This window comes from Aphanothece hegewaldii CCALA 016 (assembly GCF_003007785.1).
Classification (GTDB): domain Bacteria; phylum Cyanobacteriota; class Cyanobacteriia; order Cyanobacteriales; family Microcystaceae; genus Chroococcus; species Chroococcus hegewaldii.
Map to the genome: position 1 here is coordinate 1 of NZ_PXOH01000031.1, position 49,982 is coordinate 49,982.

At 40.3% G+C, this 49,982-nt stretch carries 38 protein-coding genes; 24 read left to right on the forward strand and 14 right to left on the reverse strand.

Features of this window, described 5'->3' with window-relative positions; genetic code table 11:
- Positions 1-293 precede the first annotated feature (293 nt).
- A complete protein-coding gene (locus C7H19_RS20135; protein WP_106458716.1) occupies positions 294-1,130 on the reverse strand; it encodes a DUF6788 family protein in 837 nt (278 codons plus the stop codon).
- Positions 1,131-1,325: 195 nt separating this feature from the next.
- Here C7H19_RS20135 and C7H19_RS25915 point away from each other — a divergent pair, with 195 nt between their 5' ends.
- Both C7H19_RS25915 and C7H19_RS20140 read left to right on the forward strand, forming a co-directional pair.
- The gene (locus C7H19_RS25915) at positions 1,326-1,499 is read left to right on the forward strand and encodes a hypothetical protein (RefSeq protein ID WP_181280686.1); all 174 of its coding nucleotides are present in this window, start codon (positions 1,326-1,328) and stop codon (positions 1,497-1,499) included.
- 38 nt (positions 1,500-1,537) lie between these two features.
- A complete protein-coding gene (locus C7H19_RS20140; protein WP_106458717.1) occupies positions 1,538-3,220 on the forward strand; it encodes a ShlB/FhaC/HecB family hemolysin secretion/activation protein in 1,683 nt (560 codons plus the stop codon).
- A 10-nt stretch (positions 3,221-3,230) separates the two neighbouring features.
- Here C7H19_RS20140 and C7H19_RS20145 read toward each other — a convergent pair whose 3' ends face one another.
- A complete protein-coding gene (locus tag C7H19_RS20145) occupies positions 3,231-5,750 on the reverse strand; it encodes a two-partner secretion domain-containing protein (RefSeq protein ID WP_106458718.1) in 2,520 nt (839 codons plus the stop codon).
- Between the two features lie 57 nt (positions 5,751-5,807).
- Between C7H19_RS20145 and C7H19_RS20150 the strand changes: the two genes are divergently transcribed.
- Complete coding sequence (locus tag C7H19_RS20150; RefSeq protein ID WP_106458719.1) at positions 5,808-7,166, forward strand: cytochrome P450; 1,359 nt, start codon at positions 5,808-5,810, stop codon at positions 7,164-7,166.
- Between the two features lie 29 nt (positions 7,167-7,195).
- Here the strand turns inward: C7H19_RS20150 and C7H19_RS20155 are convergent, their stop codons facing one another.
- Both C7H19_RS20155 and C7H19_RS26925 read right to left on the reverse strand, forming a co-directional pair.
- The gene (locus tag C7H19_RS20155) at positions 7,196-12,127 is read right to left on the reverse strand and encodes a DEAD/DEAH box helicase (protein WP_342752312.1); all 4,932 of its coding nucleotides are present in this window, start codon (positions 12,125-12,127) and stop codon (positions 7,196-7,198) included.
- Positions 12,128-12,136: 9 nt separating this feature from the next.
- A complete protein-coding gene (locus C7H19_RS26925) occupies positions 12,137-12,517 on the reverse strand; it encodes a hypothetical protein (RefSeq protein WP_245927673.1) in 381 nt (126 codons plus the stop codon).
- A gap of 121 nt (positions 12,518-12,638) precedes the next feature.
- Between C7H19_RS26925 and C7H19_RS20160 the strand changes: the two genes are divergently transcribed.
- Complete coding sequence (locus C7H19_RS20160) at positions 12,639-12,923, forward strand: UPF0175 family protein (RefSeq protein ID WP_106458720.1); 285 nt, start codon at positions 12,639-12,641, stop codon at positions 12,921-12,923.
- Positions 12,920-13,408 (forward strand): PIN domain-containing protein, encoded by a 489-nt coding sequence (locus tag C7H19_RS20165; protein ID WP_106458721.1) that lies wholly within the window; start codon positions 12,920-12,922, stop codon positions 13,406-13,408. The genes C7H19_RS20160 and C7H19_RS20165 overlap by 4 nt, the downstream gene beginning before the upstream one ends.
- A gap of 2 nt (positions 13,409-13,410) precedes the next feature.
- Here the strand turns inward: C7H19_RS20165 and C7H19_RS20170 are convergent, their stop codons facing one another.
- The 4 genes from C7H19_RS20170 to C7H19_RS20185 form a co-directional block, all read right to left on the reverse strand.
- Positions 13,411-15,003, reverse strand: a complete 1,593-nt coding sequence (locus tag C7H19_RS20170; protein ID WP_106458722.1) for an ApeA N-terminal domain 1-containing protein — start codon at positions 15,001-15,003, stop codon at positions 13,411-13,413.
- Between the two features lie 38 nt (positions 15,004-15,041).
- Entirely contained in the window at positions 15,042-18,857 is a 3,816-nt protein-coding gene (locus tag C7H19_RS20175; protein WP_181280687.1) for an Eco57I restriction-modification methylase domain-containing protein, read from the reverse strand.
- 27 nt (positions 18,858-18,884) lie between these two features.
- Positions 18,885-21,713 (reverse strand): helicase-related protein, encoded by a 2,829-nt coding sequence (locus C7H19_RS20180; RefSeq protein ID WP_106458723.1) that lies wholly within the window; start codon positions 21,711-21,713, stop codon positions 18,885-18,887.
- Between the two features lie 241 nt (positions 21,714-21,954).
- Positions 21,955-24,381 carry a CHAT domain-containing protein gene (locus tag C7H19_RS20185; protein WP_106458724.1) on the reverse strand — a complete coding sequence of 809 codons (2,427 nt, stop codon included), beginning with the start codon at positions 24,379-24,381 and terminating at the stop codon, positions 21,955-21,957.
- A gap of 71 nt (positions 24,382-24,452) precedes the next feature.
- Here C7H19_RS20185 and C7H19_RS20190 point away from each other — a divergent pair, with 71 nt between their 5' ends.
- The 15 genes from C7H19_RS20190 (at position 24,453) to C7H19_RS20255 (ending at position 41,256) form a co-directional block, all read left to right on the forward strand.
- Positions 24,453-25,175 carry a DUF928 domain-containing protein gene (locus C7H19_RS20190; RefSeq protein WP_106458725.1) on the forward strand — a complete coding sequence of 241 codons (723 nt, stop codon included), beginning with the start codon at positions 24,453-24,455 and terminating at the stop codon, positions 25,173-25,175.
- A 3-nt stretch (positions 25,176-25,178) separates the two neighbouring features.
- Positions 25,179-27,311 (forward strand): CHASE2 domain-containing protein, encoded by a 2,133-nt coding sequence (locus C7H19_RS20195; protein WP_106458726.1) that lies wholly within the window; start codon positions 25,179-25,181, stop codon positions 27,309-27,311.
- Between the two features lie 293 nt (positions 27,312-27,604).
- The gene (locus tag C7H19_RS20200; RefSeq protein ID WP_106458727.1) at positions 27,605-28,114 is read left to right on the forward strand and encodes a hypothetical protein; all 510 of its coding nucleotides are present in this window, start codon (positions 27,605-27,607) and stop codon (positions 28,112-28,114) included.
- A gap of 21 nt (positions 28,115-28,135) precedes the next feature.
- Positions 28,136-28,468 (forward strand): hypothetical protein, encoded by a 333-nt coding sequence (locus tag C7H19_RS25385; RefSeq protein WP_146136561.1) that lies wholly within the window; start codon positions 28,136-28,138, stop codon positions 28,466-28,468.
- A gap of 15 nt (positions 28,469-28,483) precedes the next feature.
- Positions 28,484-31,282, forward strand: coding sequence for a hypothetical protein (locus C7H19_RS20205; RefSeq protein ID WP_106458728.1), 2,799 nt, complete (start codon positions 28,484-28,486; stop codon positions 31,280-31,282).
- A 9-nt stretch (positions 31,283-31,291) separates the two neighbouring features.
- Positions 31,292-32,170: a hypothetical protein gene (locus C7H19_RS20210; protein WP_146136562.1), complete on the forward strand. Its 879-nt coding sequence runs from the start codon at positions 31,292-31,294 to the stop codon at positions 32,168-32,170.
- Between the two features lie 12 nt (positions 32,171-32,182).
- On the forward strand, positions 32,183-33,268 hold the full coding sequence (locus C7H19_RS20215) for a hypothetical protein (protein ID WP_106458730.1): 1,086 nt from the start codon (positions 32,183-32,185) through the stop codon (positions 33,266-33,268).
- A 31-nt stretch (positions 33,269-33,299) separates the two neighbouring features.
- Positions 33,300-34,259 carry a hypothetical protein gene (locus C7H19_RS20220; RefSeq protein WP_106458731.1) on the forward strand — a complete coding sequence of 320 codons (960 nt, stop codon included), beginning with the start codon at positions 33,300-33,302 and terminating at the stop codon, positions 34,257-34,259.
- Between the two features lie 4 nt (positions 34,260-34,263).
- Positions 34,264-35,748 carry a hypothetical protein gene (locus C7H19_RS20225; RefSeq protein WP_106458732.1) on the forward strand — a complete coding sequence of 495 codons (1,485 nt, stop codon included), beginning with the start codon at positions 34,264-34,266 and terminating at the stop codon, positions 35,746-35,748.
- Between the two features lie 12 nt (positions 35,749-35,760).
- The gene (locus tag C7H19_RS20230) at positions 35,761-36,528 is read left to right on the forward strand and encodes a hypothetical protein (RefSeq protein ID WP_106458733.1); all 768 of its coding nucleotides are present in this window, start codon (positions 35,761-35,763) and stop codon (positions 36,526-36,528) included.
- A 48-nt stretch (positions 36,529-36,576) separates the two neighbouring features.
- Positions 36,577-37,659: a hypothetical protein gene (locus C7H19_RS20235; RefSeq protein WP_106458734.1), complete on the forward strand. Its 1,083-nt coding sequence runs from the start codon at positions 36,577-36,579 to the stop codon at positions 37,657-37,659.
- A 15-nt stretch (positions 37,660-37,674) separates the two neighbouring features.
- Entirely contained in the window at positions 37,675-37,968 is a 294-nt protein-coding gene (locus tag C7H19_RS20240) for a hypothetical protein (RefSeq protein ID WP_106458735.1), read from the forward strand.
- Between the two features lie 15 nt (positions 37,969-37,983).
- Positions 37,984-38,877, forward strand: a complete 894-nt coding sequence (locus C7H19_RS20245) for a hypothetical protein (RefSeq protein ID WP_106458736.1) — start codon at positions 37,984-37,986, stop codon at positions 38,875-38,877.
- Positions 38,877-39,509 carry a hypothetical protein gene (locus C7H19_RS20250; RefSeq protein WP_106458737.1) on the forward strand — a complete coding sequence of 211 codons (633 nt, stop codon included), beginning with the start codon at positions 38,877-38,879 and terminating at the stop codon, positions 39,507-39,509. The genes C7H19_RS20245 and C7H19_RS20250 overlap by 1 nt, the downstream gene beginning before the upstream one ends.
- Positions 39,502-41,256, forward strand: coding sequence for a type IV secretory system conjugative DNA transfer family protein (locus tag C7H19_RS20255; RefSeq protein WP_106458738.1), 1,755 nt, complete (start codon positions 39,502-39,504; stop codon positions 41,254-41,256). The genes C7H19_RS20250 and C7H19_RS20255 overlap by 8 nt, the downstream gene beginning before the upstream one ends.
- 9 nt (positions 41,257-41,265) lie before the next feature.
- On the opposite strand, the gene C7H19_RS20260 is transcribed toward C7H19_RS20255, so the two are convergent.
- From C7H19_RS20260 to C7H19_RS20270, 3 genes are all read right to left on the reverse strand, one after another.
- Positions 41,266-41,847 (reverse strand): hypothetical protein, encoded by a 582-nt coding sequence (locus C7H19_RS20260; protein ID WP_106458739.1) that lies wholly within the window; start codon positions 41,845-41,847, stop codon positions 41,266-41,268.
- A 153-nt stretch (positions 41,848-42,000) separates the two neighbouring features.
- Complete coding sequence (locus C7H19_RS20265; RefSeq protein WP_106458746.1) at positions 42,001-43,170, reverse strand: relaxase/mobilization nuclease domain-containing protein; 1,170 nt, start codon at positions 43,168-43,170, stop codon at positions 42,001-42,003.
- A gap of 7 nt (positions 43,171-43,177) precedes the next feature.
- Complete coding sequence (locus C7H19_RS20270) at positions 43,178-43,501, reverse strand: plasmid mobilization protein (protein WP_106458740.1); 324 nt, start codon at positions 43,499-43,501, stop codon at positions 43,178-43,180.
- 422 nt (positions 43,502-43,923) lie between these two features.
- Between C7H19_RS20270 and C7H19_RS20275 the strand changes: the two genes are divergently transcribed.
- Together C7H19_RS20275 and C7H19_RS20280 are read left to right on the forward strand one after the other, a co-directional pair.
- Entirely contained in the window at positions 43,924-44,289 is a 366-nt protein-coding gene (locus tag C7H19_RS20275) for a VOC family protein (protein WP_106458741.1), read from the forward strand.
- 293 nt (positions 44,290-44,582) lie between these two features.
- Positions 44,583-45,848: a glycosyltransferase gene (locus C7H19_RS20280; RefSeq protein ID WP_106458742.1), complete on the forward strand. Its 1,266-nt coding sequence runs from the start codon at positions 44,583-44,585 to the stop codon at positions 45,846-45,848.
- Between the two features lie 31 nt (positions 45,849-45,879).
- On the opposite strand, the gene topA is transcribed toward C7H19_RS20280, so the two are convergent.
- A complete protein-coding gene (topA, locus tag C7H19_RS20285; RefSeq protein WP_106458743.1) occupies positions 45,880-48,054 on the reverse strand; it encodes a type I DNA topoisomerase in 2,175 nt (724 codons plus the stop codon).
- A 109-nt stretch (positions 48,055-48,163) separates the two neighbouring features.
- The gene (locus C7H19_RS20290) at positions 48,164-48,652 is read right to left on the reverse strand and encodes a methylmalonic aciduria and homocystinuria type D protein (RefSeq protein WP_106458744.1); all 489 of its coding nucleotides are present in this window, start codon (positions 48,650-48,652) and stop codon (positions 48,164-48,166) included.
- A 280-nt stretch (positions 48,653-48,932) separates the two neighbouring features.
- Here C7H19_RS20290 and C7H19_RS25390 point away from each other — a divergent pair, with 280 nt between their 5' ends.
- Both C7H19_RS25390 and C7H19_RS20295 read left to right on the forward strand, forming a co-directional pair.
- Positions 48,933-49,205: a hypothetical protein gene (locus C7H19_RS25390; protein ID WP_146136563.1), complete on the forward strand. Its 273-nt coding sequence runs from the start codon at positions 48,933-48,935 to the stop codon at positions 49,203-49,205.
- A gap of 98 nt (positions 49,206-49,303) precedes the next feature.
- Positions 49,304-49,624 carry a hypothetical protein gene (locus C7H19_RS20295; protein WP_181280688.1) on the forward strand — a complete coding sequence of 107 codons (321 nt, stop codon included), beginning with the start codon at positions 49,304-49,306 and terminating at the stop codon, positions 49,622-49,624.
- Positions 49,625-49,651: 27 nt separating this feature from the next.
- Here the strand turns inward: C7H19_RS20295 and C7H19_RS20300 are convergent.
- On the reverse strand, positions 49,652-49,982 hold a 331-nt coding region (locus C7H19_RS20300), incomplete at its 5' end, for a transposase (protein WP_181280643.1).

Genomic DNA, 49,982 nt, shown 5'->3' on the forward strand with positions numbered 1-49,982 from the left:
ACCCAATTTTTAGCCAAATTGCTAACATCTTAGCCCAAAAACAAGACTGGGTTATTTTGTCATAGTCTAAACTCCAGGCTTAAGCATTAGCCCGTTAACTGATGCCATGATACACACCCTCCATGTTTAGTGTCGTTAAGGATAGGGGATTAGGTTAATCATCTAATCAACCTTTATCAGTTAATTAGGTAAAGTTAAACCTAATTATTTTTCTCTAATTTAAGATAATACAGGATACTTACTAAACAAGGAAGATTAAATTTAGTATCATTATGATACAAATTTATATAATTTTAAGATTCTTGCTCCGATGGAGGTAGTGTGGGAATTTCTGAACGACTACTTTTACGGGGATCGCTTTTACCTAGATACTTGGTTTTAAGCCGCCCATCCTCCCACCATCTGAGGTAGTAGTACGGGCCAAAGGTTTTACCTTCTCTAGGAATATATTTCTCTTCAATAAAATGACCTTCTAATAATTCAAGTGGAGAGTTTGGCTCGAGCTCGCCTCGTCTGAGCTTATCGATCAGTTGCTCTTTCTCTTCTTTTCTCCGTTGATTAATCTCCATCTGATTTTGCAATTTATTAGGAATCTGCTCTTGAAGACGTTCTAGTTCTTCTTGCTCAAGAGACTCAATTAAATAATAAATTAATTTTTCTTTTTGTTTGGATGGAAGCTCATTGACTAATTTGGAAAGGGTATTAAATCTAACCTTTTTAGAAGTTATATCAATTTGATCGGGCTTACTTAATGCTTCCTCAATTAAAGATTTTAATTCTAATATTTCAATCGGTTTAGTTAAAAAGAGTAAAACATTTTCTCGAAGGGCTTGTTTATAATTCTCCATATCTCCATATGCTGAAATAACGATCGTCTTCAACTGAATTCCTTTTTTCCGCAGCGTTCTAATCAGTTGAAACCCTTCGAGTTCAGCAGCAGGCATTTTTAAATCGGTTAGAAGAAGATCGATCTCGTGTTCTTTATCTTGCTCGATCGCCTCTAGAGCTTCTTCACCACTCCGAACAAAAATAATTTCATATTCTCCCGATTTGGTTTCTTTTCTAAATCGTTGTTTGATTGCTTGTTCAAAAGCCTGTTCATCATCTACAAATAGTAACTTGATTGGCATGAACACAGTTCCTAACAAATGGCTTTCATCTGAGTAAATTTTACTATTGATTTTACTTATCTTTTAAATTTTTATGAATAATTAATCAATAACCTAAAATATCAAGTTGTACTTGAACGTATAGCATCTAATGAAACCCCTTGTTAAAATATGAGTACGTTACTCAACGTAAACTCGACAAAGTGACCATCGTGCGTGTTTACGTCGATCTTGCTCAATGCTGCTTATGAACAACTGTTGATTAAAGGAATGAAAATAGCTCGACGTACCTTGACAGCAGCTAAAGCAGGAACTTTGTCTCGAGGTGAGTACAATACTTTCCTACATCAGTGGGTTGGCTTCGGGAAAGCACTGGCAACAAAAAACTGACAATCGATGATTTGTTAAAAGTCGAAGATTACTAAACTTTGTACCCTGATTCTGATAGCATTCAACGGTTAGGTAAACTGCCGAAGCTTGTAAATTGGTTAGTGATTATATCTGTAGTATGCTTGTCTTTATGCTCGGATGTAATTACTCAAGCGCAAGCCGAATCGTTCCGTCAAGCGTTGAAGCTATCTCAACTGCAAGTTAATAGTGTTCCTTTTTCTCAACCTGAAACCCTTTCGGAAAGCTCTTCTATCTCACTTAAGCAAGTCAAAGTTTTGGGCAGTACAGTTTTTTCTGAAGAAGATTTAGACAAAATTACTGTTCCTTTTATTGGAAAAGAAGTTACTCTAGAAACGCTTGAAGAAATTGCTCGTCAAATAACACAACTCTATGTTGCTAATGGTTATCTTACCTCTGGAGCTTATTTGCCACCTCAAGATTTGTCTAATGGGGTTGTAACCATTCAAGTGATTGAGGGGAAATTAGAAGACATTGAAATTCAGGGTTTAAATCGTCTTCAGAATTATTATGTGCGAGAACGCTTAATGAAGGCAGTAACCGTTCCACTGAACATCAAACGCCTGGAACAAGCATTACAGTTATTGCAACTCGATCCTCTATTTGAAAGAATTGAGGCAGAGTTAAATCAAGGAACAGAACCAGAACTCAGCATTTTGACAATCAAACTTAAAGAAGCACCTGCTATTTCTATAGGACTACAGTTTGATAACTATGAATCTCCAAGCATCGGAGAATACAGAGGAACATTAAAGCTGCACCATCAAAATCTACTTGGTTTTGGGGATCAATTATCGGCCGAATATCGAATTACAGAAGGACAAGATCAATATGACTTTAGCTACGGAGTTCCTCTCAATGCCAATAATGGGACTTTGAGTATCAGTTACCAGACAGGAGATACCAAGATCATTGAAGATGTTTTTAAAGATGTAGGAATCAGGGCTGAATCCAACACATTATCACTCAGTTTTCGTCAGCCTGTAATTCTAAAACCGAATGAAGAACTTGCTCTGTCAATTTCTTGGGATTTAAAGGAAAGTAGAACCTTTTTACTAAATGATATTCCTTATTCCTTTACGCTTGGCCCAGAAAACGGTAAATCTAGGGTGACAGCTTTAAGGCTAGGTCAAGAATGGATTAATCGTTCACCTAAGCGAGTTTTAGCAGCAAGATCGTATTTGAGTTTTGGGCTAGGTCTATTCGATGCGACGATTAATGAGATTGGAATTGACGGTAGATTTTTCTCATGGCAAGGGGAATTTCAGTGGGTAGAAAAATTAGATGAAGATATTATTTTTCTAGCTCGATTTGGAATGCAGCTTACTCCCGATGCTTTGCTGCCAGTTGAACAATTTGACATTGGCGGAATCGATACAGTACGAGGTTATGCGAATAATTTGCGGATTGGTGATAATGGCATAGTAGGGACAATAGAAACCCGTTTTACTGTTTTTAATAATGATACTTTCGGTGTAATCGAATTAGTCCCTTTTTTCGATATCGGGACGGTTTGGAATAACAAACTTGCAACAGTCAATCCTAATACTCTTGCTAGTACGGGTTTAGGATTGCGTTGGCAGATTAATAATTTGAATCTTCGTTTGGATTATGGCATTCCCTTAATCAAAATTGAGCAACAAGGTAATTCTTTGCAAGAGAATGAATTTTCTTTTTCAATCTTATGGCAACAGAGATTTTAGTCAGCTTTTATTATTGACAAATGAGATTAATATTTTGAGGGGTAGCAGCGATCAATAAAGTTCGCCCATCAACAGTACGAACGATCGCACCTCCACGAATAATGGGATCGCCTGATTTCCAGGGATGCACTGAAATAAACTGCTCATTTTCGGTAGGTATAGAAGAGGGAGTGCTGGAGCCAGGAGATAGTTCTGTTGTTGATGGAACACTTAATGCTTCTCTTTCGTTAATTCCAGATTCAGGCGTAATTGGAACTCCGCCTGTTCTGGTATAAGTAAAACTGCCCTGTTGTTCATTTCTGCGGGCTAAACAACTTCTGGCAATGGTTTCATCGGGTGAGATAAGTCTAAGTTCTAGGGGTTCCAGCGAATTCTGGATATTTGTCTCTGGCGTATTAATTGCTACAATTCCGTTGATTCCAAATTGAGAACTCGCCGTGATCTGACTATCAGTCGATAAAAAGGCTCCTTTAGCTGAGATTTGTACCTGACCCCCTCGACCTATAAAGGCATTAGCCGAGATGTTACTACCTTCTAGAGAAATTAGAGGATTAGTCGCGAGCGTAATATTTCCACCATTGCCCGTACCGCTTGCTGTAGCTGTGATGTTGCTGTTCCGTCGCAACTGGATTCGCTCGGCCGCTAAATCAATATTACCGCCATTTCCTGAAAAGGTAGAAGCCGTAATCCCTGACGAACGATCTAAATCAATTGAGCGAGCTTGAATTTGTAGATTTCCCGCATCACCTGTCCCATCATTTCTGACGCTAATTGATGCGCCATCTGTTACACTCAGTTGTCGAGTTTTAATATTGACATTTCCTGAAGCACCAGTTGGAATTTCAGGCAATCCAAGTCCTTGTCTAATTTTGGGATCGACACGATTCGCAGAGGAAATAATTAAGCTTGGATTTACAGAACCGGGAATCGTTCCACTAACCTGTATAAAATCAGTAGCATTAATCGTTAAACTTCCAGCCTTTCCCGATGCAAGGGTTGAACTATCTACTCGACCACCATCGGTTAAAGTTAAACGTTGGGTATTAATGAGCAAATTGCCCCCTGGGCCTGAACCTTGAGTAATCGAAGAAATGAGGCTTGGAACCAAACTGTTGGGATTAAATCCAGTTAAATTAATCTCTTCAGTAGCAGCGATCGTTAATTCTCCTCCACTACCGCTTCCAAACACAGTAGTACTTAGAAGTCCTCCTTCTCTTAGAGATAAGTTTTGAGTAACTAAGTTCAGATTTCCTGCTGTTCCTGAACCTGCAGTAGCCGTAGAAACAATACTACTCAAGGGAAAAGAGGGATCGAAAGGCGAGATCCCAAGAATTTGAACCGAATCTTTTGCTTGGATAGCAAGATTACCACCAGCACCCGACCCAAAAGTTGAAAGATAGATTCTCCCTGAATCTTGAACAATTAATCGATTAGCCCAAATGTTAATATCAGCCCCTTTTCCCTGAGCTAGAGCTTGACTGAGTAAGCCACGAGTCGAACGAGCTAAACCTGGGAAGACTGGAGTAAATTCCGTTGTTCCAGTAATAGTCAAGGTATCTGAGGCGTTGACTTGAATAGTTCCTAGCGGATTTGCACCTTGATTTTCGATTAATACTAAAGAAGCATCTGTAATGTTAATGTTTCTGCCAAACAGAGAAATATTGCCGTTAGTAGTTCCACTAGCATTAACAAGCGAGCGTCTGGTTAAAGAAATGTCCTGTAAACGGCTAACATCCTCATAATTAAGAGTAAAGTTATTAGGATTCGTAAAAGCAATTTTAACTTGACCAGAAGAAACACTACCGATTTCGACCCGTCCTGAAGGAGCAGTCACAACGCCGCCTTGAAAGTTGACTTCTCCCCCAACTAAAGCCAGAGTGTGTTCAGGTTTAACAGCTAATCCTGTGGGAATTGTACCTCCAATGGGAATATTCGGCAGACGGGTATCACCTGGGGCAATGAGATTATGTCCTCTACCTTGAACCTCTATTTTCCCAGAAGATTCTAAAAATCCCAAAGCGAGCGGTACATTGATAGCGAGTAATGGAACAGCTTGAGGATTCTTGGCACTAAAAATCGTGCCATCTGATAGATGAATCGAACTAGCTGTCGTCGCTAGAAACGAGCCATTAACATCTAAAATAGCATTCGGCCCAAAGATAATTCCATTGGGGTTGATGAAGAAAAAATTAGCATTGCCTAAAACGCCCAGTTTGCCGAAAATGGCTGAGAGATTATTGCCAGTGACTCGGCTAAAAATATGCTCTACGCCGTTAGGATTGGAAAAATAAACCGTCTGCCCTTCGTTAATGTTAAACTCTTGAAAACTGTGAAATAAGTTAGCCCCTCGTCTAGCACCACCATCGATTCGCTCGCTAGGCAAGCCATTAATAACCTGATGAGGCGTAACCGTTGAATTTTCAGCCCCTAAAGTTGAATCAGGAAGAATTTGAGCTTGAGTCGAAGGTGTAAGCAAGATAGCCAACCCTAAACCTAACCAAACTTCAGTAAGATGAGGAAATCGTGACATGAGCGCGTATTTAGTTTGAACTAAAAGGTTCTCTCACACTTGATCTTAGATGATTTTATGAATCAAACCGTCAAATCGGCAGAAGAACTGCCAGGCAGTTTTGGGATACCGTTTCTGGGTGAAACTCTCGAACTGTTTACCCAACAAGAGCAGTTTTACTGGAAACGTTTTCAGCTTTATCGAACTCATTTTAAAACCCAGATCATGGGTAGGAAAATCGCTTGTCTCATTGGCCCCGATGCAAATCAGTTTGTTCTCAAAGATCGTGCGGAAAATTTTTCTTCAAAAGTCGGATGGTCAATTTTAGAACCTCTATTTGGTGAGGGAATTCTTCTACAGGATGGACAAAAACATCAAATGATACGCAAGTTGATGTATCCGGCATTTCATCCTCAAGCTATTGCTAGTTATTTTGACATCATTCAGAGTACCGTAGAGGAATTTTTAGACAGTTGGACAGAAAGAAATCCGATTTTTCTCATTGATGAATTGCGTCAGTTAGCTTTATTGATTGCCTGTCGGCTGTTATTAGGAACAAAAGCCGAGCAAGAAGTCAAAATCCTTAGTCAATATTTTTCAGAATTGATAGCAGGAATCAGAACTGTTTTACGGTGGGATATTCCCTTAACTAAGTTTGGTCGTGCCATGAACGCTCGCCGTCAATTAGAAGTATTTCTCTATTCAATTATTGAACAACGACGAAAACAAGAAAATTTTAGTGAGGCTCAGAATGTTCTAGGATTACTTCTAAGTTCAACTGATGAAGATGGAAATCAGTTAAATGATTTAGAAATAATTACTCAATCATTACAACTCTTATTTGGTGGACATGAAACTACTGCTAAACTTTTGTGCTGGTCTTTATTTCAAATTAGTTCTCATTCAGAGTGGAAAGAACAATTACAAGAGGAGCAGACAGGAGTTTTAGGTAGTCAACCTCTTACTTTTTCTGATCTCAAGCAATTCACTTTGATGGGATATATTCTTAAAGAAGTGGAGCGTTTATACCCATCAATTTATACGATTCCTCGTGGAGTGATTCAAGATGTTGAGTATGCTGGATATTTGATTCCTCAAGATTGGTATGTTATTGTGTCACCTCTGTTAACTCATCGTCTAAGTGAGTTTTATTCTGAGCCTCACGATTTTAATCCTAATCGTTTTTTACTTACTCATGAGGAAAACAAGCCGCATCCTTTCGCATTAATAGGTTTTGGTGGTGGTGTTCACAGATGTTTAGGATCTGAGTTAGCTCAAATGGAGATGAAAGTTTTTCTCTCAACTTTACTACGTCGCTACCGTTGGGGCATGATTTCAAATAATCTTGTTGCTACGCCAATCTGTCAAACCAGCAAAGAAGAGCGTAAAATGCGGCTCTGGTTGGAAAAATGTGATTCAATTAGATCAAAAACCTAGAATACTTACAGATCAACGATCATAAGTAGCTACAGCAGGGATTTAAGCTCTTTATTTTGAGTTGTTAAATCCTTACGATAACTGAAAGTAAAAACCTGATATCCCGTTAACCATTGTAAATTTTCTCTTGTAATGTGATCTCTCTCTTGCTGTTCAGGTGAATCATGAACTGAGCCATCACAAAAAACGGCAATTTTAGAAGTTTTGTAGACAAAATCGGGCTTACAATTGGCTTCTTCAATTAACATTTGAGCAGCATCGGGTAGTTTAATTCCCTGCTCGTAAATTGCTTGAAGAACGACACGCTCAAAATTAGACTGCGGGTCGGTTTGAGCATATAGTTTTCTATAATGAGCATCACGCGCAACCTTACTTTCAGAGCGTATAAGAGTACTGCTAGTCAGTTGTTCGAGGAATGGACGAATTAGACGACGATCGAGTATGGCGTGATCGATTTGATTTTGATAGGAAAGGAGGCATTCATAACAAGCCTGAACACAGCTATCTTTAGGCGTTTTAAAATGGCAGATTTCTAAAGCCGCCTCAGCGATTCGTTGAAAACTATCGGCACGATTAAGGATTTGGGAGAGAACCCCCGCGCCCCCTTCAGCCGATTCCCATAATAATATATGTTTTTTTGGCTCTCCTAAACGTTCTGAAGCTAATTCGTCTAATTCCAATTTATAAACCGATTGAATAGCCCTTTCTAGGGCATACTGTAGCGTTGTTAAAAAATCTTCTCTCATGTCACCAAGCAAAAAACAAGGTTCAAGGAATAGGAGATTAGCAGTATGAGAAACCATTAAATTAATATTTGAGCGTAACGTAGACGGAGGAGGATTGGTTGGAGTGTCGCCCCAATACCCTGTCTGAGTATCCAACCTAAATCCTGTTTCGGGAGAACGGCGCAAACCTCGATTAATTCCTAAAATCTTAGCGGTTTCGCCATAGCATAGACGGAATAATTCTGTTCCATCGGCGGCTAATACTGAGGCAGATTCTCGTTTGTGCGGGTCATACTGAAAATGCGTTGTCATCCGATAACCCGATTTGAGTCGTTCTTCTTCATCACAGGTAATGCGTTCACGACGACGAGTAATCATGGTATCCATCGTCAACACAGAATTAAGCTTATCGTTGAGTTTTGCGCCGCAATTAAAGCAGGTATCTCGATCGAAATCTTGAGTATCATGATAATAGCCACAACTTAAACAACAAGCAATTTGCTGATAGTCAATTCCTCTAGGCGACACTCGCATTTTATCGACTTTATACTTATTACCTTCGTAATAAACAATGTTATTCGGGGCAATTTCGCGGATGGCTACACTACGAGAACGAGAAATAAATTCGCCATTTTCTCCTGCTGGAATATAAGCTCGTACTGGTAGACGGGGAAAATTGAAACCAGGTAGAAAACCTTCGGACGCAAAATAACGGTAGGGATAGAATTCAAATTCACTTGTTGAGCGATTTCTAGAATCTTGACCGACTAATAGGGTTAATTGTCTTTCGGCATCTTTTTGTAGAGCTTCGGCTTTGGCTTTATCTTCTTTCTTTACTTCTCCTCTGTGGGATTCATCAATAATTGCTCTAGCTTCATCTCGTTGATTGATTGCTGCTTGATACAATCGTCGCCAACGATCGCAAGCTCGATCAAATTTGATGAGAGCATTATCTAGTGTTTGTTTCAGCCAATCTACTGAATACCAATCCGCACGATTAAGATCTTCTTTACAAAAAGTATCACTGAGAATGGCTTGGGCATCTTTTAAACATCGATCGAGAGTGGTAGGAGAGAGCGTTAGAGCAGAACGTAAATCGGCTTTGATGGGATAGTCAGCTTCACCTAGATCGAGGATTTTATTCATCGAGTCCCCCAGTTCTACTCCAGTATAAGAAAGCCAAAGTGAGTAAAGATGAGATTCAATCAGATCGGGGTTTGCTAATTCTAGTTTAGGTGGCACAACAATTCCAGCAACCATCTGTTCTTGACGTTGGTAGAAATATTGATCGTGTCCACTTCCTGCGGCTGCATAGGTGATTACTAATGCTTCTTGTCCGCTTCGGCCTGCCCGTCCACTACGTTGAGCATAGTTGGATGGAGAAGGGGGAACATTACGAAGATGAACGACATTGAGATCGGAAATATCGATACCGAGTTCCATTGTTGGAGAACAATAAAGAGCCGCTAGGAAACCATCACGAAAGTGCTGTTCTCTTTCTTGACGTTTTTCGTTTTTGACTTGCCCTGTATGCTCTCGTCCCTCCATTGTTTTGATCTCTTGAGCTTGAGAAATGTAAAATTGTTGAAAATATTTATTGACAGATTGCTTTATATATGTAGTGCCAGAAAGCCGTTTACTGGTTAAAGGGTCGATAGGAATGTCTGATACTTTTTGTGCTTTCCAGATCATTGATGTAATCTTGAGTTGAATCTTGTTGTTGTCTTTTGTAAGATAGCCTGTCACCTCTAGAATCCCAATTAATGCTTCAATCAGATCTTGATATTCGGTTTCTGTAAGGGAAGTCGTTAGCCAATCCCAAGCCCTAGAACTTCTAAGAAATCGTCCGATCGCACTTTGCGCCGTTAGCTTAACTTGTACTTGAGAATTACCACTCTCAAGGGTTGCCCATTTCGCTTCATGTAGCTGCTCACTTCCGTCAAAACTCCATCGCTCGTTTAGCGTTTGGCTCACGTCTCGTTTAAATTCTTTAAGTTCGTCAGGCTGTAGGAGCCTAGCATCGATCGCTAATTGTTTCCGCAGCAGATCTAGTAAAACTTTTGTTGCTGTGTATCGTTGTTCGGGAGTTGCTTGTAGAAGAATAGGATGGGGATATTTTCGCCACAAATCTACTAAGCGACAATTTTCTTCAAGCCCGTCATATTGAACTTCTAATAAGCCGCATTGCTCTAAATTCGGTTGCACAATTCGCCAGCCTCGGCGTAAGTCTTCATAGAGGCGATATTCGACTAAACGCTCAAAGGATTCTTCATTGAGTCTTTTTCCTGGATTAAACTCAGCAGGATTTTTAGCGTAATCTGTCTGTGATAGTCCCATCTGACGAACAACAGTAGCGGCTAATTCTCGATGAGTGAGGGTTCCTTTACTTTGCAAAGCTTGATTGAGACTGGCTCTTAAGAAACTGGTTTGCACGAAATCATTAAAGTGTCCCGCTTGTAGTGAGGCATCTTGTCGGTTATCAGTAAAGCTGAGGATTTTTGCTGATGTGGGTTGAATGGCAGGGTGATTCTTGAGACGGTTTACAGTAGAAAGACTTAATAAAGTTGTAGCTGTACTACGTCCTTCACTACTTAAACGAGATAATTTTCGATATTCACTGGTTTTGCGATCATAAACGATACCGCAATTAAGACAGATCAATAAGGGTTTGGGGATAAACCAGCAAGCTGTCGGAGGATTAGGCTCATCTTTGCTGAAAATCTGGCAAATCCGCCCATCAGGATAAATATAGAGTTTTTGGGGAACAAATGAGCGATAATCGGGTTTAACCTCACGTCCTTTCTTTTTGGTTACTTTAAACCAGCTATCAGGTAGTCTATCTATATCATCACTATCCCAGAGATCAGGTTCATCTAGAGTAATATAGCCATTTTGGACATCTTCTAAATCTTCGGGTTGATTGATTGCTGTTGGGAGGAGTGGTGTTACGGTTTGATGTTCACTATCGTAGCGGACTACATAGTAATCCTGTCCACAGTCCCGACAAAAAACGAGAGGAAAAAGTAAGCGATCGTTTGTGGTTTTATACTGTCCATCCAGGGTTAATTCTCGCTTTTGATGTGGTTCTAGAGTGGCGTAAACGCTACCCCCTTGAGAGATGAACTGATGCAGACGGAACGGAAAACCTTTTTTAATGTTCTTGCGTCTGATTTGACTACTCCATAAGAACATATTCCGTAAAGCATCAAGACAAATCGATTCATCGATCCCCGTTTCTTGAGCGAGTCGTACTGCTCCTGTACTTAGTGAAATAGGAGTACGCCTAATTAAATGCCCGTCTTCTTCAGCTAAACCGAAATTCATTTCGATCCAAGCACTTAAGGGATGATTAAAGAATGTTTGCTCGGTTTGTTCAGTTTGAGGGGGTAATGCTTGAGTGAGACTCTTTTGTAATTCTGCTTGATTTGGATAGGGACGAGTAATCGATTTTTCTAGGGTTTCATCGATGACTTGATCGGGTTTAATTTCTACACCAAATAGTTTACTAGCAACTTCGGCAACGGTATGATTACGAGATCTACGATTTCCTTCTGTGGACATGGTAGCGGAGGTTCCGATACACAAAAGAGATTTACGGCAACGTTGTTTGAGTTTGCGGATGACTAGGGCTACATCTGCGCCTTGTCTACCTCGATAGGTATGTAATTCATCTAAAACGAGAAATTTTAGCTCTGGAGATTCGACTAAACTTTTTTCATAACAGCGAGTCAGCATCAACTCCAACATGACATAGTTTGTTAGCAGAATATGAGGAGGATTATTCTGGATTTCGCTTTTTGATGATAAACTTTCTTGCCCTGTATATTTAGCGACACGGATATGAGTATTAGGTACTTTTTCTAAAAATTTCTTGAATTCTTGTTCTTGAGAATTGATTAGAGCATTCATCGGATAGACTAAGATCGCTCTAACGCCTTTAAGTTGGGGATTGCGTAATAGATCGTCGATGATAGGAACAACATAGGTTAAACTTTTCCCTGAACCTGTGCCTGTAGTAACGACATAAGGTAACAATTGTTGGGCAAGACGAAAAGCTTTTTCTTGATGTTCGTAAAAATGAAAGTTAGGAAAATAGCGGTTACAGTCAGGATGTAGGATATTTTGCTCGATCAGTTGGGTAATGGTTGCACTGCGTTTGTAAGGTGGGTTAATTTGAATTAAAGGATCTTTCCAAAAATGACCTTGATCTAATTCACTATTGACAAATTTATCGATTTGTGTGTCTCAAATTTTGAGAAAACTTGCGATGTAATTACGGTAATCCTCAATAATTTCATCCCGAAAACTGAAAATATCAAAGGATTTACTTGTTAATTCTGCTGTTTCCTGACTCTCTACTTCTATATCCCGTCCTAAACGTCGGTCAATCCATGCTTGTAATTGTTGCATTAAAGCAGGATTGAGAGTACTAACCTCAATGAACTTAGCTAGGTTTTCCCATTCCCACAAAGGCGGAATACTACCAAATAAAGCATTTAACTCGGTTTCCGTAAGAGTTTCAACGTCTGTACAGTCGAGTAGACTGGGTAGTATTCCTAAACTGATGAGGGTGTTGGTAGCTGTAAGTGCTGTTTCACCTTTAGCTAAAAGTTTTTTAAGGAGCATACAAGGATTAATTTGAGGGATTTTCCTTAATATGCCCAGTTTTTCCATGTAATCTTACACATATTCAATAGAATCTAATAATTTAATACAATGGTGAGTAGAAAATTCAGAGTAAGTATTTATGCAAATTCAGATTGCATTACCAGATGATTTAGCATTTTCCCTAGAAGCGAAATGGGGAAGTCTAGAGCGTCGATTAACCGAGATGATTGTTATTGAAGCCTATCGAGAGGGTTCAATTAGTGTAGGTAAAGTGAGAGAGTTATTAGGAATGAAAACTCGTTTAGAAGTTGATGATTTTTTAAAAGCTAAGGGAGTAGATTTACCTTATAGTGAAGCTGACTTAGAAGCAGACTCTCAAACACATGAACAACTACGAAAAGATGGGAAATTACCTTTACTATGATCGTAGTTTCGGATACTTCACCCATTTGTTATCTTCTACTAATTGGTGAAATTGAGCTTCTTCCTAAACTGTACAAACAAGTGTTAATTCCAGATATTGTAAGACAAGAATTATCTAATGCACGTTCTCCTGATCTGGTTCAACAATGGATTAATAATCCTCCTGAGTGGCTAATCATTGAAACTGTCAACTTACCTATTAATAATGATTTAGAGTTATTAGATGCAGGAGAACAAGCTGCTATTATTTTAGCTGAACAACAAAAAGCAAGCTTAATAATTATTGATGATGGTTTAGCTAGAAAAATAGCTTGCGATCAAGGTTTGAGAGTGACTGGATTGCTAGGAGTATTGGATGAAGCGACCAGACAAAATTTAGTTGATTTGCCAGCAGCAATCACTTTACTGCGAAAAACTACATTTCGAGTTTCGTCTTCTATTATTGATTCACTAATTGTAAGGCATAAAAAAGATTTTGAAAAATAATTTCAACCAAATTTATACTTTTGAGAAAGAATAGTTTTTACTTGAGATGAATCTAAGCCTAGTTGTTTAAGTAAACAAGCTTCTAGAATAATTTTTAATTTATAAACTATTTTTTCTAAATCTTGGCCCGTTACAATATGCTTATTTTTCTTTTTTATTTTCTTGTCCGAGGTATTGGAATCAGGATGAGTCAAACTACCTCTAGTATCTCTGACTTGTTTAACGAATTTTTCTTGCTCTTGAGAATCAATAAAAAAATTATCAGGTAAGCATTTATAAAAATCTTCATTAGAGAATAAATCCTCTAATCTTTCTTTTAAAGAATATTCATTCCAATAATTAATTTTATTTAATAATGATTTATGATATGATTGACCAATATTATATTTTTTAAATTCTGTTAAGAATGTATCTTTTAATTTAGTTTTGATCTTTTCAAAAGTTTCCTCATCGCAATATCTACCTTCATAATCAATTCGGTGGAATCCCTCTATTGATTGTGCTAAAGTTAAAAACCAATCATTAATATGACGTAAAGGAAGATATATTAAACGTAAATATAGCTCAATTATTGAGCTTAACTGATCTCGATTAATTTCCCAATTTTTTAGTATAATATTTGATTGTTCTTGAATATTATTAAAATAAAATAAGACCTTAGTTTGTTGAAAATTATTATTTTGCCTATCTAGCGAGTCGAAAGTTTGATAAAAAATATTTATTTTAATTGGAGTTTCCATTTTTTGTATAATCACTTGTTTTTTATTATTAGGCTCAGATATTTTGCTATCTATGTCTGTTTGAATCATCTTTTCAGATTTTAAACTTTTTAATAAATCAATGCTTACAACTCTTTCTTCTGGAACAAGAATATAGGACTCTAAAGAGCTTGGATAAATAATATTACCTGAAGCGAAAGTAAAAAATTCTTGTAGTAATTCTATTATTTTTATATAGTATTTAAAATTTCTAAACTGTTTTGATTTAATTAAAATCTTTTTTCTATCTATTAAATATATTTGATTAGCTTTCAAGCCCAAAAAATTAGTAAGTGCCAGCTTATGTGGCTCAAATGTTGGTATGTCTATCAAGTTTATTGAACAATCAAGTAAAGTCCCAATTTCTAAAGTCTCCATAATATTTTGTATGATTTTAATCTCTTGAAATGTTGAAGCAGATAGATTACTAAGAATTCCTTCGATTTTTAGATTAGGTAAATTTATCCATTCTTCTAAGTGATAAAAACTAACTATGACTTCATCTGTAATAAATTCATCTAGAGAGATAAAATGATGTCCTTGTAAAATAAAATCTGCATATATTGTATTTGTTTCTATTCCAGTTGTGAGACTTATCGGTTGATAACAATTATAAAGAGTTATTTTCTCGCTTATTCCGTTATTTCCTATTAAATATCCATGTATTATAGGAAACTCTTGAGGTTTGTTAAATTTTTCTTGAAGATTTAAGTCTTTAAGCTCACCAACTAAATCAAGTTTAGGTGGTTGATTAGGATAAAATTTTATTCTTCCAAACCTTTCTTTATCTGGAGTTTCTGGAAGAAACCATATTCCATCTTTTTCAAAACTTTGCATTTTTTTACTTCTCCATTTTTATATCAACAAAAATAAACTTAATTATTCATCATATCCCATGCAGCTAAGACTAACCTTTGTGTGCGATATTCGCCATATTTTCTGATTTCGTTATTCTTCAAGACGCGAAATGTCTCACTAGGAAAATCTTCACCATACACATCAGCAGGATCTAAAATATAGCGCAATTCATCACGAGTTAAACCGTAAAGTTTAGCGTATTTTGCATCTAATTCTGCTCTGAGTTTTGCTCTTCTATTTTCATCCCAGATAAAGGGTTCTCCATCATGTCCCAGATCTAAGGCAAAGAGTTTCATATCATAGGCAGTGTAGAATAATTCTAGAACTCGACTGCTGATATATTCGATGTCTTCTTGGGTGTACCTGTCTGGAGGGATGACGGGGAGTTGTTTTAAAATGAATAAACTAAAGTTAGTTCCTCCTAATTTTTGACGAACAACAAAATCAAAAACCAAACTACTTAAGTTAGTTAGTAAACAACACACTAAAGAGATTTGTTTTATATCTATTATCATCAAAGGCGCACTGTGTCCTACACCAACTCTAGGAATAATACTGAAAATAGCTGTTCGTTCATTCCTAGAATCTGTAATAGAGCGAAAGCTTAATAACCATTTCTTATCCCACTTACTTGCTAATCGATTTTCTACCTCGGTTTTACTTACCCAGTAACGAGGCGTAATTTGAAAAGTAGAATTACTTTTGTCTTCTAAACTAACATCTTTTGCTTCAGTTCCATCATAAGTTGCCCAACGATGATCGAATTGATGGAACATCTTCGCTTCATAGAGTGGTAACAATCCATTTTTTGCTTCATTTTTAAACAGATGACTATCATTCGACATATGGAACATCGGCATAAACGAAATACCCCAAGAATTAACTTCTGTTTTTTCATTCTCTAAAACAGGTACACGCTGATAAATTTTCTTAGTCAATTCAGCATCAATACGACTTCTAAAAAGTGGACAAGTTTGAGTATTTGGATTAAAACTAGAAATATCTTTTGAAGACAGTTTAAAAACTTTATCAGGATTTTTTAAATCATTAATATTTGTAGAAATAAATGAAAATGATATATCTTTTACTGCCGCCTTAGACAGAAAAAGTAAACAAAACTTAGTTTTTGTATGGAGAGCAGTAAACAAATGCTCCCGATTCTCAAAATCATACAAACTTGCTAAATTTTGATTTTGGATTAAATCGCCAAAAAACTTCTTACAAGTATCATCCGTTGCTATACCAGTTGGTACGATTATTCCTACTCTACCAGTTGGAGAAATTAACTTTCTTGTTGTCTCAGCAAACACAGCATAAGTATTAATATCTCCTACTGCCGTCAAGGGAAATCTAGCCGACTCACGAATAAACTTACTTTGTGCATCAGCATCATGTTTAGCATCTGCAAATTCTTGTAATAGCTGAGGGTTGGAAGTAGCTAACTGTTTAATTAATTTCTCTCTTGCTGCTTTATTAGCTGCATTAGCAATATCAGGATTTTTAGAAGCGAAAAATTCTTTTTCCTGTAATTTTATTCGTTCCCAGGGAGGATTACCCAATACACAGCTAAAACCTCCTTCATCAAAGACATCTGGAAATTCTAAACACCAATGAAAAAACCGTTTTTCTTCCGCTAACTGGTTTGCTGCCTCGACAATTTTTTGTGTAGAGTCATTTCCCCGTAATAACTGCTTTAATGCTTCTGTTGTTGGTAATAGTTGTAACCCTTCTTCAGTTAAGGGCATGAAAAAGGCAGCCGTCCAAAGATTACAAGCGGAATGATCGCGCCACCATCCTTTATGATTACGATTAGCTTGATATTGCTCCTGTTTGCGCCGTACATCGTCGGTAGAGATTTCTTGTAAATCGCTTAACTGTTGCCAGCCTTGCCCGTAATATTGCCGTTCTTCTGATAAATCGCCAAATATTGATAATTGTCCTTGATTTTCCCGTTCTTTCTTATTTCTTTTTTTGATTGTAGTCGCTAAGGTTTTATTATCTCCAGTAACGGCGGTATAAGCTGCATCTGGTATTCCCTCATCTAAGCAGGAAATATCCAGTACACCCACTAGAGAATTACCGCATTTAATCCGATGATCGAGAAAATTTAGAGGTAAACCTTTACAAAATCCTTCTATCCACAAGGCGACTTTACACAAGTCTACTGCAAGCGGGTTAAGATCTACACCATAGATGCAATGCTGAATCACATCTCGAATTGCTTGTTTGATGGGTTCTGCCCCTGGTTGTGCTTCTCCTGTTCTTACTTTTGCCAATTCTTTACCAATGCGTCTTGCAGCCGCTAAGAGGAAATGACCGCTACCACAAGCAGGATCGCAGATTTTCAAGCTTAATAAGGCTTTTTCTTGCTCTACGGTGATATTTAGAGCTTTTAGCTTTTCCTCAATAACAGGCTCTAAAGCTGATTTGATTAATTGTGCGACTAATTCAGGCGGTGTATAGTAGGAGCCAGTAGTTTTTCTGTCGCTTCCTGCTACTAATCTAAATTCATGAATCCCATTTCTAATAAGAACTCTGGGTGTAAAATCTAGTAGACTTTCATAAATACTGCCCAATTCTTCTACGTCAAGGGCAGCATAGTTAACCCGTCGTCGTTGTCCTTTCTGCTCATACAATGATAGATGAGCGATCGCTTGTAGAAAATCATAGTTATCAATGGCATAATTATCTAAAGTTTGCAGTACCTTTGAACCAAACAGATCGCCATTAAGCGGAGATAACCTTAACATCTTTCCTTGCCAATTCTCATTAAAAAGGCGAAATGTTACCCGTAAACCTTGCCAGAGATCCTGAAACCCTTCTCTACGATAACTGGGACGTTCGGCTAATTGTCTGAGGCGAGTAATGCTGTAATATTCCATGTAGATACGGGCTTTTTCTGCATCCTCTTCTACCATTAAGACTTGTCTGGATTCTGCTACCATCAAGAACAAGAGACGATAGATCAGTAGAAGTAACTGACGATAAAATTCTTTTTCGGAAAGTTGATTTGTAGCGAGTACATCTCTTAAAGATTGATTCTGAGGATGTTGTAGGAAACCTGTACCAAACAGTTGTAATGCTTTTTCTACCCCATCTCGTAGTTTATCCCGTACCCTTCCTCCTTGCTGTATAGCTTCTTGATGATAAAACTCCAAAAGACATTTATCGGTGTCGTCCATGCCTTCTGGTAGTCGGGAACGATGGAATAAGCGATAAAATAAGCCAAAATCGGCGTAATTTTCTGAATTAAGTATTTGTTCTAAGTCAAACTCAACATAACTTAGGCGCGTCATTAAAGAACAATCCCGCAAGAGTCGCCACTGATATCCATTAGTAACAATCCCCCAAAGATGCTCAGTATGATTCAGATATTCTTGCATCAATCCATGTGCAGAAAGACGGGGATTACCCGATGGAGGGCGTTTATCTAAATCGATACGACAGCCGATAATATGAAGTGGTGGCTTATTTTCTCCCTCCTCAGTACGGTGAGAAATAGCATAAGTTTGATTGTCTACTATTTCCGCTTTAGCCTGATAGATAGGACGATAACCCAATAATTCTAGAAAGGGTACTGCCCAGTGTTCTCGTGTAATGCTCGTCGCTGTTTCCGTTTCATCCAATCTAGCCAAGCGTCGTTGAAATGCTGCCCAATACGCCTTAGCATCTCCCCAAGCGATCGCAATTTCATCTTCTAGTTTACTGACTTTCTCCAAGCCGAAATCTTTAGGCAACTGACCTTTAAGATCGCCTGATGTTAAATCGTTGGTAAGATCGGAAGCAATAAGGTTTCCTTCAATATGAATGCCTGTTAAAACAGCAGTAACCATAAATAAATATCCTTATAAAAATGTGATTTATTGGGGAATTAGACAATAAACGCCTAAAACATCCATTGGAAGTTGAGGAATAACTGTTACTTTTCCTTCTTTCGTCATTGCTCTGACGCGCTGATGAGATTCAGAAAGAGCCTCAGCCCTTTTATTGGCTATTTTTTCTAAATGTGGCTGTAATTGCTCCATCCGTCCTAAAATCATCTCAATCCGCGATCGTTTGTTCTCCTGTGATAAATCCCCTGTGGGTTGAACTGTCGCCAATAGTGATAAGGTTTGGTCATCAGATAGCCATTGAGGGTGATTGGGTAATCCTGTAAAGCTTTGAATCAGACATTCTTCAGCTAGTATTCCTTGTTTTCGGTTTTCTAGCAGGTGCCGTAATCTCAAAAGTAAAATAAATGTCGGTTTAGCCACTGCATCCGTTACCGTTACCCCACACCGTGCCGCCGTTGGAGTATCAATATTTTCTAAAGCTTCTTCAAACAGATGACGGGCTAAACCTTCGACAAGTGAGTGATTGCGTCCAACATACTCTATTCCTTCGGGAGTCGGTGTCGTAAAGCTGATTAAACGAGGTTTATCACCTAGCTGATACTGAACACACCGAGGAATCTGAGATAAATCCCATCCTTGTTTTTTCCTAACTAAAGAGGTTCCCAAGCGATCGCAAGCCGTTAAAACAAACCGTTCTACATCGGCTTCATTTCCTAAAATTAGATCGGTAAGAAGTAATTCTCGTTCTACTTCATCAGGCTTAATAGAACGTTGGGCGAAACGAGTACGGTTTTGTTTCTCGCGTTCTACTACTCGATCCCAACTATTATGGACTTGAGCTAGAGTATCATCTTGAGTAAGGTCAAAAAGACTTAACTGGCGGACATCGGTAGCGCGTTCAAATAGAGATTTGAAAACCGCCTCTTGTACGGTGTTACTATCCATCGGTACTGGAACAGTAATACCGAGGGTACGATGAATGGTGACGGCTTTACGGATGAGAACTTCTAAGACGGCTCCATCAACTGGGTTATCTTGCCCATAGAGTAAAATACATTTGACTTTTTCGACCGTTTGACCATAGCGATCAATCCTGCCCTCTCTCTGTTCTAAGCGATTAGGGTTAAAGGGTAAATCATAATGAATGCAAGCTGTAAAATGTTCTTGTAGGTTGATTCCCTCACTGAGACAGTCAGTCGCAATCATCACTCGTTGCGGATACTGCTGTAACTCTTGTAATCTGATTTCTCTTTCGTCTTCTGAAAGTTCTCCCGTAATCGAAATAACCCTAACTGAAGTATTTTTCTTTCCTTCTAAGTCATTGCGTAAAGTCTCAGCTACATAGTTGGCTGTGGCGATATAACGACACCAAATAATCGGATGTAGCCCCTCTTTGAGTAAATCTTTGATAAGAGCGATCGCTTTTTGTAATTTAGTGTCTTCCTTCCCGCGCAACTGTTCGGCGATTTTGACAAATTCTCGCAATTTTCGCTTATCTATATCCCGATATGTTTTCTGTCCCCGTTCAACAACCGTAAATGGTGAATTATCCGTAATTTGTTCTCCTTCCGTCGTATCCAAGACGTAATTAGCCGCTAAATCTTCGTCCCATTCCTCTAAATCACCTGTATCCTTGCTGACTTGACGGGAAAGAGTGGCGATTGCGGCGGCTGGAGAAGACATTACACATCGAATGATAGCAAGGGCTGACCAGTAGCGTCCTCGTTTTTGTGCATAGCTAAGACTTTCATCAACACTTTTAACAAGTCCTCTGGCAAAGTCATACACCTGCTCGAACAGTTCTCGATAAGTTTCCGAAAGTGGGTAGGGGCTTTCTATGGCTTCTCGCTTAGGAAAGGGGGTACTATTTCCAAGCCAGTCTTTTACATCAATTCGACGACGCTGCACAAAATGACGAGCGAGTTCAATCCGTTGCGCCTCCGTTAGATGATTTAAGTCAAGTTGAGCAAATTCGGGCTTCAATAAACCCAGAATAGAACGAAAAGAAGCTTCGATGCCACTATGCGGGGTTGCCGTCAATAAAACAAGATGTTGTCCGTTTTTTTGGGAAATTTGTTTAACTAGCTGATATCGTTGTTGTTGCTTAGGAGTAGATTCAGAACAAGTATGCACCTCATCAACAATCACAAAATCAGGACAGTGGGTGAGAAAACTAGCTCGACGGCGTTCTGATTTAGCATAGTCCAAGCTAACGATAATATGAGGATAATAGCTGAAAATGTGACTATCGACTGAGGGTAAACCTCTCTCCAGTTTTGCCGCCGTTCCCGAACGGATCACTACTGCATCGATATGGAATTTTTGCTTAAGTTCTCTCTGCCATTGATCGCAGAGTTGCGGAGGACATAAGACACAAATCCGCTTAATTTCACCTCGATCTAACATTTCACGGGCAATTAAACCAGCTTCGATACTTTTTCCAATCCCTACATCATCAGATATTAGTAATCTTACGATTTCAAGTCTTAACGCCATTAGTAGCGGGACTAGCTGATAAGGTCGTGGTCGAACGGATAGACGACCCAGACAACGGAACGGCCCTGCACCACTTCTGAGGCTTAAGCGAGCCGCATCTAGCAACAGTTGGGCAGCCTTCAAATCTTGTAGAGTATTAGCAGAAGGTAAAGGAAAATCGGCTGGCTCTAATTCTCGTTCGAGGGGCAGATAAATTCCGCAGCTTTCTTCTTCAAGTCCACTCAAGGGACGTAAACGAATAATCTCGGAGCTTGGAGAAGGCAGTACGACCCATTGCCGTTGACGGCAGCGCACGATCGTACCAGGCGAAGTACTAAGTTGTTGACTATTATCGTCTTTTAGTGGAAGTTGAGCGACCATCTAGGAGGAAATCTCGTCTTTTTTCATGTTTACTCTCAAACACTAGAATTCCCTTGAAATCAGTAATATTTCTGATTTTAAAGATTAAAAAATATTTCAAGTTTATAATTAATTAATCAGTAAATATCCTTAAATTAGATTTCTTAATTCAAATCAAGCTTCAACTTCCGTATTTTCAATAATTGACTTTTAATTCATTAGTCATTATGGAGGAATAATAAAGAACTTTTTGAACACTTCATCATAACCAATTGCCAACCAGAACAAAACTAGCCCAAATTGAAGGGTGACTTCCAGGTGTAGCAATCTGGGACAACTGTGCTTTTCTTAAGGCTTCTGTTTTACTCATTCCCTGTTCTAGATACCGATAGAAATCTGTGATTAACTCAACTGTTGCTTGGTCATTGACAAACCAGAGAGTCCCTAATGTGCTTTTTACACCTGAACGAACAGCAACACCTGCTAATCCTAACGTAGCTCGGTCATTTCCCGCCGCCGTCTGACAAGCACTTAGTGTTAAAAGTTCGATCGGTTTTTGACTGCTATCAAGTAAGTTTTCTAATTCGGCTAAAGAAATTTGTCGATCGAACGCTTGAAGAAAGGCACTCTCAGCATTGCCACCAAATCTACCATGAGTGGCTAAGTGAACGACAGAATAATTCTTTTTGCGAATCTGTTTTTGTAAATTATTAAAAGTAAAGTCATTATTAAGATATCGACTACCACCTAAAATTGTTTGAACTTCATGGGTTTCTTGAGCAACATTTGGTAGTGAATCAAAAGGGGGAACGGCCACAGTCAAACCAAAAGTTAAGGAACGCCATTGCCCAGAGGATTGAGTTTGAGTAATAAAATTTAATCCTAGAGATACTGATAAAGGATACTTTTCAAGTAAGAACTTTTGACCATCATAGAGTGCGCCTATCGGCACATTTCTAAAAAGTCCGTCATTAACAAAGACAAGATTGTTAGGTTGAACAAGCTCTAATTCATTTTCTATTGGTTGGATGAGAAGCTTATACAATTCCTTAGATAAATCTATATATCGATAGCTAGAAATATCCTCTAATTCATTTCGCCATTTCAGAATCTTTTTTTGAAGCTGTGACTGAGAAATATTAATCGGATAACTTTTATTTGTGCCGTTAGACAATTGAAGAATTAAATAGCTTTGATTTTTTAGAATAATTGAATGAATAACTACCGTGTTCGTTTTAGCTAAGATAACTTGAGGTTGCTTGATGGCATCGATAATTTCTACACAATCATCCCCAAAAAAGTTCTGCAATTCTGATAGCTGTAATCCCTCAAAAATTTGGATTGCTAATTCAATCTCGCTTGATGTTCCTCCATCCAATAAAATTTCCAATAACTGCCGATAGACAGGTTCTACCTCATCTCGAAAATCTAGCTGTAAATTCTGATTAGCAACCGCAATATCTCCACGAATACTCTGTAGACTAGCGATCGCTTGCCGATAAGCGACCTTTGCCTCTTCCCGTCTTCCAGTTGCCCTGTAGATACGTCCTGCTTGCCACTGCCAACGGTACTGGCTATCGGGTGCAGAAATTTGTCCCGCCGCTAATTGAGCTTGGTGAGTAAACTTTAGAGCAAGGTCGTATTGTTTTTTCTGTTCGTAAACTCGACCTAAAGCACCTAGAGCAAAAGATGCTGTTCTTAAATCACCTAGTTGATGAGCAATTCCTATTCCCTTTTCAAGAATTTTAATTGCTTCACTTTCCTTCATTAATCCTGCTAAATTTATTAACTCGTAGACTTTGCGCCGAGAATTAGGTAACTGCTCAAGAATTGAGCTTACAGAAGCACGATAATCGAGATTAGGATTTAACTTCATTAACTGTAACCTGGCTCTAACCGCAGACAAACTGTTCTGGTTACGGCTTGTTTCCTCTGCCTGCGTTGCTGTGGCCAAAGCCATTTGCCGATCTTGTTGCGCTAAACTCGTAAAATGCTCTGCTTGCGTTTCATCTTCTTCTAATTGTGCTGCTTGTGCCTCAGCTAAATATTTTAATTGACGCTGAGAAAATGTATTGCTGAGATTGTTTAAGGTGATAGTCATTAAATCAGGATGGTTTAATTGCTCAAACAATTTAAGACTTGTTTCATATACTTTGATTGCTTTGTCATAGTCTCCTGAAAGAGTGTGACTGGTTCCTAAAATATCCCAAGCAATTGCTTGTGTTTTCAGTTCTTGATTATTCTCTGCTAATTTTATGGCTTCTTCAAGCAAGGGGATTGCTTGTCTAAATTGACCTAAAGCATTGTGGGTCTGTCCTAAATCAACGAGAACAGCAATTAATTGCGGTTGGAGAGATTGACAGTTCTGATTACGATAAATTTCAAGTGCGGCTTTCCAGTTTTTGATTGCTTTATTCAATTGGCCACTTTCACGATAAGAAGCTGCTAAATAGCACTGGATTGTTGCTTGCTCGATTCCTTCAGATGTAGCCAATAAGTTCTCAAGTAAGCTGATTGCCTGTAGGAACTGTCCTTGCTGGTAGTATTGTTGAGCTTGTTGCACAGATTGAGTAACATCTGCTGTTTCCCCTCGCATGGGCTGGATGAACCAATAGTGAATCCAAAAAATTAAGAGTAAGCTACTCCAAAATAGGAAAGAAATGTGCCATTTTTTAGATTGCCTAATCATTCTTTTTGCTGATTCTAAAAGGTTAATTAATCAGTTTAGATCAATTTAAACTGCTCTGATAATAACGCTCGATGTATCAAAAACTATTTATTATTCTTACTAATATTTTTTCGTTAGGACTAATTCAACTATTAAGCTTCCTTCTTTGGTCAGAAATGACAATGGCTCAAGGGAAATCAGGTTACGTTCCTCCTCCACCTGCCAAAGAACGTCGCCAAAGTGTAACTTCAGGTGGTTCAAGAGGATGTCCGAACCAAAGGGATGTATCTCTCACATTACTTGTCCCAAGTTATCATATTCCAACTACGATTTCCCCACATCCTACTTTACTTTTATATATTGACAATATTCCCTCACAGCCCCTACTTTTTACTCTCGTTGAACCTGGTGTGAGTGAGCCGCTGCTAAAGAATAAGTTGACGGTTAAACGACCTGGTATCATTCAAATCAATTTACCTTCAGACAGCCCTACACTAGAAGTTAACAAAGAATACTATTGGACTGTTTCCATTCTCTGTAATGAGAAACGACCCTCAGAAAATGCTTATGCCCGTGCAGTTATTAAACGAATCCCCTTGACGGCTGAATTACGCCAAAAACTAAATGCTACGACTAATACTCTAACTCAAGCGCAAATTTATGCCCAATCAGGTATTTGGTATGATGCAATCACGACCAGCTATCAAGCCTATATTGAAGCTCCTAACTCAAATGCCCCTGCTTATTTTTGGCAGTTATTACAGCAAATTGGCTTAAAGAGCCGTCTGATAGAAAAGTTTGCAAATCACCGATAGCTTATGTTTGAGCAATTTAAGAAATTTGTTTGGGAATGGCGAGGAGCAATAATCACAGTTTCTAATGTAACTGTATTGATTACTCTAGTACGCTTGCTCGGTTGGTTTCAGCCTTTAGCATGGTCAAGTTTAGATCTACTCTTTAAAATTCGCCCTCAAGAACCGCCCGATAACAGAATTATCATTGTTGGTTTAGAAGAAACAGATATACAAAAATACAAACAGTGGCCGATTAGCGATCGTCTTTTAGCTAAACTGATTACTAAAATCAAAACTCAACAACCAAGAGTTATTGGTTTAGATCTACACCGAGATATTCCAGTTCCTCCCAGTTATGAAGAACTAACTAAAGTCTTTAAAACAACGCCTAATTTAATTGGTATTCAAAAAGTTAGTGGTGACCAATTTTATCCAACTATTGCACCTCCCCCCATTTTAGAAGAATTAGGCCAAGTAAGTGCTAGTGATTTAGTGATTGATCGAGATGGGGTTCTCCGTCGTGCGATTCTTTTTCCGCGAACCCCAGAACAACCAGCTTTACCGAGCTTCGGACTAGCGGTAGCTTTTGAATATTTGGAAAAAGAGAGAATTCATCCAACTCCGTCTGCTGATGGTGGTTGGTTAAAATTAGGTAATACTGTTTTTTATCCGTTACAAAAAAACGAAGGTAGCTATCTTAATGTAGGAACGGCTGAATATCAGATTATTCTCAACTATCGAGGAGCAAAACAAGCTTTCCAAAAAGTTAGTTTTACTCAGGTTTTAGAAAATGAAATCGCTTCCGATTTATTTAAAGATAAAATTGTCTTAATTGGTTCAAGAGCGATTAGCTTAAAAGACTACTTTTATACTCCTTACAGTAAAGGCGAAAATTCATCCCCTCTACTAACGTATGGTGTAGAAATTCATGCTAATGTAACGAGCCAGATTATTAGTACCGTACTTGAGCATAGATCACTGATTAGAACTTGGCCTGAGCCTGTAGAATACCTCTGGATTTTTGGATGGATTTTACTTCCATCAGTTTGGGCATGGCAATGGCGTACTACTCAAAATGCAATTAAGCTTTTCTCGATTATTAGTTTAGGAACAATAACTTTCTCAGTTATTTTACTGGTAAGTGTTTATCTGGCTTTTCTAAATGCTTGGTGGATTCCTGTTATCTCTCCGCTTTTTGGTCTGGGGTTATCAAGTATTATTATCTCTTTTGCTATTTATATCAGTCGCCTTCAGGAAGCTAATTTTAGTTTAGAAAAAAAAGTCAAAGAACGAACTCAAGAATTAGAAGAAAATCATCAACAACTTAAGTCAACTTTGCATCAGCTAGAAACTACTCAACAACAAATTATAGCTCAAGAAAAATTAGCTTATTTAGGAGTTATCAGTGCAGGAATTACTCATGAAATCAGAAATCCTGTTAATCTTATTAAAAACTTTGCTGACCTATCATTAGAGTTAGAACAGGAGTTACAAGAATTATTGAAAAATGATTCAGAAAGTTTCAATGACGAAGAATCTCAAAATATTCATGAATCTCTATCCTTAATCCTTGAGAATCTTGTAACTATTAAAAATCAAACTCAACGAATTGATCTTATTATTAAGGCTCTCCTTCCACAAGCTAATACTCAAGACTTAACGCCAAGCTTAACTAATATTAATCAACTTCTTGATACGGCATATAAGTTAGTTCATCATAGTAAAAAATCACACAATAATACAGTTAAAATTAAATTAGTTACTAATTATGCTCCTTCTTTAGAAAATATAAAAGTAGTAGTTCCCGAACTGACTCAGGCATTAATTAATATTATTGATAATGCTTATGATGCTGTTACACTAAAACAACAAACTCACTCAGATAACTATAAACCTACTATTTCACTAATCACTAAAGATTTGGGAGCATCTGTAGAGATTGGGATCTACGATAACGGATTAGGAATACCGTTGGAACTACAAACACAAATTTTTCAACCCTTTGTTACTACTAAACTGCCAGGCTCAGGAACGGGATTAGGTCTATCAATTACTCACGATATTATTGTTGGCAAGCATCGCGGTGAACTCAAGTTTGAAACTGAAGTAGGATGTTACACCAAGTTTATTGTTACTCTACCTAAAAATAATTTTTGAAAACGATAAAACATAAATAAATTAATTATTTTAATAAAATTTACGTTAGAAGAATTTATCTGGATTTTGTTTATTTCTATTAATTCAAGAATTTATCACTAAATTAGTAGTTTTGTTTGAGAGTAATTGCTGGTTTATGATTTCTTATTGATGTCGTTATCAATCTTGGAAAAATTGAGGCTTAATTTTTGCACATCCAACAACACCATAGTCTGCATGAGGCGAAAAAACTCTTAGTCATTTCTCAGTTTTTAGTTTGCTGATACATATTAGTTTTCCACCGATTAAGAAACATGAAAAATCTATCTATCCTTCCGAAAAAGCAAATTGCTAATTTTCCTCTGGCTGAAAAATTTGCTTTAACACTGATTGGTTATGGCATTCTTAACACCCTCCAAGCTGATCTTGTTTACTTCTTTCTCCTTTTTATTACTGCCGTCTGCTCTATTTTTTGGGAAGACATTCTGATTCGTTCTGGGCAAGCTAAGGTATTGTCTTGGATGGTTTTGACTGGCTTTCTAACTGCTATGTTCGTTACTCAGTTCAGTGGTGTTGCTCATGCCTTGTGGCTCGACAACATTGAACAGTGGATGTCTGGAGCCTTTCCTCAGTCAACCGATTTAGCAACGCTTATTTTTAATGTGATGCGGGCGTTTTATGTCCTGTACTTGATTGCCAGTGGTATTGGTGTATTTATCGCTGCTCGGCGGCAGGAAGGACTTTGGGAAGCTGTTCAACTCCCCTTATTGAGTTTGCTCATTATTGGTGTGGTTGACGTAGTAGCTGGTTTTATCGTGACTTAATCAGAAGCGAGGACTGAAACGATGACCAACGATCGCCGTATGAAGAAAGTCAATCGGATGATTGGGAAAGTTCCTTTAATCGGTAATTTTACTCCCATACAGTGCGTTAATATCTGCATTGCTTTTATCGTTGCCTACATCGTTCATGCCAATTTTAATCAGTTTGCCATTACTATCGGCGTTTGGCTCTGGGTTTTCTTTACGCTAACTTTAGTGCTGGGTAGCCATCATTGGCAGTACCTCAACAAATTTCGCCGAGTGCCGCGCTGGGTTAATGGCAGACTCTACTACTGCGGATGGTATTCATCAGAGCGCAATCGCAAACAGAAAAAGCGTCATCACAAAGCACGTTAATTTCTCCGAACAACCATGCCAAAAAAACTCAAAAAAGTGAGGGTCGATGTTTATGACCCAATCCAGAACTACCTCGATTTAGCCAGCTACTGCCGATTTTCTTTTGACCAAGATATCGGTGTTTATCTTCTCAAAGCTAGTCCTGATGACCCGCCTACGTTTGTTTTTGGCTGGGAACTTGAAGGCATTCACTCCTACACGCCACTCGATCAACTGCAACAACGCATTGAACGCGCCGAAACGGGTTTAAAAGACTTTCCGCTAGGTGATTCTTTGATGTTGCGATCGCTCATTCTACCTGATGACAGCGATCGTCAATCTTATCTAGATAAGCTAATTGTCTCCTCTCCCTGCGATGAATTGAAATTTTTTCTTTACGGCGAAAAAAGTCGAGTTCGTGAGTTAACTCTAGATGGCTACCGCGTAGTTAAGAAAGACTTTCTCTTTGTTACCTATAGTGCTGAAAGTGAAAAGGAAGCGGCTGATTGGATTGAACGCGCTCTCTTTTGGGTACAGGGACACATATTATCCTATTTTGGTGAAGCCAATACCTTCGGACAAGAGCAGTATGAACGAGCATTTCGAGGAGCAAAAGAAGCACAAACTCAATGGCATTCTTTTATCACAGACAAACTGGAGTTAAAAGCTCGTATCTTGACGGCTGATGAAATGCGCTCTTACGCTTGGTCACTGTTTAATGATACGCCCGACTCTGAAGAATTTCCTCAACTGATTACTTATGATCGTCAAGGGCTAAAACTTCAAATGTGGAGTGAAACCAGCCCCGCTACGCTTTTATTCCAGCATCATGTTCCAATGCCAGACAGACGTTGGATTTACAATCCCGCGACTAAAACCTACTGTACTGTTTTGACCTTTCTGGATAAACCCTATGGCTGGAATGATGCGAAAGAACAAGCTGGATATCTTTTTCGATTGTTAGAGAAACGGCGAATCAAACACATTGAGTTTATTTCTCAAATTTGGCGGGGGGATCAGCGTGTTGCTCGTATTTCGATGGAAAAGCTGATCCGTGAAAGTGTGAACCGTGACAAATCTGCCCGTAAAAAGCAGAACATTGATGTAGGTGCCAATCTACAAACTGAGGAATCTGTTCAAGCTCAAGTATCGCTGATCCAGGGAAATGTACCGTTTCACGTTGGCATGGCAATGATTGTTCACGCAGAAACGCCAGAGGAAGCAGACCAAATTGCACTAGAGATTAGAAATTCTTTTCAATCTCCAGCAGTCGTTATCCAAGAAAAAGAGGTCGCTTGGGAAATCTGGATGCAAGCAATGCCTCTAACTAAAGCTAAACTTCTCCAAGCCACTTTGACCAATCGTACTTTGGACTATCTCAATACGGAGGTACTAGGTCTTTTTCCATTACTGACTACAGTGACAAGTAGCCATAAGGGAGTAGAGCTAGTCGCTCAGGATAGCAAAATTCCTGTTTACTTGAATGTTTTTGAGTATGAAGGGCGGCACGTTGGCTTTTTTGCAAGTAGCCGTAGTGGAAAATCTGTCTTTATCGGTTCTGTTTTAACGCTTTCTCTTTCTCAGGATATTCCAGTAATTGCTATTGATTATCCTGGTTCATCAGGACGCTCAACCTTTACTGACTATACCCAATATCTCTCGGTGATCGGCGATTACTTCGATGTTCGGGAATATTCTTTTAATATTTTCGACCGCATTGATCTTTCTCGCATTTACGAGCCAAAAGAGCGATCTAAACGGTGGAGTCTCTATCTAGGCTTTCTCAAAGACACTTTAACTTCGATGGTTTTGGGCGGTTCTCAGGCTGCTGTTGAAGGGAGATTGGAAACCGAAGTCAAAACGGTGATTTCCTTTGTCGTCAATGCCTTTTTCAAAGATCCTGATATTCTTGCCGCGTATGAGAAAGCTGAAGCTGGTAAGCTTGGTAGTCCTGAGTGGAAATTATACAGCCCAACCTTAAAACATTTCATCGCAAGATGTAGCAGGGAAGTTATTGCTAGTGAGCTTCCCGAAGATTTTGCCATGAACTCCGAAGCCCTTGAAAATACATTATATTTTGTCAAACTGAGGCTGAGTTACTGGTTACACAGTGAAATCGGCTCTGCAATCGGCTCTCCTAGTACGGTTAAACCCGATGCCAAACTGATTGTCTTTGCGCTAACGGCTCTCAAAGAAGATGAATCGGAGATCTTTGCTCTCATTGCTTTTACGGCTGCTTACAGTCGTTCATTGGAGTATCCCCGTAGTCTCTTTTTCATTGATGAGTCACCCATTCTGATTAAGTTTCCCGCGATCGCTAAGATTGTTGCTGCTCTGTTTGCCAACGGTTCTAAGTCGGGGATTCGGGTTGTATTAAGTGCTCAAGCACCTGACCAACTGGCTCAAAGCGCGGCCACTAGAGGCGATATCTTACAGAATATGCACTATCGATTTTTAGGACGAGTCGAAGAGACAGCGATTGAATCGTGTTGTCGAATTCTTGGTGTGTCTGAAACTATGGTTAAGCGTTGTGCTGAGTTTGAACCCGATCGTGTCCAAGGAAAAACTCAGTGGCTGTTCTACGATGGTAGTCGCTATACCTTTGTCAATTACTACGCGCCTCCCGTACAGCTTGCGACTTTGGCTAACAATACAGACGAAGCCAAAGTAAGAACCGCCTTAACCGAACACTATCCCGATAACTCATTTCTCGCCCTCTATCAGTTTTCGCAAATGTACCGCAAGGCAGCACAAACACGCAAAGGCATTCTTGAAGTGTACGAGCAAGAAAAGCCGATTACTAGCCCTCAACAATCCATGTCTATCGCTTCGTGAGGTAATTTAATGATGTTTTTCCAATCAAATGTTCCTAAATTAAAACTATCAGCAAAACAGAAAAAGCTTACTACGCTTGGGCTAATTGTTGCAGCCATTTTCTCCCCAACAACCGTTTTCGCTTTCAACTCTTCTTTTATCGATCTTGCTAATAAACTCTCAGGAGGATGGACAGGAGAGGCTTTAGATCTTTACAAGGAAGTCAAAGGATATGTCGAAGATATTACTAATTCAGATGGTCGAGAACTTTTACAGCTTGTCCTCGATAAATATATGGAAACGTGCAATGGAAGCAATAATCAGTACATTACTGCGCCTGAAGGACTTTGTGGACTGGTCACTGCTGATGGTTCAAAATTAGGCGATCTTCTGGAAACAGCAAGAGGAACGCTAAATATTCCAATTCCTCTTGACTATCAAAAAGAAATTCGCTACGAACTCGATCAAAGTAATAAACTTCCTGTTTGGGGTTACTACACCAATTCAGGTCAAGTTCAAGGCCTTGTGATGAATGCAGGAGATAGAGGAGTTACAGCACTTCATGCCGATACGATTCTGGGTGAAGATGGACAGCAGCAGGTATCCGACTCCTTAGAAAATGCGGCAGAGGTCACTCAATCGATTTTAGAAACAGGTGAAGAAGCTTTAAAAGCCGAAAGTACACAAGATGCGGTGAAGATTCTAGCTTGGACAACTGCCCAGCAAGCTATTCTGGCACAACAGCAAGTCAAAGATGGCCAAATGAGTCGTGTTGACTCACAAATTGCCAATCTAAATTTGTCTAACATCTCTGAAACACTTGATGAGCAACGCTCAGACCGTTATGCAAAAGAGCGTGTGAATGTAGAAGGTTTTGTTAATGCAGCAACTAGAGCAGGTTTGTTCTAAGGGGGTGATACTGTGTTTGTTTTTACACCACTGCTTGGTGCAACCTTAAGTGATGTCTTGCAAAATGGGCTGGAAGATGCTCAAAAAGTCTCTCAGACTTGGGACAATAACTGGAACCTTGTTTTTGGCAATGGTTCGGTTGGCGGTCAGACGCTTTATGCTGCAATCACTAATTTGGGCTTACTTTTTGCTGTTGCTGCTTTGATCTTGTCTGGCGTTCGGATCTATCGTGCTTTAAACGAATCTCGACCTGTCGATGCAGTAGCCGTCTTTTGGGCAGTTCTAGCAATCAGTCTTTTTGCAGGTCAGGGAGCATTGTTAGCGATCTGCGTGATTCAGCTTCGCTCTTTAGTCAATCAAGTTTCTAACGGGGTTTTAGCTGGAACACTGGCTGGAGTCAAGATCGATGAAGTGTTAAAGGAATTGCAGGGCGGGATGATTCTAAAAAGTGTTCTGGAGTTTATCTATAAGCCCTGTTTGTCGATGCAAGGACAAGATCAAGTCGCTTGTTTGCAGGGTGCAGCAGGACAGGCTGATGTCATTGCTAATACGATTGGGGCGGCCTTCGGCCCGCTTAATTGGATTGGCAGTATTATTGATCGCTTTAAAGATGCAGGCAATGCTTTGCAACAGGGTGATTCTTTTAGCCTCGTCGGACTTTTTTCTCCTGTCTGGCAACCCATTGTCTACTCGATTCTCTACTGGTGTATGCAAGCCTATCAGCATCTTTTAGAAGCTGTGCTTTTAGTAGTTGGACTGATGTCTCCTCTTGCGGTGGGCGGTAGTCTCTATTTTTTCGGGGTCAATTCTCTCGTTGCATGGCTGACTGGGTTTTTCTCGGTTGCCCTAGCCAAGATTTGTTTTAACATTCTCGTCGGTCTAGCTGCGGTCACAGCGACTAATTCTGGGGTTAACGACCCAGGCTGGTTCCCCTTGTTTGTAGGAGTTTTTGCTCCTGTTATTTCCTTTTCCCTAGCATCAGGTTCAGGGTTTGTCGTCTGGACAGCCTTTACCAGTATCGTTGGCGGTACTGTTACTGCTGGGGCTTCGGCAGTGATGACAGGTGGGATTCCTTTATCTGCCCCATCTCGAAATTAATCGATTATTCTTTATATCCCGTGAAGATATTATGTCATTTAAACTTTTCGGACATAAAAATGAAAATGTTTCAAGTGCCAATGCCGATCGCTCCCAAATCTCCTTACAGCACATTCGCAAATCTTTTGAAAAACGAACGAACCTTTTAGGATTATGGGCCTTTCTACTTTTGAATCTAGGCGTTTTGGCGTTGGTCTTTGGCTCTAATTTAATTGTCCTCGTCCAAGCAGGACGAATTGCCAATAAACCAGGAGCAATTCTGGTTGAGCAATCAGACGGAAGGGGTTTTTTAGTCGATGCAATTCCTGCAACACAAAGAACACCCAAAGCCATTCAGCGATTTACGTCAGAAGATCTGACGGCTATGTTTACTGCTGCTCCCATTTCGCAAAAAAAGAGTTCATCACAACGATTGGGTTTTGAATCACAGGGGCAATTTGATGCTGGCATTCGCGTTCCAAAACTAAAAGGTTCCGAAGGTGGAGATCGCGTTACAGTCAGTGCTTATGTTGTTGTTATGGGTGCCATTGCCCCAGAGTTTAGAGATGCTTTTCTCTCTCGACTAGCGACAATTACCCCTCAAGGTGTATTTACAGGTAGTACACAAATTTTCTTCAAGATTGATTTTATTGGTGAGCCAATTCCGATTGAAGGTAAGCCTGGACAGTGGACGGTGACCGTTGTTGGGGCGCGTTATATCCTTGATGGCGATTTGGCTAGTTCTTCAAATCCTTTATCTCAAATTGAACCACAGCCTTTTCGTCAAGTTTTGTATCTCCAATCCGTTAATCCTCAGTTCGAGCCACTTCCTGACATTTCTACAGAACTGCAAAAAGAGATTTTTGAGATTACTGCGATCGGACTTCGGATTGTGAAAATGGCTCCTATTGATACCACCATACCGCGTGGGGGAGATTTTCTGGAATTACCTGAGAGTACACCTCAGAAAAATTCAAAGCCAACTGAATCAACCCCTAAAAGCAAGGAATAACATTATGTCTGACAAACTCAAACAGATTCAAGATGTTCTGGGGTTCAATGGTTCCTCAACCAAAAACACTACGAATAGCAATACTGCTCCTGCTGAACCAACCAGTACAATACAGGCAACAACTCCTGATGTTCCGCTTGATGCCGACTTAGAAGAGGAATTCCAGCAGCATTTTACCTATCACAGTTTTGCGAGTCACCCTTTAAGTAAGCTTTCACTTGTAGCACTGGGTACAGCAGGAGTCGTTGGTTTTCTTGTCCTTTTTTATAGTTTATTTCAAAATCCAATGGGGAACTTGCAGGCTTCAAACGGAGGTGCAAAAAGTCGAGATGCTCAAACCGAAGAATTGTTCGCTCAAGAGTCGGAAAAGCGGGAAAAAGAAGAACTTTTAGCTCAATTAGCACTTTCTCAACAAGCACAACAGATGAAACGCCATCAAATAGACAAAAAATCCGATGCACCTGCACAACCTTCACTTAAGGAAAAACCAGAAACTCCCAAATCTAGGATAAGTCAGCAAAATGTGACTCCAACGTCTCCACGAAGAACTAGAGCAGTTGCAAGGCAATCATCGAGAGACTTATCCACTTCTTCCTATAATCAACGTCCCTATCGGATTAATCAAGTACCTGTTAAACCCAGAGAAATTATATCCCGACAGCCTTTAGTTCGTTCGATTAAGCCAAGTTCAAAGGCAATCGATCCTCAAAAACAGTGGCAAGATTTAGCGGCTCTCGGTTCGTTCAAAGCGAAAGTAAATAATAGTAATGCGTCGTCTCCTCGACCCATTCCCTTAGTTGCTGAAGCGGATGACAAAACTACTGTTAGCGATAATCCTTCAACCGTTTTAGTCTCTCAGCAAAAAGTTACCTCAAATCATTCCGAGCAAAATGTTCCAGTACAAAAACTAAACGGACGAATTGAAGGAGGTCTTGCTGTACCCGCTAATACGAGTGTTTCTCCTAATCGTGACTCTGAAGAAGAACTCTTAGTCTCTATCGTTCTGAATGAACCAATTAAAGATCGACTCTCAAAGTCATTGGTTCCTTCTGGAGCAAGACTAACGGCTATGGTGAAAGTTAACGGCCCGATGATCTCTTTTATACCCCGTAAACTCGCTTATGAGATTGAAGGGCAATATCAAGAAGTCGAACTGCAACCCGATGCGATCGCTATCTCTGGGAAAGATGGCCCAGTCATTGCTGAAGTCCGAACGGTTGGTGAAGATGGTGGCGGACTTTCAGTTAACCAATTAGGACAACTAGCAGGTGCATTAGGTGGATTAGCTGGAATTGAAAAAGCCACGAATTTTGCTCTAGTGTTTAATGCACTTAGTGGTGGAAGTAATCGCCGCACTCATAATAATGGCATTCGGATCTACACGGTTAATGATGGCACTTCTGTAACCGTAAGGTTGACTCGTCCTTTAGCTTTACCTCTAGGCGCATCTACGACTGAAACGGCTACTCCAGAATTAGATTTTGAATAGGAGAAACACTTCATGCAACAAACATTACCTATATTGTTGTGTGCTTCAGTATTTTCTTTGACTGGCAATACGATGGCACAAGCTCAAGCACGTCCTACGACAAACTATAGCCGAAACTTCAACGCCAGCCAAATAGAAGCTCGTCAAGGAAAGTTTCCCACTTTAATGGTTTGGCCAGGTGCAGGATTAACCGTCAATCTATCAGGTCTTGCCAATGAATATGTTAAGCAAATTTGGCTTGATGATCCTTCAAAATTGACTCTTGACTATGCAGGCAATCTGTGCGTAATCCTACCCTGCGCGGGAGGTGTAAAAGTGCTGCATCTCAAACGGATTACTGGCTTGCAGTTTCAAAATCTTCCTGCTACATCTTTAACAACACTAACGGTGGTGACACTTTCCCAACAAGGTGAACGGATTTACAAATTCATTCTTACCTACGGCAAAGGGCGACCACAATACCTTGTTGCTAATTTACTGCCGACTGTAGCCTCGAAGCCGCCAAATCTGCCTCGCCTTACGCTAACGAACAAAACTCCCAGTCGGGGTATACCTCTTTCACCCGAACGGATTGCTCTTTATGAAAAAGGACTAACTCGCGCTCAACAAGAACTGAATACGACAACCAAAAATCGACTTGTTTTGACTCGAGTCGAACTATTTTTAGAAGATCTTAAAGCAGGCTATGGCGAAGAAGAAGCACGAGGGCGAAACAATCTTTCTCAAGATACCCTTGAGCGCATTCTTCAACTAGGCACTCAAGCACAAGCCGTCAATTAAGAGCGATCGTTCTTAACTTTTTTTCTAATTTAAATTGTGGAGGTCTTTATGGTTTCCGATTATCTCAAACATCTTACTACTCTGTTGCTTGCAGGCACACTCGTCTCATTAACACTACTCCCCCCTCGCCCAGTCAAAGCCCAAACGCCTAATTTTGCAGGGCTTTCGATTTCCGATCTCGGTACAGTCATGCGTGATGGGTCATTTGGGGATATTTCTTGGCGTGCTGGAACACCTGCTGCTGAAATCCTCCAATTAGGAGCTTTTTCTGATACCAAACTGCCTCAGATGTCGATGGGTTACATCCTTAAAGAGATTGGTCTTTCCCCTCAGAAAGTTTCTTTAGAAGCGGCCCCTTTTCTCAAAAAACTTTCACTAAAGGATTTTGTCAATACCATCCCTTTGTTGGGTTCAACTCGATTAAAGCAGGTTGCTCCCTTTAAAGCACTCATCAAACAACAGTTTGGTTCTGATGTAGCTGAAAATCTATCTAACCGAACGCTTTCGCAACTCTCTCGAAATGCTAATTTCAGTTCTTTAACTCTAGAGGAGTTATCGACTTTAAATAATTATTCTTTGAGTTCAATTCCAGGGTTAAGCGAACTCCCTATAGAAAAGTTTACTAATTGGGAGAACTTACCTATTTCTAATATTCCTGGACTCGACCAACTTCCTTTTAAAACTTATCTCTCTGATTTGATAGATGTCAACCTACCTTTAGCAATGGCAGATGTTGTGTTTTCTGATGAGGAAGCTAATCGCACCAATACCATTACTGGTAGCTATAACGAGGGATTTCAGGTTCCCTGCAATCAGTCCAACTGCGCTCATCTTGAACTTGGCGACCTACCAGGATGGCCAAAGCTGATGCAAGGTAAACAGTGGATCTCAGGCGATTCTCAGTGGGTGAGTGGGGGTTCAGGATGCCTGACGGGAAGGGAACCAACGGGGCGACATCCCTTTAGTAAAAGCTTTAAGGTTGTGCTGAATGAAACTGACGAAGCAGCAGGCCAAGCACAGTTTTCACTTTATTTTCGTTTTGCTATTTTCTGTGGCACTTCACCCTACATCATCGGGCCATTTCCGTTTTACTCGGTTAAAGAAAAAGATACGGTCATTGTTGGATTTTAAGGAGGAATATCAATTATGCACACACATCTATTAGACCTCGATCGCTTACTAGAAGAAGCCAAAAAACTGCCACCTGCGGTCACTCCCGACTACCGATGGAGAGTTCTTGAATTTTTTTGTGACGGATATCTGGCTCACCAACAAAGCGCACTTGGCATTCACTATCAAGCCTTTGTCTCACCCACCTACCGCCCTCAGCAGATTGTGATTGCTTTTGATGGGATGCCTGTTTTTGCTCTGAACGGCAATCAAGTTGCTCTTGACCGTCTCGTTCAGCCAATCGATCGCTACCAGTGTAAACCTTTATAACCCGAGGTAATATTGATGACCACTATCGAAAATGGAGAAGCCATTCAAGGCACACAAACCGCACAGCAGTTAGAGAATGAATCAATGCGGCTCATGTTTACAGCTATCAACCAATTAGCTGTAACTGTATCGGTACTGATCGAAGAAGTAAGAGCTTTACGCCAAAAGACCGAAGAACAGCAGCAGAATCCATCACAAGAACAGCAACAAGACTCTGCTCCTGAGCAGGCTAATGATCTATCATCTCCTTTATCACCCGCTTTACAACAGCAGTCGTCCGAAAGTGAGGCACTCAAGAACCCACAAAGCAAAACCGAAACTGTCGTTCTTCCACCCGAATTAACTTTAAAGGGTTTTAATAGCATACCTACTTTTACACCCATTAAAGCAGAGGATAAAGAGACTTCAACCGAGCAACAAATCACCGCACTCTATGCGATCCAACAAACCCTGACTAACTCTGAGCGTGTTCGTGATGAAGCGGTTCGGACTAAGTTTTCTGGGCTGAATCGTTTAGTTGAAGGTGCTAGGGAAATTGCATCTTCTATTACTACAGCTATTTCAAAGGGCATTGAGTGGCTTAAAGAAAATTTTAACTCTCGCTCGCTTGCAGAAGACCTCAAACGACAATCGACTGTCACACATTTTGCTAATCGATTGCTTGATTCTGCGGGTCATCGTTATGAAGATGGTCGAGTGATCGTTCAGGGAACAAATTATCGCTTTGAACGTGATGTAGAAGGCAGTATCACAATTACTGATACATCTAAACAACAGCGTGGCGAACTTTTTTCGGTCAAACAAGGTGTTTTGGTGGATCATCTTCAATCTAAAGACTTAAATCATTTCCTCAAAGCAGCACAGGTACTTAAAAGCCAAGAACAACAGCCCAAAGGAGCAGAACGCTGATGGAATCACGTTGGGGCGGATTACTGATCGACATTTTCCGCCCGCCTGTTTTTGTACAACTGATGGCGCGATCGCTTCAGATTGCTTCTTTTCATGTTGCCTTTTTTTCGGAACAGCCCATTTACCTCAAACTATTGTTTCTTTATCTGGCTACTTGGGTACCCGTTCCTGGAACAAATCGTTTTTGCCGTAGAGAATTACTGGGCAGGTGGGGTCAAATCGGTCTCTACTACTTGGCTTTCCAGGTACTCCAGTATGATTTTGTTTCCTCAGTTAACCTACCTGTACTGGCCTTATCTGCCTATTCTCTACTTCCCTTCCGCCTTAGTAGCATTTTGGTGTGCGTCAATCTCTCTCATTTAGCTCTTTCGGAGGCTAATCGATTGAGAGCCAAGAATCAACTACCGATGCTAGCTGTAGGCTGTTTTCTTGTCCAGATTCCTCATTTTTTTGGAGTTAAGGATGCAATCATCGAAATTCTGGCTGTCATGCTGTTTTTGTTGGCGTTTACTCTTTATTTGGAAAAGCTTCAGAAGAATCTTCCTCTGAGTGATTTTTTAAGTCACTTCCTTATGCTTGCTTACTACCTGATTCCAGCACTCGCCGCTATAATTTTTTCGTCTTATGTCTAATCATCAAAATCACAAAATTTATGAGTCAGCCTCTATAGGAACACAACTTGCTGAATCCTTTCAGAATAGTGCTTTCGTTAAATACTTCGTTTCACCTCAAGGTTTGACGATCGTTGCACTCCTGTTATTCCTCGGCATGGGGTCGTTGATGCAAGGTGGTAAAGGAACAAAAGTCACTAAAGGAAAATTGGCAAATGGTCGTTTTGGAGGGACAAAGGAATTATCACAAGCTAAAAAGGTCGCTTTAAATCAACTTCTAGTCAGACAAAAACAGCCTGTAGCTGTTTGGATCGGTGAACCAACCAATAACCCTTTGAGTAAACCCCCGATCTATTTGCCCGAAGCCAACCGAAGTACCCTTGTTATGGGAGCCGCAGCAGCAGGTAAAACCGTTTCAGCCATCAACCAAATTGCGATTAGTGCCATCGATCAAGGTTTTCCTGTAGTAGAATTTGACTTTAAGTATCCCGATCAAACATCCATTCTTGCTAGTTATGCCAAAGCAAAAGGCTATGAAATTCACGTTTTTGCGCCTGGCTTTCCTGAATCTGGGAGACTCAATCCGATTACGGAATTTCTCGATAATGAATTAAGCGGGTTGTATGCGTCCCAACTGGCGGAGGTAATGAATGCTAATTTTAGAAAACAGGGCGTAGCACAAAGCGAAGACGGCTACTTCGGGCCTGCGGGAAATCAACTGGTTAAGGCAACGCTGTTATTGGCTCGGACGATGAAGTATCCCGATCTGATTACCTGTTCTAAGATCTTAAATATTGATCGCCTCGCCCGTCGTATTCTCGCCAAGCGCGGGGAGATGAACCCGTGGATCGTCGATGCCTTTGGTCAGTTTACCTCATCGGCAGGATCAGAAAAAACTGAATCGAGCATTCAGTCTACCGCTCAACTGATTTTCAATCGTTTCCAGATTCCAGAAGTTTTGTCCGTTCTCTGTGGTGAGAATACCATTCCAACAAGGCTAACTGGCAAGAAAATGCTCATTTTAGGACTTGATCAAGAAAAACGAGATGTCTTGGCTCCCTTATTTGCCACAATCATTAATCTACTGGTCAACCGTAACATGGCGATGCAGCGTCAAGATCCCATCTTTTTCATCCTCGATGAACTTCCCACGCTTTATCTACCGTATCTGAAAAACTGGCCGAACGAACATCGTAGTAAGGGGCTTTGTCTAGTGACGGGCATTCAGAATAAGACTCAGGTTGAAGGGATGTATGGTGATGTTGAAGCAAGAACAATTATCGGTGCATTTGGAACTCGAATCTACATGAATCCTCAAGACATCGATACAGCAGAATGGGTGGCTAGAGGTTTGGGAGATAAAGAAGTAACTTTAAAGTCTCGTAGTCGAAGTCTGACTGGGGGCAAGGCAACTACTAGCTATTCTGAAGAAGTGCGGACTGTTCCTCTGATTTCTGGCTCTCGGATTAACCAAATGCGAACGGGACAAGCGATTATCATCAATCCACATTTCATTAGCGGTGATGAAGGTTTTGTACCTGTGAAAACTAAAATTCAACTGAGTTCTCGTTATCGAAAACTTATCAAATGGACGGAAAAAGCTTGGGATCAATCAATTCGCCCTAGATTGATTGAAAAGGCAGGAAATCAGTTTTCTATTACTGAGCAGGATTTAATTGCAAGACAGCAGGAAGTTGATCGTATGTTTCCAGATACGCTGCTCAAAAAAGAAAGTGAGTCATCAGATCTGTTCTCGGCACTGCTTTAAAGTAATGTCTCAAGCTTTCTGGCAACTTTTGGTATCTTTAAGAAATTGAGTCCAAGTCCCTGTTTTCGTAGTTCCCAGGCTTTTTTGAGCAGCTACCACTGTTTCGGCACAACTGGTTAGCCCTGCTTTCTGACTAGCTGTTTGTGCCTGATTGAGTTCTTGTCGGATCATTTGCCGTAGAATCTTTTCTCTACCTTCAATCTCCTGCTTAGTCTGTCTTGGACTGGCAGCTTTTTCGATAATCGTTGGTTTAGCAATGTTAATAATTTCTAAATCTCGTTGGTAGGCGATCGCTTTACCCAAGTGAATTTTAGCCGATGTACCGTTTGTGACATTTGGCATTGATTCAGCTTTCTCGAATTGTTTAAGTGCTTCTTCACCTTTACCCCGTTCTAAAGTAGCATAAGCGGCTCTTACCACTCTTTCTGGTGTTTTGTTGGCTGTGTTTTGCAGCATTCTTGGAGCGGAAGCAAACATCCCAAATAGGACAAGACCAATGACAAAACGCAGGGGATTGGTCGTTGTCCAGTTAAAAACAGGCAGTAGGTAGTTACTAGGACGAAAAAACATAGAAGTTTGAGGAGTGTTCATCACCCTCATTTTAGCGTTCGATTTAGACTGAAATGCTTGTCGCGACTATAATCTGTAGATTTTTCACAATATTGGTAAAGAAACTGAAAATTTCAGTTTTTTAGGAAAAAACTATGATGACACACTCAACCTAATCTTCTAAAACAGACCAATTCATAGACAATTTTCTCTGGGATTATATTTCTGTAGTACATCAACTGCTCCCTCAGCAATCTGTTTTATGTATTGCTTGGCAACATTAAGAAACCGATCTTGTGAAAATTCTTGATGCCAATGTCTGACTGTATCGCTTTGAGTTAAAATCATTTTTGCTTCTTCTAGAGTGTGACCCGACTTCAGCGATAAAAGAGCCACCCCAATATCGATATCTTCATTTTCTTTATTACTGAATTGTGGTAAATCACGAACTTGAGTAGCGAAATTGATATATTTGGCTCTTAACTGCATTTTTCGTGGCTCTAGCTCGTCTTCTGATGGTTTTGCAGCCTCATTTGGCATGAAACTTACTTGAGCTTCTACTCTTATTCTTTCTTTGGAGTTTTCATTTGGTCTGCTCCTAACTATTTCTGGATCGGTCATTTTCGTAGCAAAATTAGCTTCTAGGCTAGTCCAAGAATAATCTCTGCCTAGTTGCCGTCCTTGAAAAGCGACACCATTTAACTTATACGAAATTCCTTCGATTTTGCCCTCGTTGGATTTTCTTAGTCGAACGCTGATATCTTTGGCAGATAGATGTTCGATAAATTCATCAAGAGAAAGACTTTCATTTAGTGCTTGTTGAATGAATATTTGAAGCTGGCTTCTGCTACTCACCTCACCTGTTCTTCTCTCTTTGCGAATTTCTCCTGTAGTTGGCGAGCGTTTTCCCTTATTCCAACTGCAAGGTGTCGCAAATAAACCAAATTGCTCCTCTAATTGCCTGACTAAAACTTCAGCCCGTCGATATTGCCACGAATCACTAACCACAGAGCCATCCGTAATCTTAATACGGTTGGCGATAATGTGGATATGATCGTGTTCGGTGTCTGTATGACGATAGATGGCATATTGACTACCATTAAATTCCATACCTTTTAAATAAGCACGTGATATTTCTACCCATCGGCGGTCGGATAATTGTTCAGAAGGAGAAACCGAAAGACTGGCATGATAGACACATTTGGTAACTCGTTTTCTTAAGTCTGAGGCGATTTGAAATTCATTAGCTAAACTTTCTGGGTCTTGACCGACCATATTTGAGCCAATCAACCTAGCTCCTGATTTATGATGGACATAATTTAAGACTTTTCCAAAGTTTGAACCTTGAACTTGTTTGGCGATCATAAAATTTTCATCCATCATGTTTTTTGGAAATTGGTTCTAGACCTATTAATTCGCTTCTGACCTGTTTAAGTAATTCTTGAAGTTCTCTTAAATCTTCTGAATTCATTTCAATGGTTTGAAGATACTCAGAAATTTTGCTGAGTTCAAGATAAAGTTTTCGGTTCACTTCAGGGACAAACTTTCTTCTTCTCGCCATTTGATTAAGAGTGTTTGCCCTAATCAGTTCACTCAAGGTTTGATGCTGTTCTGAGGCTAATTCTTGTAATTTTTTCTTTTCTTCTGGTAGAAAGCGGACTCCAATAAGGCTGCTTTTCTTATGTGATTGAGTCATATCTTTATCGTTTACCCGTGAGCAATTGGCAATTTCTTCTAACTTTAGTTTGACACAAAATCAGCAAGCCTGTTTAACAATAACACGGCTTGCTCTCCTCAATACAAGATTTTTAATAAGCTGATACAAGCTAGAAAAAGAAAGTATAGGTTTAATGTTAATACCAGAAAAGAAACGAGAAGATTATGACTCAATTTAAAATGAACAGAATACTTATAAAAAACTAACTGATGACTCAATGCAACAGATATTTATCTTGTATTTAACTCAGGGATACTTATTAAAAATAAGCTTAGATATACTGAATTTTGCTTTTCTTTCATGACGGACTGATCGCTAGAATAGAGAAAAGACTTCAAAGCAAACAGACGAGTTGTTCGCTCACTGTTATTGGACTTTTCAGTTAGAGAAGGAGGGATGCTATGACGATTACGCTCAATCACACGATCGTACCTGCCCATGACAGAAAAGCATCAGCCGAGTTCTTTGCTCAAATTTTTGGACTTAAGGTTGAACCGGGTGTCGGTCACTTTGCGGCGGTCAGGGTTAATGATACCCTAACACTTGATTTTGCCGAGCGGGAAGAATTTGAGTCGCATCATTATGCTTTCCATGTTAGCGACTCAGAATTTGATGCCATTTTTGCACGGGTCAAAGAGGCGGGTTTATCCTACAGTAGCGACCCGATGCACCGTAATCTAGGCCAGATTAACCACAGACAAGGCGGTCGTGGCTTTTATTTCTTTGACCCTAACGGTCATAACCTAGAATTACTGACTCGGACTTAGGACGATTTGAAATTTGCTCTCATCCCGAACATTTCAAGAAAAGCGACGACTACTCTATCCCTTCTGACGACTGAGCTAAGGTTTTTAAGCTTTTTGTGCTTGATTGGTGATTAGAGTGAAATTCTGCTCTTACAGGCAGTAAACTAACTCGTCATCAAATCCAGTCAGATGCTTAACTGGTAATGCTTTAAGAAGATCACAACGGAGCCATCAAGATATAAAAATATTTGCGGCTGTTGTTGTCCCCTTAATATACTGTTTTAGGTAATGCTACTAATCGAGGGGCGTTCATCGTGAGCCGTATTGTTTTGACGACCATTGGTTCTTTTGGGGATCTTCATCCCAAAATTGCGCTTGCTCTTGAACTACGCTATCGGGGTCATGAGGTGGTGTTAGCAACCCATCAAGAATATCAAAACAAAATTGAAGCTTTAGGATTGAATTTTCACCACATACGCCCTGATAACACAGCACTCAACGATCCTCAAGAGATGGCGAAAATGATGGATCTCAAAACAGGTACAGAATATGTGATTAAAAATTGGATCGGTGCGAATTTACGAGAAACCTATACCGATTTAATGGATATTGCCAAAGATGCAGACTTTATTGTTGCAGGTGAAGGAGTTGTAGCGGGTCGATTGGTGGCAGAAAAATTAGACATTCCCTGGGCGTTCGTCGTACTACAACCTGCCTCATTTCTCTCCATTTACGACCCCTCAGTTCTCCCCATCCTCCCCTTTCTAGCTAAATTTCGAGGTCTGGGTTCTCTGGCTAATCGAGGTATCCTACAATTATCAAGAGTCATGTCTCGCTCTTGGGCTGAACCGATTCATCAATTCCGTCGGGAACTGGATTTAGTGCCTCTGAAAGGAAACCCCTTCATTGACGATAAGTATTCTCCTTACTTAGTGCTGGCGATGTTTTCCTCGGTTTTTGCCAAGCCACAACCCGATTGGCCAGCCAATACACTCATCACAGGGTTTAGCTTTTACGATGGCAGTAAAAACGGAGTGCAACTTCCATCAGACTTAGAGCAATTTTTAGAAGCTGATGAACCACCAGTTGTTTTCACTTTAGGATCAGCCGCCGTCATGACTCCCGGTCAATTTTACAAAGAAAGCTTATCGGCAGCCAAGCTCCTCAATCGCCGTGCTGTTTTGCTCATCGGCAAGAACGACCCTCCTAAAAATCTTTCAGACGACATCATTGCTGTGAGTTATGTACCCTACTCTCAAATTTTTCCTTATGCTTGTGCCATTGTACATCAAGGTGGCATTGGCACAACGGCTCAGGCACTCAGGGCTGGTCGTCCCACGCTGGTGATGCCCTACAGCCATGACCAGCCTGACAATGCAGCTAGGGTGGAACGATTGGGGACTTCACGGACGATTACTCGTAAGCAGTATCAAGCGGCACGAGTCGCCCAGCAGTTACGACAACTGTTAGACAATTCCAGTTATAGTGCTAAAGCAGCAGAGATTGGACAGATTATCCAAGCCGAAAATGGGGTTAGTCTGGCTTGTGATGCGATTGAGAAACAACTGCAATCAGTCTAAATATCAATAGCCTAACAAAATTTTATTAATCTTAAGCGATCGGAAGTTCTCCATATTTTTTTGACCAGAAGACATTTCTCGACTCAAAATAAGCAACTCCCTGATGCTTTTTATCTGTCCTCGCTTCCCCAGATGAACAGACCAACATCCGTTTTTTCTGTCCGTCCTTCTCATACTCTCGTATTGCTAACTTCTTCCCGCATACTGGGCAGGCATGGTCAGTTAAGTATAAAGGCTTAGAGTTTAAACTAGAAGGGTTTTCTGGCTTTTCGACGGGCAATTCCCAAACTTTACGCCATTTGTTGTAAAACATGACTGCCTGACAGCTTGAACACTTAAGAAAATAATCCTTATGCAGTTTCTGGGATTTTGAGGGAACTTCAACCATCTTTTGTCCACAACAAGGACAGTCAAATTTCGACTCTTTACCCGCAGGGCTGATCACATTAGCCTTTGGTGGGTTAGCTTTAGATACTGGTTGGCTTTCAATGACCTTTAAGGCTTTTTCTAGAGCAACGGCAAAATAATCCTCATTCCAATCGATGATATACCGTTCCCAGTTTTCCTGCCCCGAAGCAATAGCATCTAACTTATCTTCCATAGAAGCCGTAAACTCAGCTTCTAACAACTCTGGCAGGGTTTTTTGCAAGAAAGCATCGACTTCTAATCCCAGTGTCGTCGCTTGAAGTTGCCGTTTCTGTACTTCAGCATAACCTCGTTCCTTCAAAGTCTTCACCGTAGGCGCAAAAGTCGAAGGTCTACCAATGCCCCGTCGTTCCAACACCTGTACTAATTTAGCTTCTGTATAGCGAGGTGGCGGCTGAGTCTGTTTCTTTTCGTGGCTGGCTTCTTCAAGGTTTAGAGGTTGTTTTGGGGAAACTTGAGGCAATACTGAATCAGCAGTGATGTCTTTCCAATATTTGGCATATCCAGCAAAAGTGACGATTTGCCCTTTCGCTTGCCAGAATAAGCTTCCTGATTGGGTGATGATGCGAGATTTAACAATTTGTGCGCTCTTACACTGGCTGGCTACGGTTCTAAGCCAAATCAGCAGGTAAAGTTCAAATTCCTCCGCCGCAATCTCCTGTTTTAGCTCCGATGAGGGTTTGCGAATGTCAGTCGGTCTAATCGCCTCGTGCGCTTCCTGTGCGGTCTTTGATTGACGGTAAGTAGTAACTTTTGCGGGGACATTCTGAGGATCTTTTTCTTCCAGCCATTGTTTGACTGTCTGGCAAAATTGGGGATCTAGGTAGACGGAATCCGTTCGCATATAGGTGATGTGTCCCCCTTCGTAGAGATTCTGTGCTACCTGCATCGTTTTTTCGGGACTCCACTTGAGACGGCTACCTGCTGCTTGTTGCAGTGAGGAGGTGGTGAAGGGAGCAGGTGGGGTTTTACTGACGGTTTTTCCTTCGACTTTGAATACTTTATGGGAAGATTGGCGGGCTAGGCTAACCAATCTATCTGCTTCGGCTTCACTTAAAACTTTAGTGGCTTCAATCTTCCTTTCCTCTCCTTCACCTGCATCATCCCTTTCTTCAGTTTCTTCCCTATGAGGTTGAGTTGAGGCATTTTCACCAAGATAGTAGGCTTTAAATCCTTCGGAGTAGGTGACGGTAACTAGCCAGTAATCTTGGGGCTTGAAGGCTCCTATTTCCCGTTCCCGTTGACAAAGGATGTGTAGGGCGGCTGATTGGACTCTCCCAATAGATTTAGCTCCGTTGTTCAGTTTCCATACCAGAGGAGAACCTTTAAAACCGACCAGTTTATCCAAGACGGAACGGGCTAGGGCGGCGTTGACTAGGTTCGAGTCAATTGGGCGAGGTTGTTTGAGGGCTTCTTGTACGGCGGCGGGTGTAATTTCTCGGTAGGTAACGCGCTGAGGATTTCGTAAATTCATGACTTCTTTGAGATGCCAGGCGATGATTTCCCCTTCTCGGTCTTCGTCGGTGGCTAAAATGACTGTATCTACTTGTCGGGCCAGTTCCTTCAATTCAGCGATCGTTTTCTTGGCTTGCGAGTTTCTGGGGAGGAAGCGGCAGGAAATGCTATCTTTGTTGAGGTCGAAGCCGAGATGGTCATCCCCATCTTTAGCCAGTTCCCTGATGTGTCCGCCACTGGCTCTGACAAGATACTCCGAGCCTAAAATCTGCCGTAGTTTCTTGATTTTTCCAGGGGCTTCAATGAGAAATAATTTTTTGGACATCTGCTGCTCGATGGTCTGAGGATGAAAAGACTACAGATACTTTCCACCTCTTCAGTATACCAGTACAAATTAACTCAAAGCTTTAGGATCGAAGTTTTTCCTAACAGCGTTACTTCCAGACCATTTCCGTTAAGATTGACTGAACTGCGGTCGCTGTTGCTTGTGATAGAAAAAGCCCAGGATAGACAGCCGTCTGCCACACGGGATGCTCCAGTGCTTTACAGCCCCCCGCCGTTTGAGAAAAGTCGAATCCCAATGCGTGATGAACCGTTGCGACTAAATCAAAAATTAATTGGCCTTCCTGTGAGTATTGTGGTGTCCCGTCTTTAGGAGAAATAATTTCGCTCAAAAATCTCCTTTGCTGACTCGTTGCCTGGAAAACTTCACCCCAAGCCAAAAATCGCTCTTTCAATCGGTCTTTTTCTAACTCAATCAATTCCCCTTGACCCTCTAAAAGCAATTGGGATTTAAGTAAGATTAGCACGATCGTTTGAGGAGGGACTTTCCAATCTGGCAGTAATTTTTCCCAATGTTCGATCATAAATGGAGTAGGTGAATCAAGATAGATCTCTACAGTTTTCTGTCTTTGATGTTTCATTCTTCTGTTATTACTGGTTTCTCCTACTTTGAACGCCACCGAGCAAGACACACAAAGCTAGCCCTCCTAATCTTAAAACCATTAGGTGATTGGTTGTAATCTTGAGTCGTTGTTCTGTAAGGGATGAGGATTGATTCTCTTAACGTCTGGATTACTTCAATTTTCAATCTGGCACGGGTTTGAGGTAGTCATAACATCAGTCTGTATTCTTATTATTATTGGCCTGTATTGTGATCTCTTGACCAGCGTGAGGATAATTCGATTCGGTCTACTCTTGAAGATGAACAGTCCGAATAACGGTTATTTCTTTTTCTTAGGTCAATTTTTACACCAAGCTTCTTTTCGCATTTTTCGCTTGATGTGCCAAGTCGTCAGAATTAAAGGGCTCCAACGCATGACTGATAGATTAGGAAAAGCTAACATGAATGCAGACCATCGCAAGTTGATTAATCTGAGATGCTTACTCACCGTGTCTTTAACAAAACATCTTGAGAAGGTGTTGTTGCTTTCTTTGCTTAATAACATCAACGATGTCTGGCGAGAGAAAACTTGAGTTCTAACCTTAGAGGGTTACGCCAGTTTCAATTTGGATGCTTTAATTTCAACTTAAATCAATTTGTTGCTAGTGTCAGGTTAAACAGAGCCATGTTGATGCCTCTCGATTTTTTGTTTCGTTTGTTGTCCAATCTGATAACAATCGCCCTGCTTGGTGGCGGAGCTTACATTTACTATCAGTGGTACGAAGGGGTATTAGTTAGCGATCGCTGGCTCTATCTCAGCATTGGACTCCTTTTATGGTCGTTCTTCGGCTTTCTCCCGATTTTGCTGCTCCATCGGAGTGGACGAGATGAACCGAAACCGATGCGTAGCAACCAAGTGCAACGTTTAACCAGACCCGATGGCAGCGAAATTCAAGTCGAATTTTACGGCTCCCAACTCGCTCCAACTCTGCTCCTGATACCAAATCCGTAGTTATTAGCCATTGTATACAAAGAGGTTTTAACCAGCCTTGAAAACTTCTGGATCTGGCCACCAATGATAGTTAGTCAAAGCTTGAATTTGAGGTTGCATTTGTGCAAGAACATGACAGCGTTGAGCGAGAACCACTTCCAAAGCATCAAGAGTTTCAAAGCTCTTGTTGACCAAAGGCTCATCAGCCAAAGCCCAAAGTCTCTCGGCTGGTTGTAATTCGGGAGAGTAAGGAGGTAAAGGCTCAAAAAAGATGCCTAATGGTAACTCAACTTTCTCGCTCATATGCCATCCAGCGCGGTCAAGAACCAAAAGGATAATTTTGTCTTGTCCTGCTCCTACAGCTGCGGCAAAGGATTTT

Coding starts and splice junctions, on each gene's coding strand:
- C7H19_RS20160 (WP_106458720.1), top strand. CDS start 12,639: ATGCAAATTCAGATTGCATTACCAGATGATTTAGCATTTTCCCTAGAA.
- C7H19_RS20210 (WP_146136562.1), top strand. CDS start 31,292: ATGATGTTTTTCCAATCAAATGTTCCTAAATTAAAACTATCAGCAAAA.
- C7H19_RS20135 (WP_106458716.1), bottom strand. CDS start 1,130: ATGCCAATCAAGTTACTATTTGTAGATGATGAACAGGCTTTTGAACAA.
- C7H19_RS20150 (WP_106458719.1), top strand. CDS start 5,808: ATGAATCAAACCGTCAAATCGGCAGAAGAACTGCCAGGCAGTTTTGGG.
- C7H19_RS20230 (WP_106458733.1), top strand. CDS start 35,761: ATGCAACAAACATTACCTATATTGTTGTGTGCTTCAGTATTTTCTTTG.
- C7H19_RS20235 (WP_106458734.1), top strand. CDS start 36,577: ATGGTTTCCGATTATCTCAAACATCTTACTACTCTGTTGCTTGCAGGC.
- C7H19_RS20185 (WP_106458724.1), bottom strand. CDS start 24,381: ATGATTAGGCAATCTAAAAAATGGCACATTTCTTTCCTATTTTGGAGT.
- C7H19_RS20245 (WP_106458736.1), top strand. CDS start 37,984: ATGACCACTATCGAAAATGGAGAAGCCATTCAAGGCACACAAACCGCA.
- C7H19_RS20220 (WP_106458731.1), top strand. CDS start 33,300: ATGTCATTTAAACTTTTCGGACATAAAAATGAAAATGTTTCAAGTGCC.
- topA (WP_106458743.1), bottom strand. CDS start 48,054: ATGTCCAAAAAATTATTTCTCATTGAAGCCCCTGGAAAAATCAAGAAA.
- C7H19_RS25390 (WP_146136563.1), top strand. CDS start 48,933: ATGAACAGTCCGAATAACGGTTATTTCTTTTTCTTAGGTCAATTTTTA.
- C7H19_RS20250 (WP_106458737.1), top strand. CDS start 38,877: ATGGAATCACGTTGGGGCGGATTACTGATCGACATTTTCCGCCCGCCT.
- C7H19_RS20295 (WP_181280688.1), top strand. CDS start 49,304: ATGCCTCTCGATTTTTTGTTTCGTTTGTTGTCCAATCTGATAACAATC.
- C7H19_RS20170 (WP_106458722.1), bottom strand. CDS start 15,003: ATGCAAAGTTTTGAAAAAGATGGAATATGGTTTCTTCCAGAAACTCCA.
- C7H19_RS20260 (WP_106458739.1), bottom strand. CDS start 41,847: ATGAACACTCCTCAAACTTCTATGTTTTTTCGTCCTAGTAACTACCTA.
- C7H19_RS20180 (WP_106458723.1), bottom strand. CDS start 21,713: ATGGTCGCTCAACTTCCACTAAAAGACGATAATAGTCAACAACTTAGT.
- C7H19_RS20270 (WP_106458740.1), bottom strand. CDS start 43,501: ATGACTCAATCACATAAGAAAAGCAGCCTTATTGGAGTCCGCTTTCTA.
- C7H19_RS20165 (WP_106458721.1), top strand. CDS start 12,920: ATGATCGTAGTTTCGGATACTTCACCCATTTGTTATCTTCTACTAATT.
- C7H19_RS20255 (WP_106458738.1), top strand. CDS start 39,502: ATGTCTAATCATCAAAATCACAAAATTTATGAGTCAGCCTCTATAGGA.
- C7H19_RS20240 (WP_106458735.1), top strand. CDS start 37,675: ATGCACACACATCTATTAGACCTCGATCGCTTACTAGAAGAAGCCAAA.
- C7H19_RS20205 (WP_106458728.1), top strand. CDS start 28,484: ATGCCAAAAAAACTCAAAAAAGTGAGGGTCGATGTTTATGACCCAATC.
- C7H19_RS20175 (WP_181280687.1), bottom strand. CDS start 18,857: ATGGTTACTGCTGTTTTAACAGGCATTCATATTGAAGGAAACCTTATT.
- C7H19_RS26925 (WP_245927673.1), bottom strand. CDS start 12,517: ATGCTCCTTAAAAAACTTTTAGCTAAAGGTGAAACAGCACTTACAGCT.
- C7H19_RS20190 (WP_106458725.1), top strand. CDS start 24,453: ATGTATCAAAAACTATTTATTATTCTTACTAATATTTTTTCGTTAGGA.
- C7H19_RS20290 (WP_106458744.1), bottom strand. CDS start 48,652: ATGAAACATCAAAGACAGAAAACTGTAGAGATCTATCTTGATTCACCT.
- C7H19_RS20195 (WP_106458726.1), top strand. CDS start 25,179: ATGTTTGAGCAATTTAAGAAATTTGTTTGGGAATGGCGAGGAGCAATA.
- C7H19_RS20275 (WP_106458741.1), top strand. CDS start 43,924: ATGACGATTACGCTCAATCACACGATCGTACCTGCCCATGACAGAAAA.
- C7H19_RS20225 (WP_106458732.1), top strand. CDS start 34,264: ATGTCTGACAAACTCAAACAGATTCAAGATGTTCTGGGGTTCAATGGT.
- C7H19_RS20145 (WP_106458718.1), bottom strand. CDS start 5,750: ATGTCACGATTTCCTCATCTTACTGAAGTTTGGTTAGGTTTAGGGTTG.
- C7H19_RS20200 (WP_106458727.1), top strand. CDS start 27,605: ATGAAAAATCTATCTATCCTTCCGAAAAAGCAAATTGCTAATTTTCCT.
- C7H19_RS20265 (WP_106458746.1), bottom strand. CDS start 43,170: ATGATCGCCAAACAAGTTCAAGGTTCAAACTTTGGAAAAGTCTTAAAT.
- C7H19_RS25385 (WP_146136561.1), top strand. CDS start 28,136: ATGACCAACGATCGCCGTATGAAGAAAGTCAATCGGATGATTGGGAAA.